Source organism: Rahnella aquatilis CIP 78.65 = ATCC 33071 (genome assembly GCF_000241955.1).
GTDB lineage: Bacteria > Pseudomonadota > Gammaproteobacteria > Enterobacterales > Enterobacteriaceae > Rahnella > Rahnella aquatilis.
On record NC_016818.1, the window covers coordinates 457,244 to 514,604 of the forward strand.

The following is a 57,361-nucleotide window of genomic DNA, read 5'->3' on the forward strand; positions in this document are numbered from 1 at the left end:
CTTCCGTCCAGCCAAATAATTCAATCAGCTCTGGTGCATGCAGTGCGGCGCGCGGACTGAAATCTTCTTCGTCCGTCAGTTGTGAATAACGATTCCAGGGGCAGATCAGCTGGCAGTCATCGCAGCCGTAGATGCGGTTGCCCATGAGCGGACGGAATTCTTCCGGTATTGCACCTTCCAGTTCGATGGTCAGATAGGAAATACAGCGGCGTGCATCAACGGTATAAGGCGCAACGATGGCACCTGTCGGGCAGGTGGTGATGCAGGCGACGCACTTTCCGCATTTCTCTTCCTGCGGCTGGTCGACGGGCAGAGGCAAATCGATCAGCAGTTCGCCGAGAAAGAACCATGAACCGGATTCACGGTTAAGGATAAGTGAGTGTTTACCAACCCAACCCAGACCGGCTTTCGCCGCCAGCGGGCGTTCCATCAGCGGTGCGGAATCGACAAACGGGCGGAAGGTGATGGTCTGGTCAGCGTGTTCAGTGCAATGTGTCTGAATCATATCGCCGAGTTTTTTCAGGCGCTGGCGCAACACTTTGTGATAGTCGCGCCCGAGGGCATAACGACTGACATAGCCGAGTTGCGGGTTATTCAGGGTTTTGGCAAAGGCCGCTTTGGCGGGCAAATAGTTCATCCGCACGCTGATCACCCGCAGCGTGCCGGGCAGTAATTCATGCGGGCGCGCGCGTAACATACCGTGGCGCGCCATCCATTCCATCTCGCCATGATATTGTTTATCAAGCCAGTCTTGCAGTTTAGGCTCTTCGGCAGATAAGTCTGTATCGCAGATGCCCACCTGCTGGAAGCCTAGCGATTGGCCCCATTGCTTGATATGTTGAGCCAGTTGAACGAGATCGAGAGGGAGTGTCATGACGAACCAACGTGAAAAACGAAACGAGGCGAGTTTACCACATTCTGTGTTTTCTGCTGACTGGCTGCGACAGGCTGAACGCCAGGCGGCGCAGGAAACGGGGATTTCTCTGTTTACACTGATGCAACGTGCGGCAAAAGCCGCTTTTTCACTGGCGCAGCGTGAGTTTCCGCAAATGCGCCACTGGCTGATTTTGTGCGGCCACGGTAATAACGGTGGCGACGGTTTTGAAGTTGCGCGCTTGGCAAAAAACGCGGGCATACGCGTGACGCTGCTGGCGGTGGCAGGCAGTAAGCCGCTGCCAGAAGAAGCGGAAGCGGCGCGTGAGGGCTGGCTGAAAAGTGGCGGCACGGTTAACCCTGCGGATTCGGCATGGCCGCAGGACGCTGATCTGATTATCGATGGTTTACTCGGCACCGGCTTGTCCTCCGCGCCGCGGGCACCTTACGACGGACTGATTGACGCCATTAACTCGGCATCTTTACCAGTGATCTCCTTAGATATTCCTTCGGGGCTTGATGCGCAAACCGGTCAGACCGCCGGCAAAGCGGTGCATGCCACGCACACGCTCAGTTTCATCGCCCTGAAACCCGGTTTACTGACCGGGCAGGCGCGCGATTACACCGGCAAATTACACTGCGATGCGCTGGGGCTGGAAAGCTGGCTGGGCGGCCATCTTGCGCCATTACAGAGGCTGGATGCGACTCAGCTAGGCCAATGGTTGCACCCGCGACGTCCCTGCTCACATAAAGGTGAACACGGACGGTTGCTGGTGATAGGTGGTGATACCGGTTTTGCGGGCGCGATCCGTATGGCTTCAGAAGCTGCGTTGCGTAGCGGTGCCGGGCTGGTGCGAGTACTCACTCACAAAGAACATGCCGGACCGTTACTGACTGCCAGACCTGAGCTGATGGTGCAGGAACTCACCGCAGAGTCGCTTGATGAGAGTCTTGAATGGGCTGACGTGTTAGTCATCGGTCCCGGTCTGGGACAGAAAGAATGGGGCAAACAGGCGATTGAGCGCGTGGCAAAATGGGACAAACCGGCCTTATGGGACGCTGATGCGCTTAACCTGCTGGCAATCAATCCGCGGAAACGGCAAAATCGCGTACTGACGCCTCATCCGGGTGAAGCTGCACGATTGCTGGGTTGCAGCGTGAAGGACATTGAGAGTGACCGCTTACTTTCGGCCAGAAACCTCACACAGCGATATGGTGGCGTAGTGGTACTCAAGGGGGCGGGCACTCTGATTGCCAGTGAACGTGGCGAGATGGCGGTAGCGGATGTCGGCAATGCCGGTATGGCATCCGGCGGCATGGGTGACGTACTTTCTGGTATTATTGGCGGATTGCTGGCTCAGAAACTTAATATATATGATGCGGCCTGCGCAGGCTCAGTCGTCCATGGCGCTGCCGCAGACGAAATTGCCCACCGGCAGGGAACGCGCGGTATGCTGGCAACTGATCTTTTAGCGGTGATTGCCCCGTTAGTTAATCCAGACCTCAAGAAATAGATATCACTGAATGAATCAACTTAATATCTCTTTACCCGACGAAGCGGCAACGCTGTTACTAGGTGCTTCACTGGCAAAAGCCTGCGAAGGCTCAGCGGTTATCCATCTTTATGGCGACCTGGGAGCCGGGAAAACAACCTTTAGCCGGGGATTTCTTCAGGCATTAGGGCATCAGGGCACTGTAAAAAGCCCGACTTACACGCTGGTTGAGCCTTATCAGCTGGAAAAAATCGCCGTTTATCATTTTGATTTATATCGCCTTGCTGATCCGGAAGAACTGGAATTTATGGGGATCCGCGATTATTTCGCACAGGACGCTATTTGTCTGGTGGAATGGCCGCAGCAGGGCGCAGGTGTCTTGCCTGAACCGGATATTGAACTGACGCTGGATTATTCCGGAACCGGGCGCACCGCGAAGCTGGTGGCGGTTTCTGAATCCGGCATTAAATTGCTGCATCGTGTTCAACAGCAAGGATGATCACGCGATGAACTCACGTTTTACCTCTCTTTATCTTTCAGCGGCGATGTTGTTATCGACGCTGATGCTGTTTGCTGTGCTGGCCCCGCCGGTTTTTGCGGCTGGCATGAAAAACATCAATGTTTCGAACGGTCCTACGCAATCTACCGTCACGATTACGTTTGATGGCTCACCGGATTACTCTTTTTTTCCGTTGCATAACCCTGAACGTGTGGTCATGGATATCCGTCAGGACGGCGTGATGAAAGGCCTGCCGCTGAATTTCAATGGTCAGAATCTGGTGACGCGTGTGCGTGCCAGTACGCCGCCCAATGCGCAGAGTCAGCGTCTGGTATTTGAACTGAATCAGAAAGTCCGAACCAACGCCACAAAACAGAAAGACGGCAGCCAGTACACCGTGGTGCTGACCATGAACGCCTCTGCGCCGGCACGTCGGAGTGCACCGGTTGCCGTGGGGACCAATACGCCCTCGCCAAATGCGGGCAGAATGGTTACGCCTTCCGCGAAATCAAATCCGTTTACCAATGATCAGACCAAAGTCGTCGCCACTACGGTGGCGCCGGATAATTCACGTTCTTCTACCGTGTCGACCAGTGACAGCAGGATTATTGTCGCTATTGACGCCGGTCATGGCGGACAGGATCCGGGCGCAATCGGCGCGGGTGGGCTGAAAGAGAAAAATGTCACCATCTCTATTGCCCGTAAATTACAGGCGATTCTGAATGCCGACCCGATGTTCCAGCCGGTATTAACCCGTGACGGTGATTACTTTATTTCCGTTATGGGGCGTTCCGATGTGGCGCGAAAGAAAAACGCCAATGTGCTGGTTTCCATTCACGCTGATGCCGCCCCAAGCCGCAGCGCGCGCGGTGCATCAGTCTGGGTATTGTCGAACCGTCGTGCTAACAGTGAAATGGGTAACTGGCTGGAACAACATGAGAAACAGTCAGAACTGCTCGGCGGCGCAGGGGATGTGCTGGCGAACACCGCCTCAGACCCGTATCTGAGTCAGGCTGTACTGGATTTACAGTTCGGCCATTCACAACGCGTGGGTTATGACGTCGCGACCCGTGTTCTGCGCGAACTGCGCTCCGTGGGCTCTTTGCATAAAGCGAAGCCGGAGCACGCCAGTTTAGGCGTGTTGCGTTCGCCTGATATTCCTTCCCTGCTGGTGGAAACCGGCTTTATCAGCAATTCAACAGAGGAGCGGCTGCTGGGTAGCAGCGCGTACCAGGATAAAATTGCGAGGGCTATCCACATCGGCCTGCGTAATTATTTCCAGTCGCACCCGATACAAAACGGCCCAAAGGTCGAAAACCGTCCGCTGCTGGCTTCATCAGCAGCGGCGGCAGACAGTAGCGCGACAGCCAGTACTGCCGCTAATCAGCCTGGCCCGATTGAAGTGACTGCCGGTGCAGCCGGTGCCACGCAGATCCATAAAGTGACGCGGGGTGAAACCCTGACCGGGATCGCGAACAGCTATGGCACGACAAACGCGGCGCTGCGTGATCTCAACAAGCTGAAAAAAGATGGCGTCTGGGTCGGTCAGCGATTGAAAGTCCCTGCGGGAACCCGCACATCTTCAACAACCGCCGCCCCCGCTTCGACAGCAAAAACGTCGCAGAAGCCAGCGAAACATAAAGTAAAACGCGGCGATACGCTGTCGGCGATCGCCAGCAAATATGGTGTCAGCATGAACGACATCAAAACCGCAAATCATATGAAGTCTGGCGAGGTACAGCTCGGCCAAACCTTAACTATTCCACAATCATAGGCGGTAAATGACCGCTGCCACAGGAGCCGCTATGCCGATCAAGGTACTGCCGCCACAACTTGCTAACCAGATAGCAGCGGGCGAAGTTGTCGAAAGACCGGCTTCCGTGGTGAAGGAACTGGTGGAGAACAGCCTTGATGCGGGTGCGACCCGTATTGATATTGATATCGATCGCGGTGGCGCCAAACTTATCCGCATTCGCGATAACGGCTGTGGGATTGGCAAAGACGATCTGGCTTTGGCACTGGCACGTCATGCCACCAGTAAAATCACCTGTCTTGATGATCTGGAAGCTATCCTGAGCCTCGGGTTTCGCGGCGAAGCGCTGGCGAGTATCAGCTCAGTATCGCGCCTGATTCTGACATCACGCACCGCAGAGCAGAATGAAGCCTGGCAGGCCTACGCCGAAGGGCGCGACATGACGGTAACGGTTAAACCGGCGGCGCATCCGCAAGGTTCGACCGTTGAGGTGCTGGATCTGTTCTACAACACGCCCGCCCGCCGCAAATTCATGCGCACCGAAAAAACCGAATTCACCCATATTGATGAAGTCGTCCGGCGGATCGCACTGGCGCGCTTTGACGTGTCCGTCAATCTCAGCCATAACGGCAAACTTATCCGTCAGTATCGCGCGGTGAAAGATCCTTCACAATTCTCCCGCCGTCTGGCCAGTATTTGCAGCCCGACGTTTGTCGAGCACGCACTGGAAGTGGAATGGAGCCACGGTGATCTGGCGATCCGAGGCTGGGTGGCGGATCCTGCTGGTTCGCGCAGCCTGACTGAGATGCAATATTGCTATGTGAACAACCGCATGATGAAAGATCGCCTGATTAATCACGCGATCCGCCAGGCGTATCAGGATCAGCTCAAAGACGATCAGCAGCCCGCGTATGTGCTTTATCTGGATGTCGATCCGCATCAGGTGGATGTGAACGTGCATCCGGCCAAACACGAAGTACGCTTCCATCAGTCGCGGCTGGTACATGATTTTATTTATCAGGCGGTGATGTCGGTATTGCAGCAGGCGGGCGCGCCCGTTCTGGATGAGCCACAGCTTCAGGAAGATACGCCGCGCTGGCAGCAGGAAAACCGTCAGGCTGCGGGGGGCAATCATTTCTCGCAGCCGGCAGAACGTAAAGTACCGGCATCGCGGGAAAATAGTTCTCCGCGTGACAATGTGTTTCCTGAAACCGCACGAGCCAGTCAGCCGCGTGATCCTGCTTTTCGCAGCAACGAACCGGCTTACAATCCTTCTGAAAGCAAGGCGTATGGCCGTTTACTGCAACCTGCGCCGGAGTCGTTTTCCTTACAGGAACCGACCCCTGCTGTGGCACAGCCCGCTAAGCCCGCCGGTTCAGCGGCCCGTACACTGGAACCGGCGCTGGAATCACACAGTCAGAGTTTCGGGCGCGTGCTGACGGTATATTCCGCGGAATATGCGTTACTTGAGCGCGGCAATCAACTGGTCTTACTGGCATTACCGGTTGCCGATCGCTGGCTGAAATGGGCGCAACTGACACCCCCTGAAGAAGGATTACGGCCGCAACCGTTATTAATTCCGCTGAAGCTGACAATGAAGAAAGAAGAAACCGTCGTGCTGGCGCGCCATCAGGCGTTATTACAGCATTTTGGTTTAGAAATGCTCAGTGAGTCACAGCGTGTGACGGTTCGCGCGGTACCTTTACCATTACGCCAACAAAATTTACAAAAGTTGATACCTGATCTGTTAGGTTACCTTGCTGTTCAGCAGGAGGTGACTTCTGATGCGGTAGCTATGTGGTTTGCCCGCCACTGCGGCTGCGAGCATGAGGTCTGGACGATTTCACAAGCCATACAATTACTCACGGATGTTGAGCGTCTTTGCCCGCAATTGGTGAAATCGCCCCCGTCCGGCCTTTTGCAACCTCTTGATTTACGGCCCGCACTGGCGGCTTTTAAGCATGACTGATTCAGAAAAACACGCAGTTCCCCCGGCAATCTTTATTATGGGGCCGACCGCATCCGGTAAAACAGCACTGGCGATGTCGCTGATGAAACACCTGCCAGTGGAACTGATCAGTGTCGATTCCGCTCTGATTTATCGCGGGATGGATATTGGTACAGCAAAGCCCACGGCAGAAGAGCTGGCGGATGCACCGCACCGGTTGATTGATATCCTCGACCCGACAGTGGCTTATTCAGCGGCTGACTTTCGTAAAGACGCATTACGTGAAATGGCAGAAATAACCTCGCGCAATAAGATCCCGTTATTGGTAGGGGGGACTATGCTTTATTTCAAGGCATTGCTTGAAGGTCTTTCACCGTTGCCACCGGCTGATCCTGCCGTGCGCGAACGCATTGAAAAGCAGGCTGCAGAACAGGGTTGGGAGGCGTTACATGACCAGTTGCGCGAAATCGATCCCGTTGCGGCTATGCGAATTCATCCGAATGATCCACAGAGACTGTCCAGAGCACTGGAAGTTTTTTTTATTTCGGGTAAAACTTTAACGGAACTGACTAAAATTTCGGGCGAAACATTACCCTATCGTGTACATCAGTTTGCGATTGCGCCGACCCGACGTGAACTATTACATGCGCGGATCGAGGAACGTTTTAGCCAGATGTTGTCCAATGGTTTTGAAGACGAAGTCAGAACGCTGATAGCCCGGGGCGATTTGCATACAGATTTGCCTTCCATTCGTTGTGTGGGTTATCGCCAGATGTGGTCATATTTGTCTGGTGAATTCGATTACGATGAAATGGTTTATCGTGGTGTTTGCGCGACACGACAGCTGGCCAAACGTCAGATGACCTGGTTGCGAGGTTGGGAGAGTGTCGAATGGCTCGATTCTGAGAAGCCAGAAGAGGCCTTAAACCGTGTAATTCAGGTTGTTAGTGCATAGGTTGGGTGATTGTGTACAATTGATCAGTACTCAGCGCGCAAATTTTTTATGTGATTTATTTTCGAGCCGATAGGCTCAAAGTTACAAACAACAAACTAATAAGGAAAAGATAGAATGGCTAAGGGGCAATCTTTGCAAGATCCGTTCCTGAACGCATTGCGTCGTGAACGTGTTCCGGTTTCTATTTACTTGGTGAATGGTATTAAGCTGCAAGGCCAGATTGAGTCTTTTGACCAGTTTGTCATTCTGTTAAAAAATACGGTTAGCCAGATGGTGTATAAACACGCTATCTCCACCGTAGTGCCTTCCCGCCCGGTGTCACACCATAGCAATAATCCAGGTTCGGGCAGCACCAACAATTATCACCAAGGTAGCACTCCGTCTGCGCAACAGCCGCAGCAGGAAAACGATGACGCTGAATAAAGCGCAACGTTGGTCAACCACGAAGGGGTTCATAAGTATTCCGATTATGCTTATGCACCCCCGGCTGGCGAATTTTTCCCAAATGAGAGGTCGCAAGCTTGTTTGACCGTTATGAAGCCGGTGAGCAGGCCGTACTGGTTCATATCTATTTCTCGCAAGACAAAGACACGGAAGACCTGAGCGAATTTGAATCGCTGGTATCTTCTGCAGGTGTAGAGGCGTTGCAAGTCGTCACCGGGAGCCGCAAGGCACCGCACCCAAAATACTTTGTCGGTGAAGGAAAGGCCCAAGAAATCGCAGATGCCGTCAAAGCAACGGGCGCTTCTGTCATCCTGTTTGATCACGCCTTGTCTCCCGGCCAGGAAAGAAACCTGGAAGCCTTATGCGAATGTCGCGTTGTCGACCGCACCGGATTGATATTAGATATTTTTGCCCAGCGGGCCCGAACACATGAAGGTAAGTTACAAGTAGAACTGGCGCAATTACGCCACATCGCTACCCGACTGGTTCGCGGCTGGACGCACCTTGAACGACAGGGTGGTGGCATTGGCGCGCGTGGTCCGGGTGAAACCCAGCTCGAAACTGACCGACGTTTGCTGCGGGACAGAATCACTTTGATCCTCAGCCGTCTTGAAAAAGTGGCTAAGCAGCGTGAACAGGGTCGCCGTTCGCGCGTTCGTGCAGATATTCCGACGGTGTCTTTGGTGGGGTATACCAACGCCGGGAAATCCACACTCTTTAACCGTATTACTCAGGCCGATGTTTACGTGGCCAATCAGTTGTTTGCTACGCTGGATCCTACACTGCGCCGTATTATGGTGGCAGATGTCGGGGAAACAGTTTTGGCGGACACCGTAGGGTTTATTCGTCACCTGCCCCATGATTTGGTTGCTGCCTTTAAAGCAACATTGCAGGAAACCCGACAGGCATCTCTGTTACTCCACGTGATTGACGCAGCGGACATCCGGGTTCAAGAAAACATTGACGCGGTGAATACGGTGCTGGCAGAGATCGAAGCAGATGAAATTCCTGCGCTGTTAGTGATGAATAAAATAGATATGCTGGATGACTTTGTCCCGCGTATTGATCGCAACGAGGAGAATTTACCGGTCAGGGTCTGGCTTTCCGCCGTGACAGGTGAAGGTATTCCGTTGCTTTTCCAGGCATTAACGGAGCGACTCTCTGGCGAAATCGCGCAGCATGAATTGTGCTTACCGCCGGAAGCAGGCCGACTTCGTAGCCGTTTTTACCAGCTTCAGGCCATTGAAAAAGAATGGATTGAAGAGGATGGCAGTATTGGTCTGATGGTGCGAATGCCCATCGTTGACTGGCGCCGCCTCTGCAAACAAGAGCAGGAACTGGAAAGCTATGTCCGCAACCAGAGCCTGTCTGATTTGGCCTGAAGAACACCAATCATAGAATAATGGAGCTATAACATGGCGTGGAATCAGCCCGGTAATAACGGACAGGACCGCGACCCCTGGGGCAGCAGCAATAATAACAGCGGCAACTCTGGTGGAAATTCTGGTGGGAATAACGACAACAAAGGCGGCCGCAATCAGGGGCCACCTGATCTGGATGATATCTTCCGTAAGCTCAGCAAAAAGCTGGGGGGCTTCGGTGGAAAGGGTTCAGGCAACAACAATAACAGCAACAATGGTGCGCCAACGGGTTCCGGTCACGGAATGAGTGGCAGCCGGATTGCCGGCATTGCGGTCGCCGCAGTGGTGGTTATCTGGGCGGCGACAGGTTTCTATACCATTAAAGAAGCCGAGCGTGGCGTTGTGACCCGTTTTGGTAAGTTCAGCCATCTGGTTGAGCCTGGCCTGAACTGGAAACCGACCTTTATCGATCAGGTTCGCGCCGTCAACGTCGAAGCGGTACGTGAGCTGGCCGCGTCTGGGGTAATGCTGACGTCTGATGAAAACGTTGTGCGCGTTGAAATGAACGTGCAGTACCGCGTAACAGATCCTGAAGCCTATCTGTTCAGCGTCGCCAACCCTGACGACAGCCTGAGCCAGGCAACGGACAGCGCGTTGCGTGGCGTTATCGGCAAATACACGATGGACAAAATCCTGACTGAAGGCCGTACCACCGTGCGTAGCGATACTCAACGTGTACTGGAAGAAACCATTCGTCCGTACAAAATGGGTATTACCATTCAGGACGTCAACTTCCAGACTGCGCGTCCGCCGGAAGAAGTGAAAGCTTCCTTCGATAACGCGATCGCCGCCCGTGAAAGAGAGCAACAGTCTATTCGTGAAGCAGAAGCTTACGCGAACCAGATTCAGCCTCTGGCAAACGGTGAAGCACAGCGCTTACTGGAAGATGCTAAAGCCTATAAAGATCGTACGGTTCTGGAAGCACAGGGTGAAGTGGCCCGCTTCTCCAAACTGTTACCTGAATATAAAGCCGCGCCGGAAATTACCCGCGAGCGTCTGTATATCGAAACCATGGAAAAAGTCCTCAGCCACACGCGTAAAGTGCTGGTGAGTGATAAAGGTAATAACCTGATGGTCTTGCCGCTGGATCAAATGCTGCGCGGAAATAATGCAGCGGCCAACGACACCAGCAAAAATGATGACACAGGTTTGTTGCCTTCCGTCCCTGGTTTAACCAGCAGTAACAGCAAAAGCAGTGCCGATAACAGCAGTTCCCGTTCGTCTGGCAGTGTCATGGACCAGCGCCGTGCAAATGCACAGCGTGACGATACACTTCGCGTAGGGAGAGAATAACAATGCGTAAGTCATTTTTACTTATCGTCGTTGTGGTGCTGGTGGCGCTTTATGCTTCACTGTTTGTCGTTCAGGAAGGTCAGCGTGGTATCGTGCTGCGTTTTGGTAAAGTCCTGCGTGACAGCGATAACAAACCGCTGGTGTATGCGCCGGGTCTGCATTTTAAAGTTCCTTTCGTGGAATCCATTAAAATGCTCGACGCGCGTATCCAGACTATGGATAACCAGGCCGACCGCTTCGTCACCAGCGAGAAGAAAGACTTAATCGTCGATTCTTACCTGAAATGGCGCATTAGTGATTTCAGCCGCTACTATCTGGCAACGGGCGGTGGTGATGTATCTCAGGCAGAGATACTGCTGAAACGTAAATTCAGTGACCGTCTGCGTTCGGAAATTGGTCGTCTTGATGTTAAAGACATCGTGACCGATTCCCGGGGCCGTCTGACGCTGGATGTTCGCGATGCACTGAACACCGGTAGCGTAGGCGATGAGCCTGAAGCGACCACTGAAGCCGATGATGCGATTGCCTCTGCAGCAAAACGTGTTGAGCAGGAAACCAAAGGCAAACAACCTGCGGTGAACCCGAACAGCATGGCGGCGTTGGGTATCGAAGTGGTGGATGTACGTCTGAAACAAATCAACTTGCCGGAAGAAGTGTCCAGCGCGATTTACGATCGTATGCGTGCTGAACGTAATGCGGTGGCATTGCGTCACATCTCTCAGGGTAAAGAAGAGGCGACCAAGATTCAGGCTGCGGCGGATTACGAAAGAACCCGTACAGTGGCTGAAGCAGAGCGTACTGCCCGTATCACCCGTGGTGAAGGGGATGCCGAAGCGGCGAAACTGTTTGCTGATGCCTTCAGCCAGGATCCTGACTTCTATGCATTCATCCGAAGCCTGCGTGCTTACGAGGCCAGCTTCAAGAGCGGTAACGACGTCATGGTATTAAGCCCTGACAGCGATTTCTTCCGCTTCATGAAGTCACCTGAAAAAAATAAATAATTGCTTCTGCAATTTCCAAAAGGCCCTCCTGGGGCCTTTTGTCTTTTCTGAAATCCTTCTTTTTGGGGAAGGGATGCAATGAGAACGATTCATCATGAATGCGACAATCTGGCTGGCGCTGGCATTAGTTTTGGTGCTTGAAGGCCTGGGGCCGATGCTATATCCAAAAACATGGCGAAAAATGATCCTCTCGCTGGCGAATCTTCCGGACACGGTTTTACGCCGTTTTGGTGGGGGTCTTGTGGTCGCAGGCTTCGTAATTTACTACATGTTGCGTAGTCGTCTGGGTGGGTGAGGGTTTGTTACATCGGGCGTGTCACGTCTCGTTGAGACGGATAGCACGCAATTAAAATTTTTCCCGCAAACGTGTGCTAAAAGTGCTGGAAAGCACAGAATGAGATGTTAGAATCCTTTTTTAAGCAACCTGGTGATTCTTGAGATGGGTAAGAACGTCGTCGTACTCGGCACTCAATGGGGTGATGAAGGGAAAGGCAAGGTCGTAGACCTGCTGACTGAACGGGCTAAATATGTTGTGCGCTATCAGGGCGGTCACAACGCCGGTCACACTCTGGTTATCAACGGTGAAAAAACCGTTCTTCATTTAATTCCGTCTGGCATTTTGCGTGAAAACGTGACCAGCATCATCGGCAACGGTGTTGTTCTGGCTCCGGACGCCTTAATGAAAGAAATGGGCGAACTTGAAGCTCGTGGCATCCCTGTACGCGAACGTCTGTTACTGTCTGAAGCTTGCCCGCTGATCCTGCCTTATCATGTCGCCCTCGACATGGCGCGTGAAAAAGCGCGTGGCGATAAAGCGATCGGCACGACCGGTCGTGGCATCGGCCCGGCTTATGAAGATAAAGTAGCCCGTCGCGGTCTGCGTGTAGGCGATCTCTTCAATAAAGAAACTTTCGCTATCAAGCTGAAAGAAATCATCGAATACCATAACTTCCAGCTGGTTAACTACTACAAAGTCGAAGCCGTTGATTTCCAGAAAACGTTGGATGATGTGATGGCGATTGCCGACATCCTGACGGCAATGGTTGTTGACGTGTCTGAACTGCTGGATGGCGCGCGCAAGCGTGGCGACCTGATCATGTTCGAAGGCGCGCAAGGCACGCTTCTGGACATCGACCACGGGACTTATCCGTACGTCACCTCGTCCAACACCACTGCTGGCGGCGTCGCTACCGGTTCTGGTATTGGTCCACGTTATGTTGATTACGTGCTGGGTATCGTGAAAGCTTACTCAACCCGCGTGGGTGCAGGTCCGTTCCCGACTGAACTGTTTGATGAAACCGGCGAGTTCCTGCGTAAGCAAGGTAACGAGTTTGGGGCGACCACTGGCCGTAGCCGCCGTTGTGGCTGGCTGGACATCGTGGCTGTTCGTCGTTCTGTGCAGATCAACTCCCTGTCTGGTTTCTGTCTGACCAAACTGGATGTGCTGGACGGTCTGAAAGAAGTGAAGCTGTGTGTTGGTTACCGCATGCCTGATGGCCGCGAAATGACGACCACACCGCTGGCAGCAGAAGGCTGGGAAGGTATCGAGCCAATCTACGAAATTATGCCAGGCTGGACCGAAACCACCTTCGGTGTGAAAGAAGTCGAAAACCTGCCACAGGCAGCGCTGAACTACATCAAGCGTATCGAAGAGCTGACTGAAGTGCCGGTTGATATCATCTCTACTGGCCCGGATCGTAGCGAAACGATGATTCTGCGTGACCCGTTTGACGCATAACAGCCAGAGCTGATTGCGTAAAAACGTCATAACCGGGCAAAATTGCCCGGTTTATTTTTTTCTGAATCCCTTCGCTTGTTTACTTTTCATAAACCATCCACTATCTAAATGATTAGCTGCAAAGTTCGCGGCTGGTTTATCATCAAAGTGTCATAATAAACAATCATCTTCACCCTGTTGTCATTGCTGACGTGGAAAGACCGGGTAATAGCTACCCAGAGGTAAGTGTGCAGTTAACGAGTTTTACTGATTATGGTTTGAGAGCGTTGATTTATATGGCTTCATTGCCGGACGATCAGATGACCAACATTTCGCAGGTCACCGAGGTTTACGGTGTATCGCGCAACCACATGGTGAAAATCATTAATCAGCTGAGCCGTGCTGGTCTGGTCACTGCCGTTCGCGGAAAGAACGGAGGTATAAAACTGGGTAAGCCCGCAGAGACCATTCGCATTGGCGATGTGGTGCGCGAACTGGAACCTCTTTCGCTGGTCAATTGCGCCAGCGACTTTTGTCATATCACGCCTGCATGCCGGCTAAAACAAGTCCTGCACACTGCTGTAGAACATTTTCTTGATGAGCTGAATCAGTACACTCTGGCCGATATGGTCAAAGATAACTCAACGCTCTACAAATTATTGCTTGTTGAATGAAAGACTTTCAACAAACTGCTGATGACAACGGAGGAACCGCTATGTCACAAGATCCATTCCTGGAACGAGAAGCAGAAAAATACGAATCACCCATTCCCAGCCGTGAATTTATTCTGGAACATCTCGCTAAACGGGAAACCCCAGCCAGCCGGGAAGAGATCGGTAACGAACTGAATCTGTCCGGAGAAGAAGCCCTGGAAGCTCTGCGTCGCCGTCTGCGCGCCATGGAGCGTGATGGCCAGTTAGTCTTTACCCGCCGTCAGTGCTACGCGCTGCCGGAGCGTCTGGACTTGCTGAAAGGCACGGTCATCGGTCATCGCGATGGTTACGGTTTCCTGCGTCTGGAAGGCGTAAAGAAAGACGATGTGTATCTTTCTGCTGAACAAATGAAAATGTGCATCCACGGTGACGTGGTACTGGCACAGCCGGTCGGTACCGACCGTAAAGGCCGCCGTGAAGCGCGCATCGTGCGTGTGCTGGTGCCGAAAACCAGCCAGATTGTAGGCCGTTACTTTACCGATGCCGGTGCCGGTTTTGTGGTTCCCGACGACAGCCGTCTGAGCTTTGATATTCTGATCCCGGCCGATGCCATTAACGGTGCGCGCATGGGATATATGGTGGTGGTCGAGCTGACACAGCGTCCGACCCGCCGCACCAAAGCGGTCGGTAAAATTGTTGAAGTGCTCGGCGATAAAATGGGTACCAGCATGGCGGTAGATATCGCTCTGCGTACCCATGAAATCCCACACGTCTGGCCGCCACAGGTTCTGAAACAGGTCGAAGACCTGAGTGAACAGGTGCCGGAAGAAGCGAAAAAAGGCCGCGTGGATTTACGCAGTCTGCCGCTGGTCACCATTGATGGTGAAGATGCCCGCGATTTCGATGACGCCGTGTACTGTGAGAAAAAACGTGGCGGTGGCTGGCGCTTATGGGTGGCAATCGCCGACGTGAGCTATTACGTCCGTCACGGCACTGCGCTGGACGATGAAGCCCGCAGCCGCGCGACGTCGGTGTATTTCCCGTCGCAGGTTGTACCGATGCTGCCGGAAGTGCTGTCTAATGGCCTGTGTTCCCTGAACCCGCAGGTAGACCGCCTGTGTATGGTCTGTGAGATGACTATCTCCGCGCAGGGTAAGCTGACCAGCTCCAAATTCTACGAAGCCGTGATGAGCTCTCACGCGCGTCTGACATACAACAAAGTCTGGCGCATCATCGAAGGTGATCCGGAACTGCGTGAGCAATATTCACCGCTGGTCAAGCATCTGCTTGAACTGCACACCATGTACAAAGTATTGGATCAGGCGCGTGCAGAACGTGGTGGTATCGCGTTCGAAACCGAAGAAGCGAAATTCATCTTCAATGCTGAGCGCCGTATCGAACGTGTCGAACCGACGGTGCGTAACGATGCCCACAAACTGATCGAAGAGTGCATGATCATGGCGAACATTGCTGCCGCGCGTTTTGTTGAAAAACATAACGAACCGGCCCTGTTCCGCGTGCATGACCGTCCAAGCGATGACCATATCTCGGCGCTGAAAAGTGTGCTGGGTGAACTGGGTCTGGTGATGGGCGGCGGCATGAAACCTGAGCCGAAAGATTATGCTCAGATCATGGATGAACTGGCCGATCGTCCTGACCGCGAGATGCTGCAAACCATGCTGCTGCGTTCGATGAAACAGGCGATTTACGATCCGGAAAACCGTGGCCACTTTGGTCTGGCATTGCCTTCTTACGGGCACTTTACGTCGCCAATCCGTCGTTATCCGGATCTGGCACTGCACCGTGCGATCAAGTATCTGCTGGCAAAAGAGCATGGCACGCTGAAAGATCGCTGGACGCCAACCGGCGGCTGGCACAGTGATTACGAAGACATGTTGCAACTCGGTGAGCATTGTTCGATGGCAGAACGCCGTGCGGATGAAGCCACCCGTAACGTCGCTGACTGGCTGAAGTGCGACTTCATGCAGGATCACGTGGGCGAAACCTTCACCGGCATTATCGCCAGTGTCACTGGCTTCGGCTTCTTCGTGCGCCTCAACGATCTGTTCATTGACGGTCTGGTGCACGTGTCATCGCTCGACAACGATTATTACCGTTACGACAACATCGGCCAGCGTCTGGTGGGGGAATCCTCCGGCGCGGTTTATCGCCTGGGCGATACGGTAGAAATCCGCGTTGAAGCCGTGCACATGGACGAACGTAAAATCGATTTTGCGCTGGTTTCCAGCACCCGCAAAGCACGGGGTGAAGGCAAAACCGCACGTGACCGCGCGAAAAAAGGGGGCGAACGTACCATGCGTTCTGCCGCGCCAGCCAATGCGGGCCGTCGCCGTACTGCTAAGAAAAACGTGAACTTTGAGCCGGACAGTGCATTCCGCAAAGATGACGCGAAAACGGCTAAACCGAAGAAAGAGAAAGCGGCCAGTGCTGTGGGTAAAGACGGTAAGCCGAAGAAAGTCAAAAAGCCTTCTGACAAAACCGCAAAAATTGCGGCGGCCACCCGAGCCAAACGCGCGAAGAAAAAGCAGCCTGACAGCTAATCCTTTCTGACGATTCTTCTATGATAGAATCGTCTGTAACCTTACTAAATTGCGGACAGCTTGCTGTCCGCAAGTCTATTTTAAAGAGCATCATGAGCGAAATTATCTACGGTATTCATTCCGTTAAAGCCTTACTCGACAACGATCCGCAACGCTTTCTGGAGGTCTTTATCCTGAAAGGCCGTGACGATAAACGCCTGAAACCGCTGATCGACGAGCTGGAAGCCAGCGGTATCGTGATCCAGGTGGCGAGCCGCCAGTGGCTGGATGAGAAATCCGAAGGGGCTGTGCATCAGGGGATTATTGCGCGTGTACGCGAAGGCCGCCAGTATCAGGAAAATGACCTGCCTGCATTGCTGGAAAGTCTCGATTGTCCGTTCCTGCTGGTGCTGGATGGCGTAACGGATCCGCATAATCTGGGTGCCTGTCTGCGTACTGCGGATGCGGCCGGTGTCCACGCGGTAATTGTTCCGCGTGACCGTTCGGCGAAACTGAACGCCACCGCGAAAAAAGTCGCCAGTGGCGCCGCTGAAAACGTGCCACTGATCAACGTGACCAATCTGGCGCGTACGTTGCGTGTATTGCAGGAACATAATGTCTGGATCGTCGGCACGGCGGGTGAAGCCGATCATGACCTGTTCCAGAGCAAAATGACCGGCCCGATGGCGCTGGTGATGGGTGCAGAAGGTGAAGGTATGCGCCGTCTGACCCGCGAACATTGCGACGAACTGATCAGCATCCCGATGGCGGGGAGCGTTTCTTCCCTGAACGTTTCCGTAGCCACCGGCGTTTGCCTGTTTGAAGCAGTACGTCAGCGCGGTCTGAAGAAGAGCTGATTGTCGTTTATTGATCCGCTGCTTACATAATTCGCTGATTAAACGGGAGCCTCAGGGCTCCCGTTTGCATTTGCGCGTTTGTGATCTGTCCGTCTGTTAATTCCCCGTTTTTTACCATACTTACGCCATATCTTTATGAAAGGGAGCAGGCGATGGACTGGGAAACACACCGGGTTTTCAATCAACCCAAGCCGCTGAGCAACAGCAATTTATTTCTTTCGGATACGCCGCTGCGTGAAGCGGTTTCCCGTCAGCAGGCGGGATGGGATGCAGATGTGCTGGCGTCCCTCGGGCAACAGTTAGGCTCTGCGGAATCGCTGGAATTGGGCAGGCTGGCGAATACCAATCCGCCCGATCTTTTGCGTTATGACACCACCGGTGAACGTCTTGATGACGTGCGTTTCCATCCGGCGTGGCATCTGCTGATGCAGGGGCTGATCGCCAACCGTGTGCATAATTTACCGTGGCAGGAAGACGCGCGTATCGGTTCTGTGGTGGCGCGTGCGGCACGTTTTATTCTTCATGGCCAGGTTGAAGCGGGGACGCTATGTCCGGTGACGATGACATTTGGCGCGATCCCGCTGCTGCAAAAATATCTTCCGCCGGAATTCAGTGGCTGGATGAAACCGCTGTTATCTGACCGTTATGATCCGCATCTGCAATCCGGCGATCAGAAGAAAGGCGTGCTGATCGGCATGGGCATGACGGAAAAACAGGGCGGCTCCGACGTGCTCAGTAACACCACGCGGGCGACAGCGCTGGAAGGCCGCGGTAGCGGAAAGCCTTATCATCTGGTCGGCCATAAATGGTTTTTCTCCGTGCCGCAAAGCGATGCACATCTGGTGCTGGCGCAGGCCGACGGCGGCCTTTCCTGCTTCTTTCTGCCGCGCGTATTGCCAGACGGCACGCGCAATGCCATCCGTATAGAGCGGCTGAAGGACAAACTGGGTAACCGCTCGAACGCCAGCAGTGAAGTCGAGTTTCAAAACGCCACAGCCTGGTTGCTGGGCGAGGAAGGCGAGGGTGTTCGTCATATCCTGAAAATGGGCGGCCACACACGGTTTGACTGCGCGCTGGGCAGCCATGCCATGATGCGCCGGGCGTTGTCGGTTGCACTTTACCACGCGTTTCAGAGACAGGTGTTTGGCAAGCCATTAACCGAACAGCCAATGATGCGTCAGACCCTCAGCCGGATGGCGTTACATCTTGAAGGGCAGACGATGCTGCTGATGCGTCTGGCTGCCGCTTGCGGCGCACGGGATAATCCGGCGGAACAATTGTTATGCCGCCTGCTGACGCCTGCTGCCAAGTTTGAAGTGTGCCGTCAGGGGATGCCGTTTGTGGCAGAGGCGATGGAAGTGCTGGGCGGTATTGGCTATTGCGAAGACAGTGAATTGCCACGTTTGTACCGCGAAATGCCGGTCAACAGCATCTGGGAGGGCTCAGGGAATGTGATGTGTCTGGATGTGCTGCGTACGCTCAAAAAACTGCCTGCCAGTGCGGACATGGTACAGCAGATTTTGCATCAGGCGCGCGGACAAAATCGTGTCTTTGACCGGGCGTCACGCCAGTTTTTACAACGGCTGCGTACACCGGAAGAAGCGCAGGGGCGCTGGCTGACCGGCCAGCTATGTCACCTGCTGACAGCGGCGCAAATGCTGGAGTTTGCCTCGCCACCGGTGGCAGATGCGTGGTGCCGCATGGTGCTTGATCCGCGCGGCGAAACGCTGTTGCCGGAACGGTTATGTCAGTTGTTACTTAACCGCGCGATTGGGGCTGAATAATCAGCGGTAAAGTGTAGCCTGGGAATACCAGCGGCCGGGAATGATGGTTTCGCTGTTAAACATGATCACGTAGTAATGAGCACCTGCAGCATCGGCGCGGCGCTGGATTTCGGCTTCGGCATCCATCGGGCTGCCAATCACATCGACCGTGATACTGCCAATTTTGGTCAGGGTGGAGGTCTGCGCGCGGGTAATTTCCTGCGCTTTGTCCGTCGCAGCAGGCGGTGCAACCGGCGTGGTTTGCATCAGATTACTGCAACCGCTAAGCGCCGCCAGTACAAGCAGCAGGGCGGGGATTCGGAGGGATTTCATCGTGATATCCGGTTAAAGGGCGATACTATGAGTGTAGCCCTTTAACCGGTCTGCTGGCGAGTCTGCGCGGCGTTTATTGCCGCGCGAACCGCATTCTAGCGTTCGGATATTTTAAAGACGCTGACCAGTTGTGAAAGGTGGCGGCCTTGTTCGCTGAGCGCCGCCACGGTTTGCTGTGAATTTTCCACCAGCGTGGCGTTCTCCTGCGTCGCTTTGCCAATCTGCATAATGGCAATATTTACCTGCGAAATACCGGAAGACTGTTCGTGCGACGCCACATCGATATCGCTCATCAGCACCTTTACCTGATTAATGCCCTGTAAAATATGGCTCATGTTTGCCTGCGTTTTGGCCGCACTCTGATGGCCGTCTTCGACTTTGCCCAGGGAATCCGCGACCAGATTTTCAATCTCCTTCACCGCATTGGAACTGCGCTGTGCCAGCGCCCGGACTTCTGATGCGACGACGGCAAATCCGCGTCCGTGCTCACCGGCTCTGGCGGCTTCTACGGCGGCGTTCAGGGCCAGAATGTTAGTCTGGAAGGCGATGCCTTCGATAACGGTCGTGATATCCGCGATGCGCGTTGAGGCGTGTTTAATGGCCTCCATGCTCATGACCGACTGATTCACCGCCTCCGCGCCAACGGTGGCCGCTTTATCGGTCTGTTGCACCAGTTGTGTGGCCTGTGTAGCGTTGTCCGCTGTGTTCTGAACGGTGGCAGTAATCTGCTCCATACTGGCCGAGGTTTCTTCCAGGCTGCTGGCTTGTGTGCCGATCTGCTGAGTGATCTGCTCGCTGTCGTGTGCCAGCCCCTGAGTGCTCATCATGATTTCAGACGAAACCTGCCGTACCTCGTCGACAATTTTTTCCAGCCCGTGACCGATACCGTCAATGGCATGCATCAGTGCACCAATTTCATCGATGCGCTGCGTCTCAGCCCGCGCGCGCAGGTCCCCGCTGGCATACTGTTGTGCGATGCGTACGACCTCGCTCAACGGGCGGCTGACCAGTTTGCGGGTCAGTCCGATAAACAGAGCCGCAAAACACGCCAGCGCCAGCAGGCTTATCAGCAGAAACTGATTGCGCGTACTGTTGACCTGTTCCATCAGGCTGTTTTTATCGGTACTGCCGACCACAACCCAATGCCAGGCCGGAACATTCGCATACACCATAAATTGCTGATGCTGGCTGGCCGCATCCGTGTATTCGCGCTGGCCTTTTGGCTGCGACATGACCTGTTGTAACTCGCCGTCAGGCCACGCAGGGGTTTTACCTTCCCCGGTCGGATGAACCAGATATTTCCCCTGATCTTTCCCCGGTGCGCTGTTCAGTACAAAGAAATACCCTTTCTCACCAATACGTTTGGACAGGATTTTCTGGCGCATATCGGCATATTCTGCCGTGATATCGACACCCACGAACAAAATCCCAATCACATTGCCCTGCGCATCGCGCACCGGCTGGTATTTGGTAATGTATTGTTTACCAAATAATGTCGCCAGTCCGCTGAAGGATTGTCCGGCCATAATTTGTGCATAAGCCGGGCTGGTATTATCGAGTAACGTGCCGATAGCGCGGCTGCCATCCTGTTTTTTCAGGGACGTGGTTACGCGGATAAAGTCATCGCCCCGGCGGGCAAACACTGTAGAAATTGCACCGGTGCGTGCCAGAAAATCATCGGGAATTTTACTGTCGAGATTCAGGGGTGTACCGCCTGCTTTAATGACCGGTGCTGACTGATCGCCCACCATGACAGGGCTGGCGGGATCCAGTTCGAAATCCGACGGCAGAAAATGACTGAACAGGCGCGTATAGCTGTCCACTTCCGCATTCAGGCTGGCGTTGTACATTTCTATCATGTCCACCACGCCGGTCACCTGCTCAGAAATGGCGTTAACGGTCAGTTCACTGACCTGCTTTCCGGCAGAATGCGTCAGTGACAAAGTGAAAATAATAAATAAGGTTCCGACGAGCAGCGAGGCGATGCTGGCCAGTTTTGCGCCAATGCTCCACCGTCGAAATGCACGTTTTGATGCTTTTTTCATGGTTTTTTCCCGTTAGCTTCTGATAGCGCACTAACGGCGGATAACGGGAAAGGATTAATGTTCAAATGTAACTATTTATTTCAATTTAAATTGATCTGAATCAATGAAATAAAAATGAATATATGAATTTGAATTAATGTCGATCTGACCAAAACAGCGGGCTGGACATAACAGGTTATAAATCATACGAAAAAGGTTGTAGTCGCCATTTTTCAGACCCGTAGAATGGCGTGGCACATAGCAGCCGACATTTTTACGAAACGCGCAGGGGAAGACACGATGATTGAGATGTATGAAGAAGATGTAGACGGGATCCAGATCATCCACGCCGTGCCCGCCGGACAGTATCAGCAGCAACTCCCGACGATTTTTTTCTATCATGGTTTTCTGTCTTCTAAAGAGATTTACTCGTATTTCGGCTACACACTGGCGAAAACGGGTTTTCGTGTGATCCTGCCTGATGCGTTAATGCACGGCGCACGTGCGGAACACAGTGAAGAGCGCTGTCTGGCGAATTTCTGGCATATTTTACAGAACAATATTGATGATCTGGCCTTGCTTAAAGAAGCGTTTGTCGGACGGGGTCTGGCGGATCCGCAGCGTTTAGGTGTCGGTGGCGTTTCGATGGGCGGCATGACCACCATGGCGGCGCTGGTCAAATTCCCGTGGATTAAAGCGGCGGCAAACCTGATGGGCTCCGGTTATTTCGCGCATTTATCCCACCATCTTTTCCCTGCTTACAACGCCGGTGGTATGGTGCAGCGTGATGTGTTTGAACGCGAAATCGCACCTTTACTGAGTCTTGATATCAGCGGGAAAGCGGCGTTAATCGCAGATATTCCTTTGTTTGTCTGGCACGGGGAAGAGGATGACGTTGTGCCGTTTGGCGAAAGTCAGCGGTTGCGACAGGAGCTGGCTGAAAGTGGCGCGGATGCCAATCTGACCTTTATTTCTGAGGCTGGCGCCAGGCATAAAGTCTCGGTTCATGCGCTGGCAGAAGCCACCGCTTTCTTCGCTGCAAAGCTGTAGAGAAATTAATCTGCCTTTCTCCTTGAGTTTCCCACAGGCTGTACATATAATTGCGCGTCATTTTTTCGACCGCACACAAACACGTTCCTTGCTTCCATGGGCCGCGGTTGACCCTGACAGGAGGCTGAATAATCCGTAAGGAGCAATTCGATGCGTCATTACGAAATCGTTTTTATGGTTCACCCTGACCAAAGCGAACAGGTTCCGGGCATGATCGAGCGTTACAGTGCAGTAATCACTAACGCTGCTGGTCAGATTCACCGTCTGGAAGACTGGGGCCGCCGTCAACTGGCTTACCCGATCAACAAACTGCACAAAGCTCACTACGTTCTGCTGAACGTTGAAGCTCCGCAGGAAGCGATCGATGAGCTGGAAACTAACTTCCGCTTCAACGACGCCGTTATCCGTAGCATGGTTATGCGTACTAAACACGCGGTAACTGAAGCATCTCCAATGGTTAAAGCAAAAGACGAACGTCGTGATCGTCGTGAAGATTTTGCTGAAGCTAATGATGATGCTGAAGCTGGGGATTCTGAAGAGTAATTGCCGTGACGGCGAATCGTCTGGTGTTGTCGGGCACTGTGTGCAAGACACCCATTCGTAAAGTCAGTCCTTCGGGCATTCCACACTGCCAGTTTGTGCTAGAGCACAAATCGTCGCAGCAGGAAGCCGGATTTAACCGACAAGCATGGTGCAGAATGCCCGTGGTTGTCAGTGGACAAGCGTCACAAGCATTAACTCACAGTATAACGGTCGGCACGCAACTCACTGTTACCGGATTCATTAGCTGCCATCAAGGGCGCAATGGTCTGAATAAAGTGGTGTTACATGCCGAGCAGATTGATTTGATAGATTCTGGAGACTAGCCTAATGGCACGTTATTTCCGTCGTCGCAAGTTCTGCCGTTTCACCGCGGAAGGCGTTGTAGAGATTGATTACAAAGACATCGCTACACTGAAAAACTACATTACCGAAAGCGGTAAAATTGTCCCGAGCCGTATTACCGGTACTCGTGCAAAATACCAGCGTCAGCTCGCTCGTTGCATCAAGCGTGCTCGCTACCTTTCATTGTTGCCATACACTGATCGTCATCAGTAATCGGCCACTGTCTATTAACGACTTTGAGAGGATAAAGTAATGCAAGTTATTCTGCTTGATAAAGTAGCAAACCTGGGCAGCCTGGGTGATCAAGTTAACGTTAAAGCGGGCTACGCTCGTAACTTCCTGGTACCACAGGGCAAAGCTGTTCCTGCTACCAAGAAAAACGTTGAGTTCTTCGAAGCACGTCGTGCAGAACTGGAAGCCAAACTGGCTGACGTTCTGAACGCTGCTGAAGCTCGCGCAACTAAAATCAACGAACTGGGTTCAGTCACCATCGCGTCTAAATCAGGCGACGAAGGCAAACTGTTCGGCTCTATCGGTACTCGCGATATTGCTGATGCAGTAACTGCTGCTGGCGTTGAAGTTGCTAAAAGCGAAGTTCGTTTGCCGAACGGCGTCCTGCGTACTACGGGTGACCACGAAGTGGAATTCCAGGTACACAGCGATGTGTTCGCTAAACTGAACGTGATCGTGGTTGCTGAAGCGTAATAACGCGGAAGTAAACCTGTGAAACGCCGGCCTTGTGCCGGCGTTTTGCTTTTCTGCGTCAGAAAAATGCACAGAGGGGAAGGGATGAGAAACGGGATCAGTTACCGCGCTGGAAACTGCCGTCTGGCTGACGGGTAAATGTCACCGTAACATTCTGATCTGTTGTCACTTGCAGGGCCATGACTGCCCCCTGCGCATCACGCTGTATCTTCACTTCCTGCCCGGTCTTCAGGGTGCTTAGCGGTTTATCCGCCCCTTCTACCCGTGCCATCGAAAATACGTCGTTTACTGCCATATTATTATCGCGGAACAACTGCGCCAGCGTCTGACCCGACTGCACCTGATAACTGCGCCATGTGCCGCTGTTGTCATTACTTTGTGGCTGAACAGGCTCAGGTTGTGCCATTTGTGTCGTGCGACCCTGATCGTTACGCAAATCGGCCTGCATCGGGATGCTGGCCGGTTGTTGCGGTTGCGATGGGGCGTAGGTGTTTTCTGGCGTATACGGCCACAGTAATGCCAGCAGGATGACCAGCGCAGCAAGGATCATGCCGCGACGATGTGCATACGGCAGTGGCGACATCCAGTGGAAATCGTCGCTCATATGCCAGATTTTGCTCAACAGCGTTTTGCCGCGTGTTGCAGCAGATGTTCCGGTTTCCGTTTCCGCAGAAGTGATTTCACTTTCGCTTTCACTTTGCGGTGCTGTCGTGTCTCGCATCGGCCTTTTCATAATGGCAATCCAGGATCTCAACATGGGTTGATAAATACGGATGGCTTTCCTTCTCCTGGGCGGGATTCTGCCCATGACGACCTCTCTTGTTAACTGTCGTAATGTCGACTGCCTGTTGCTGCCTAGTATAGCTGTTTAACTGCTTGATGCGGAAAGGGACAAAGCACAAATATCACCCAAACGATGTCCTGAATGGCGTCAAATGCGAAAAATTTCCCGAAAAGGGAAAGGAACTGCGTCTGCCGTCATGTTGCCTCACACAGGATTTTACCCAAAAGCCTTGCGCTGCTATGCTGCGCCTTCGACATTTTTAAGAGCTAAGGAAATTTCATGACTACCCCTTCATTTGACAGCGTAGAAGCGCAGGCAAGTTACGGTATCGGCCTGCAGGTCGGTCAACAGTTGCAGGAATCAGGTTTGCAGGGCTTAGAGCCTGACGCACTGCTGGCAGGCTTACGCGACGCGCTGGAAGGGAATACGCCAGCCGTTCCTGTTGATGTGGTTCACCGCGCACTGCGTGAAGTCCACGAACGTGCTGATGCTGTTCGTCGTGAACGTCAGGAAGCACTGGCAGTTCAGGGTCAGGAATTCCTGACTGCAAATGCACAGCGTGAAGGCGTGAGCAGCACCGAATCAGGTCTGCAATTCTCTGTCATCACCCAGGGCGAAGGTTCAATCCCGGGCCGTCAGGATCGCGTACGTGTTCATTACACCGGTAAACTGATCGACGGTACTGTGTTTGACAGCTCCGTACAGCGTGGCGAGCCGGCGGAGTTCCCGGTCAACGGCGTTATCGCGGGCTGGATTGAAGCACTGACCCTGATGCCGGTGGGTTCTAAGTGGGAACTGTATATCCCGCATAATCTGGCTTACGGCGAACGTGGCGCAGGGGCTTCCATCCCTCCCTACAGCGCACTGATCTTCGAAGTTGAGCTGCTGGAAATCCTGTAATACCTTACGGATAACAGAAACAGAAAAGGGCGCATAAGCGCCCTTTTCTGTTTCTGAAACCTGACTTATTCGCCACGCAGCGCGCGCGGGAACAACAGGTTGTTTTCCAGATGGATATGCTCCATCAGGTCAGTGATGAATTCGTTGATGCCCGCGTACAGTGCCCGCCAGGTCACACACGCCCCTTCAGGCGGCGTCACGTTATGGGTCAGGCGTTTGATCTCTTCCAGAATCTGTCCCGCATCATCGTGCTCACGTTCCATGACGGAGATCGGACCGGCAGCCTGACGGCCCATTCCGCCGCGAATCATCGGGAACAGAATTTGTTCTTCTTTCATCATGTGGCTGGTCAGTTCTTCCAGAATCAGTTGCAGCTGAACTGCCAGTCCGTGCGGACAAGGTAATTTGTCACCGTGTACCCGTTCCACTTTCTCTGCCATCAGAACCAGTTCAGGCAGCTCCTGACGGTGACGATCGTGGTAGCGTGGAATAATAAAATCGATAATTTGCGCCAGCGGTGCGCTTTTCCAGTCAGTGGAGGTATCCGGCTGTCGGGCAATCTCAGCAATCTGTTGTTCGATGAGGTCAATATCCAGCTCTTTTTTGGTGACCGCACGTAGCAGGGTTTGTTTACCGCCACAGCAGAAATCGAGATCGTACTGACGGAACAGACGTGTAGCGCGCGGAATGGCAACAGCCAGAGCGCCAAGGGGTTGGTCGCGATAGTCCATGATGAAGCCTCGTTAAATGAAAGAATTTATAACATGTATTATAAATGCATGTTTAAGTCGCGGCTATAGCTCAAAGGAAGTACAGACAGAAAAAACGCCCCGGTCAGGGCGTTTGAAGGGAGCATTATTTTTGCAAATCGACCTGATAAATCTCAAAACCTATAGCATCGGTGCCTTTAGCCGTCATCGGGTATTGCGCGTGCGACTGAATAAAGGCTGCTGCTTTGTCGCCAGGAGATGTTTCGAAACGGATATCCAGCGGTTGCGTTGCCGTAATTTTCGCCAGTTTCCAGTTGTTGTCTGCCGTTGGCGTGACCGCACCTGCTTTTTTGGTTTCCGCGCTGATATACGCGGCGACCACGGAACGGTTTTCATCAGGTGATGCAAAAGCGATGTGTTTATCACCGGTACCTGCGAATTTTCCGCCGTAAGCCCGGTAATTATTCGTGGCGACCAGGAAGCTGGCTTTCAGGTCTATCGGCTTACCGTTGTAGGTCAGGTTTTTAATGCGTTCGGCCTCTTTGTTAATCAGGGTGCATTCGCCATCGAATTTTGCAGGCTGACTGACATCAACCTCATATTTCACGCCATCGATAACGTCAAAATTATAAGTACGGAAACCATCCCAGTTGATCAGCGATTGCGGCTTGGTATTGTGAATATCGATTTGGTTAAACTGTCCGGCAGAACATTCCAGCCAGTCCTTCACTTCCTGTCCGGTGACTTTCATCACCACCAGCGTATTCGGATACAGATATAAATCTGCCGCATTGCGGAAAGTCAGCTCGCCTTTTTCCACTTCCACGAAACTGGCCGGATCGTTTTTACGGCCACCGACTTTAAATGGCGCAGCAGCAGAAAGTACCGGCAGATCGGCTAAATCCGGGTCGCCCTGAATGAAATGTTCGGTATAGGCTTTCTGCGCATTATTGACGATTTGTACTGTCGGATCGTCCTGAACCAGCGCCAGATAGCTGTACATGTTGTCGGTGGATTTACCGATGGGCTTGCTGACAAATTTACGTGTTGCGTCATGAGAAGGAGCGAGCACTTTCACCAGACTTTGATCTTCCGCCGCCAGAGATTTCTTCTGCTCTTTATCGTAAATCGGGCGCGCTTCAGCTTTAGCCGTTTCGACTTTCCAGCTGCCACTGTCGTTGTTCAGCACCATATCCACGACACCAAGATGGTCGCCCCACATGCCCGGCATGACGGCAGGAACGCCATTCAGCGTGCCTTGTCTGATGTCTGCGCCTTTAATACTGGCGAATTCCTCACTCGGGAAAACGGCGTGTGCGTGGCCGAACATAATGGCGTCGATGCCTTTCACCTGGCTCAGGTAATAGACCGAGTTTTCTGCCAGGGTTTTATAAGGATCGCCCGACAGGCCGGAGTGCGGGATAGCGACAATAATGTCGGCACCTTGCTTACGCATTTCCGGGATCCACTTTTTAGCGGTTTCGGTGATATCCGCCACGGTGACTTTGCCCTGCAGATTGGCTTTGTCCCAGACCATGATTTGCGGCGGTACAAAACCGATATAGCCGATGCGCAGATTATGGGTTTTGCCTTCGCGGTCCTTTACCGCGTTGTCGGTGATCAGGAATGGCGTGAACAGCGGCTTACCGGTTTTATCATCAATGACGTTGGCATTCACATACGGGAATTTCGCTCCGGCCAGTGCCTTTTTCAGGTAATCCAGACCGTAGTTAAATTCGTGGTTGCCCAGATTGCCGACCGCGTAATTCAGCGTGTTCATTGCCAGATACACCGGGTGGACGTCGCCCTGTTTCAGGCCTTTCGCCGCCATGTAATCGCCCAGCGGACTGCCCTGAATGATGTCGCCGTTGTCGACTAATACGGAATTGGTCACTTCGTTACGCGCCGCGTGGATCAGGCTCGCGGTGCGCACCAGTCCAAATTTATCGGTCGGTTTATCTTTGTAGTAATCGAAGTCCATCATGTTGCTGTGCAGGTCCGTGGTTTCCATAATGCGCAGATCCACCTGTGACGCCTGAACGGATGTCGCCGTCAGTGTCGCCAGCAGGGATAACGTCAGATGACGTTTATTCATTGCCTTGCCTCCAGAGAAAGGGATGATGCCCGTAAAAGAAAACCGGATATGTATCTCAAAATTTGCTGAGAATGTAATCAGTTGTCATGGATAAATGTGAGATGTAACAGCTTTATGGCGTGTTCACATTACGGGATGGCTATTCGCGGCAAAAAAAACTAGGCTTGAGAAATGAGAATCAAAGCACTGAGGTAAACGATGTTAGAGCAAATTTGTCAGTTAGCGCGCGATGCGGGTGACGCGATCATGGCGGTGTATGACGGTGAACAACCGCTGGATGCGCGCCATAAAAAAGACGATTCGCCGGTCACCGCAGCAGATATTGCAGCGCACAACGTGATTAAAGCTGGCCTGCAAACGCTGGATCCGCAAACGCCGATGCTGTCGGAAGAAGACCCGCAAAGCTGGGGCGAGCGCCAGAACTGGACGCGTTACTGGCTGGTTGATCCGCTGGACGGTACGAAAGAATTCCTGAAACGTAACGGTGAATTCACCGTGAATATTGCGCTGATCGAAGACGGTATCCCGGTGTTGGGCGTGGTGTACGTGCCGGTGACCAAGGTGATGTACAGCGCCGCAGAAGGCAAAGCCTGGAAAGAAGAGCAGGGGGTACGTCAGCAGATTGCCGTGAAAGAAGCGCATCCGCCGCTGGTGGTCGTCAGCCGTTCGCACTTCAGCAATGACCCTGAATTGCAGGATTATCTGGCGCAACTGGGCGAACATCAGACGGTAGCCATCGGTTCGTCGCTGAAATTCTGTCTGGTGGCGGAAGGCACAGCACAGCTTTATCCGCGCTTCGGGCCCACCAATATCTGGGATACCGGTGCCGGTCATGCTGTCGCGCTGGCCGCCGGAGCGCAGGTACATGACTGGAAAGGTCAGACGCTGGACTACGTGCCACGTGAATCATTCCTCAATCCGGGCTTCAGAGTGTCTTTATTCTGATATGACACCCCGGTTTATGACCGGGGTTTTTACGTTCTATTCTTTTACCAGGTGATCCACCAGCGTAATCACCTGCTGAACTTCCTGCGGCGACAACTGCCCGTCTTTAGCTAATTTAATCACCCCGTTTTTATCCAGCACCACTACCGCCGAACTTTCCGGTTGCAGTTCCCACGCTTTTTTCACCGCACCGTGACTGTCGACGATCACCTGCGACCACGGGAATTCACGTTTGCCACTTTCAATGCTTTTGCGCACAAACAGGCCGGTGCCGATAATCGCATCGTCGGTATTGACGATCGTCGTGGTCTGGTAACGATCATGCGGCAAGTTCGCCGCCCTGATGGCGGTGATCAGCGGCTCATTCAGCGCTTTGGCGCTGCTTCTTCCCGCCATGTGCTGCACGATACGCACTTTGCCAGGCAGTTTTGCGCTGTTCCATTTGCTGTAACTGAATACATCCTTAATGTCATTCAGTTCGCCTTTATCATCCACTCCGACCGGTGCCAGACGCTGGCCGACGGTAAAGTTGTGGGCAGAAGCAAAAAACGAAAATGTCATAAAAATGATCACAAAAAGACTTCTTAAAAGCATAGATTCTCCGGGGCGCAAAAGAACAGTCACGCCAATCATAGGACGGCATAAGTGGTCTGTCCTGTTGGTATGTTAAATTTGTGTTGCTGGTTACAAAATTGCCACATAAAGCAGGGTTATACTGTGTTTGAATGTCAGGGTTTAAGACAATACTGAAAAGCAATGTAAAAGCAGTTAAATCCACTGGCAATACCCGAGTGCCCTGCTATGTTATAGGTCTCTTCACTGCAAAATACTTTTCTGTCCCGGTATCTGTCGCCTTGCGACGTGGCCGGTACATGCAGTGATTTAACGGAGAACAATAGAAAAATGAGAATCTTCCAGCGTTACAATCCGATGAAAGTCGCGAAGTACGTTAAAACACTGTTTCGTGGACGTTTGTATATCAAGGACGTCGGTGCTTTTGAGTTTGACCATGGCAAGATTTTATTGCCAAAGGTTCGTGATAAGCGCCACTTTAGCGTGATGTCTGAAGTTAACCGGCAGGTTACGCATTTGCAGACAGAAATGGGCTAAGTGCCCTGCGTATTGACACTGCGGTTTCGCAGTGTGCGCAAAAAATAAACGGCTCCCTGGAGGAGCCGTTAGTGTTTCTGGCGTTTGAATTTCCCACGCGCGAAAAAAGCGCCTTACCCTTGCGCTTTCTTCTCGTCTTTAATTTCCTGCGGCGTTTTTGGCAGCAGTGGTGTCACCGGTTGATCGACAATACGCGTCACCAGCAACTGATCAATCTTGTAGCTGTCGATATCAACTACTTCAAATTTGAAGCCGGAGAATTTCACAAAATCCGTACGTTTCGGGATTTTACGCAGCATGAACATCATGAAGCCGCCGATGGTTTCATAGTTACCGGATTGCGGAAATTCTTCGATATGCAGCACGCGCATCACGTCTTCAATTGGCGTACCGCCTTCAATCAGCCATGAATGCTCGTCACGTGCCACAATCTGTTCTTCCATGCCCTGGCCGACCAGATCACCCATCAGCGTCGTCATCACGTCATTAAGCGTGATAATGCCAACCACCAGCGCATATTCATTGAGGATAACGGCAAAGTCTTCGCCTGCCGCTTTAAAGCTTTCCAGCGCTTCGGAAAGCGTCAGCGTATCCGGCACAATCAGCGCATTGCGGATTTGCACACCGCTGCTTAGCATTAAACTCTGATTGCCCAGTACGCGGTTCAGCAAGTCTTTGGAATCGACGTAACCGACCACCTGATCAATATGGCCATCGCATACCAGGAATTTGGAATGCGGATGCGTGGCAATTTTCTCTTTAATACTTTCTTCGCTTTCACGCAGGTCAAAGTAAATCACGCTTTCACGCGAGGTCATGGAGGAGGGCACCGTACGGGATTCCAGCTCAAACACGTTTTCAATCAGCTCATGTTCCTGCTTACGCAGTACACCCGCCAGTGCACCGGCTTCAAAGACGGCATAAATATCGTCGGACGTGATGTCGTCGTTACGCACCATCGGTAGCTTGAAAAGACGGAAAATCGTGTTCGCCATGCCATTGAAGAACCACACCATCGGGCGGCAAATCATCAGACAGAAACGCATCGGGTTGACTATACGGACGGCAACCGACTCAGGTGAAATCATACCGATGCGCTTCGGCGTCAGGTCAGCAAACAGAATGAACAGGCTGGTGACCAGGACGAAGGAAAAGATAAAGCTGATTTGATCCGCCATTTCAGGCGACATAAAGCGGATAAAAAATGTCTGGAAAGCCGGGGAAAATGCGGCATCACCCACAATACCACCGAGGATAGCGACGGCATTGAGGCCAATCTGCACCACGGTAAAGAACAGGCCAGGGGTTTCCTGTAACTTCATGACACGGGAGGCATTGACGTTTCCTTCGTCTGCCAACTGTTTGAGTTTTATTTTGCGGGAAGCGGCCAGCGATATCTCAGACAGCGAGAAAAAGGCACTGATCGCGATTAATAAGAGAATCAGTAAGATACTGTTTAACATAATCTATCCGTTTAACACCGGAATTAACCGGCAGAGAAAGGCACTCATTATTTTTGTTGCTTAAAGAACATCCTTTTAAGAAAAACATTAAAAAGCTGTTCAGAAGAAAAAAGCGTTAAGGATGAAAAACAAAGATAATTGCCAGAAATAGTTTCAAAGGGCCACATTTGTGACCCGCATAGTATAGCAGCAGCACTGAGACTGCCGCCAGCGCTTAAAAATCCCGCATTATAACGGCGGCAGACAGACGCCTATGCCGCCTAATCCGCAGTAACCTTCCGGGTTTTTAAACAAATACTGTTGATGTTCGTCTTCTGCGTAATAAAACGGCAGGGCTTCGGTGATTTCCGTGGTGATGGTGCGCTTATCATTCGCTTCGTCCATCGCCTGCTGGAAACTCGCCAGACTTGCCAGCGCCTGATCCTGTTGTTCTGCGCTTAGCACATACAGCGCAGAGCGATATTGCGTACCGATATCGCCGCCCTGACGCATACCCTGCGCCGGGTCGTGATTCTCCCAAAAAATCTGCAACAGTTTTGCGTAGCTTATCACCGCCGGGTCAAAGACCACACGAACGACTTCCGCATGGCCAGTCTGACCGGTGCACACTTCGCGGTATGTCGGGTTCGGTGTGAAACCGCCGCTATATCCCGCTGCCGTGCTGTAAACCCCTTCCTGTTGCCAGAACAAACGCTCTACACCCCAGAAGCAGCCCATCGCGAAAATCGCGACTTCCATGTTCTCAGGAACATATGTCATTGAGTGGCCATTTACGGCATGAAGGGTCGCCACCGGCATAGGGGTTGTGCGGCCAGGTAACGCTTCTGCCTGTGTGACAGACTGCGTTTTATCGGAAAGTTGCACCACGGGAAACTCCAGTTGTTGCTTTAGTGAACGAGGTTTGTAACAAAAGGTTTGTATGAATAACAACGACCAACAGGTCAGTGTTAGTTGTATCTGATTGCGTCTTTGCACACAATACGGAGGACGTTGCTTCGTCGTTGAACATTTTCAGGGGATTAGCACTAAAATGCATTCATCAGACTTTAAAAAGATGAATCTGCCAAAGACGGGCGGATAATCTCCGGCGGGCATCTGATATTTTAACAGGACAGTAAAATTTAGCAGGAGTGCGTGTGCCACGATATCGTGAACTGGGTTTGTTATTTGTACTGCTGGCCCCCTCACTTTCCATGGCAGCGAAGGTGCGTTTGCAACTGGAAGGCCTGGATGGCGATTTAGAAAGGAACGTCCGCGTTCGTTTATCATCCATTCAAAGCGATGAAGTCGGGGCTAACGGACGGTTCCGTGCCCGCGTCAGTGCCGCCATTGAACAGGGTTTACGGCCTCTGGGCTACTATTCGCCGACCATCGATTTTGATTACCGCGAAACACCGCCGCCGGGGCGTCCGGTTTTGATTGCCAAAGTGACGCCGGGGATACCGGTGAAAATCGCGGGCACCAGTGTGGTGATTGAAGGGCAGGCGGACAAAGATAATGAATTCGAACAGCTTAAACAGCGTGATGTGCCTGCAGTGGGGACGATTTTAAACCACGGGACGTACGACAATTTTAAAAGCTCACTGACCGGCATTGCCCTGCGCAAAGGCTATTTTGATGCCACGATGCGTAAAAGCCAGCTTGGCGTCATTGAAGACGAACATAAAGCGTTCTGGGATATTCAGTTCGACAGCGGCGAGCGTTACCGCTTCGGTGAGGTCCATTATCAGGGATCGCAGATCCGTGATGAATATCTGCAAAATCTGGTGCCATTCCATCAGGGTGATTATTACACCACGGCGCAACTGGCTGAGCTTAACCGCCGCCTGTCTGCTACCGGCTGGTTTAACTCCGTTGTCGTGTCCCCGGATTTTACTGATGCCAAAACCACGAAAACCTTACCGCTGAATGCCGTAGTGTCACCGCGCACCGAAAACACCATCGAAACCGGTATCGGTTATTCCACGGATATCGGCCCGCGCGTGACGGCCAACTGGAAGAAACCGTGGGTTAACGATCGCGGCCAGAGTTTTGAAACCTCAACCACGCTCTCCGGCCCGGAGCAGTCTTTAGATCTCAGTTATAAAATTCCGCTGCTGAAATCCCCGCTGGAGCAATATTACCTGGTGCAGGGGGGCTTCAAACGTGAAGACCTGAACGATACCAACTCAGATTCCACCACGGTCAATCTGGCGCGTTATTGGGATCTTTCCAGCGGCTGGCAACATGCGGTCAATCTGCGCTGGAGCCTCGATCACTTTACACAGGGTAGTGTCACCAACACTACCATGCTGATCTACCCGGGCGTCAGTCTCAACCGTACGCGTCAGCGTGGCGGCCTGATGCCAACCTGGGGCGATTCCCAGCGTTATTCTCTCGATGTGTCCAACACCACCTGGGGTTCTGACGTCGATTTTGCGGTGGTTCAGGCGCAAAACGTCTGGATCCGCACGCTGGCGGATAAACACCGCTTTGTGTTCCGTGGCAATCTTGGCTGGATTGAAACCAACGATTTTGACCGTGTACCGCCGTCCCTGCGTTTCTTCGCCGGTGGCGACCGCAGCATCCGCGGCTATAAATACAAATCCATTTCCCCGCGTGATGATGAAGGCAAACTGACAGGGGCGTCGTATCTGGGCACCGGTTCGGTGGAATACCAGTATAACGTGACCGGAAAATGGTGGGGCGCAGTGTTTGTTGATTCCGGTGAAGCGGTTAACGACATCACACAAAACGATTTTAAAACCGGCGCGGGTGTCGGTGTGCGCTGGGCTTCACCGATCGGCCCGGTGAAATTAGATGTTGCCGCTCCGGTGGGTGACAAAGATGAGCATGGATTGCAGTTTTACATCGGCTTGGGTCCGGAATTATGAGTTTATTTAAAAAGATCTGCCTGGGGTTCCTGATTTTCCTGGTGCTGTTAATCAGCCTGGTGGCTTTTCTGGTCGGCACACAAACCGGCCTGCATCTGATGATCAATGGCGCTAACCGCTTTGTGCCGGGGCTGAACATTGCCAGTACCGAAGGTGGATGGCGTGACCTGACGCTGAAAGGCGTGCATTACGAAATGCCGGGTGTAGATGTCAAAGCCGGAGAGTTTCACCTTTCCCTCGATTTCTCCTGCCTGAAAAACAGCGCGCTGTGCGTCAATGCGTTACGGGTGAAAGACGTTAATGTGGTGGTCAATACCAAAGAAATGACGCCGGCCGCCGCCCAACCTGAGCCTGAAAACAACGAGCCGCTGACTAATCTCAGCACGCCGTATCCGATCACGCTGCGTCTGCTGACGCTCGATAACATCAATATTACGCTGGATGACCGGGCGATTTCGCTGGCATCGTTCCGCACAGGCGCGCACTGGGAAGGTCGTGCGATCCAGCTGATGCCGACGCGTATTGGCGGATTGCTGATTGCGCTGCCGAAAACGCCGGTCAGCCCGTTACCGGAAGTGGTACAGGCTGCCCAGGATAAAGCCATCGAAAAAGCCACCGGAAAACCGGCAGAACCGCCAGTGGTGGTGCCGGAGAAACCGCTGGGTGAAACATTGCAGGCGTTGTTCGCCAAACCGCTGTTGCCTGAGTTACCGGATTTCCGTCTGCCGGTCGATCTGAATATTCAGCAAATTCTCGCCGAAAACCTGCGCCTCACCGGTGACACCGATGTACTGATCACCCGTTTCGAGCTGAAAGCCAGTACGCAAAATCAGAGTGTGAAGCTGGACAAACTGATGGTGCGCTCGCCGCAAGGTTCCGTGGATGGTGTGGGACAGGCGACACTGAACCAGAACTGGCCGGTTGATATGACCGTCAATACCGCCGTGAATATCGATCCGCTTAAAGGGGAGAAAATTAAACTGAAAGTGACGGGCGGTCTGCGCGATAAGCTGGATGTCGGCCTCAATCTTTCCGGTCCGTTGCGTGCTCAGCTGGCCTTACAAACTCAACTGGCGGAAACCGGTTTGCCGCTGGATCTGCAACTTACCAGCGATGCGCTGCAATGGCCGCTGACCGGCACGCCGCAATACCAGGTGAAAGGTTTCAACCTTAACTTGAGCGGTAAAGCGACCGGTTACGCGCTGTCACTGCGTTCCGATTTCAAAGGCGATCAGATCCCGCCTGCCACACTGACGCTTGATGGTAAAGGCAATGTTGAGCAGTTCAGGCTGACCTTGCTGCGTCTGGCGGCGCTGGAAGGGAATACCGATCTGACCGGTGTGGTGGACTGGAGCAAAGCCATCAGCTGGAACAGTGAACTGAAGCTGAGCGGCATTAACACCGCCAGACAGTATCCGGACTGGCCGGCAAAATTACAGGGCAAAATCACCACGCGCGGCAGCCTGTATGGCGGCACGTGGCAGATGCAGATCCCGGTGCTGGATCTGACCGGTAACGTGAAGCAAAACGCTGTTAAAGCGCAGGGTAACGTGCGTGGTAACAGTTACGGTCAGTGGGATATTCCGCAACTGCATCTGGAGCTGGGCCGTAATAATCTGGATGTAAAAGGCACGCTCGGCGATACCTGGGATCTGGACGCCAAAGTGGACGCGCCGCATCTTGACGGCGCATTGCCGGGGCTGGGCGGTGTGGTGAAAGGGATGCTGCAACTGCGGGGTGATCTCAAGGCGCCGAAGCTGCTGGCGGATCTGACCGCGACGGGGCTGAAGTGGCAGGCACTGACGGTGCGGCGCGTGGATATTAAAGGTGATGTCAGCTCCACCGATCAGATCCAGGGCAATCTTGCCGTGCGCGTTCAGCAGCTAAAACAGGATGCGCTGGATATCACCGATATCAATCTCGATGCCAAAGGTAACGAGAAAAAGCATGAACTGACGTTGAAAGTCGACGGCAAACCGGTCTCCGGTCGTCTGGCGCTGAGCGGCAGTTTTGACCGCGCGACTGAGGAATGGAAAGGCAGTATCACCAATACCTTGTTTGATACGCCGGTCGGGCAATGGCGTCTGAATCGTTCGATTGCGCTGGATTACTTCAATAAAGAGCAACGGATCACCGTTGGCCCGCATTGCTGGCAAAATCCAAATGCTGATTTATGTGTGCCGAAAACTATCGATGCCGGTGCCAGCGGGCAGGCGAGCGTGGTGCTCAATCGTTTTGATCTGGCGATGATCAAACCTTTCCTGACCGATGATACGCAACTGAGTGGCGTGTTCAGCGGTAAAGCGGATGTGAGCTGGAAAGCGGAAGGTGGCTTGCCGCAGGCCAGCGTTTCACTGGTGGGCAAGGGCGTGAAAGTACAGCAACGGGTACAGGGCAGCCCGCTGCCGGTGGCGTTTGATACGCTGAACCTGAACGCCGGGCTGAACAATGGCCGTGCAAATCTCGACTGGCTGATTAAAATCACCCACAACGGTCAGCTTGACGGCAGCATCCAGATTGCCGATCCGCAGGGCAAACGTAACCTCAGCGGTAATGTGAATATTGCCCGTATCTCGATGGCCTTGCTGCAACCCGCGCTGATGGACGGTGAAAAAGCCTCGGGTATCTTGAATGCCAATCTGCGCCTCGGCGGAAATGCACAAAAGCCGCTGGTCTTCGGCAAGCTGGCGCTAACCGATGTGGACTTTGACGCGCAATTTATGCCATTTGATATCACCGATGCCAATATCGGCATCAATTTCAATGGCATGTCTTCCATCATGGAAGGGGTAATCAAAACTGCACAGGGTCAGCTTGAGTTGAACGGTAACGCCGACTGGAGTGAACTCAACGCCTGGCGCGCCCGCATCGCGGCCAGAGGCAACAAAGTGCGGGTTTCCGTGCCGCCGATGGTACGTCTGGACGTTTCACCGGATTTAGTGTTTGATGCCACGCCGCAGTTGTTCTCGCTAAACGGAACGGTAGATATTCCGTGGGCGCGCATTACGGTGCAGGAACTGCCGGAAAGCGCGGTGGGCGTGTCGTCGGATGAAGTCATGCTCAACGATCAGCGTCAGCCGATTGCACCAGCTTCTGCCTCTATTCCGATCAACAGCAATCTGATGGTGAACATTGGTAAAGATGTTCGCCTCGATGCCTTTGGCCTGAAAGCCCGGCTGGAAGGCGCATTGAAAGTGGCACAGGATAGCCGCGGTCTGGGGCTGAACGGGCAAATTAATATTCCGTCCGGGCGCTTCCATGCCTACGGGCAGGATCTGATTGTGCGTAAAGGTCAGTTGCTGTTCTCCGGCCCGGCGGATCAGCCGCTACTGAATCTGGAAGCGATCCGTAACCCGGACGCGACAGAAAACGATGTAGTGGCCGGTTTGAGAGTGACCGGTGAAGCCGATGCACCTAAACTTGAAATATTCTCAGATCCGGCGATGTCGCAGCAGGAAGCCTTGTCCTACCTGCTTCGCGGGCAAGGATTAGACAACTCCGGAGGTGACAGCGGTGCAATGACCTCCGCTCTTATCGGGTTAGGGGTTGCGCAAAGTGGTAAACTTGTGGGTAAAATCGGCGAGGCATTCGGTGTCAGCAATCTGGCGCTGGATACTCAGGGCGTGGGAGACAGCTCCCAGGTCGTGGTCAGTGGTTATGTTTTACCGGGTTTACAGGTGAAATACGGCGTCGGGATATTCGACTCTCTGGCAACGCTCACCCTGCGCTACCGGTTGATGCCCAAACTTTACCTGCAGGCTGTATCGGGCATCGATCAGGCATTGGATTTGCTCTATCAGTTTGAGTTTTAATTCATGTGACTTTTACTATACGAATATAAACATGCGAATAATTGTTTACGGTAGCTTACGACGCAAGCAAGGCAACAGTCATTGGATGACGAATGCTCAATGGTTGGGTGACCATGAGCTGGAAGGTTACGCCTTGTATAATCTGGGCCACTATCCTGCTGTTATACCTGGGGAAGGCAAAGTCTATTGCGAAGTTTACCGCATTAACTCGTCCATCATGGCTGAGTTAGATGAGCTGAAAAGTAATACGAAAGATTATCGTCGTGAGCTGATTTCGACACCTTATGGCAGCGCCTGGATTTACCTCTACATTCGCTCACTGGATGGTGTGCCGAGAATTGAGGGTGGCGACTGGGTTAAGCGTAACGAAGCAGTAAGTGAGTAATCTGAGCAAGGTCGTCTTAAAATAATCGTTGTCTGACAGCGCTTAATACATAAAAAAACACCGCCATCCGGCGGTGTTTTTTTATTCGAACGGCGGTCGTTCAAACGGCGGAAAACTTATTTGTTTTTAGCACGTTCGAAAGAAGTCACGATTTCAGCTTTTGCCGCAGCAGCATCAGCCCAGCCGTCAACTTTGACCCATTTGCCTTTTTCCAGCGCTTTATATTGCTCGAAGAAGTGGGTGATCTGCCCGCGCAGCAGTTCTGGCAGGTCGTTCACATCTTTGATGTGATCATATTCTTTGCTCAGTTTGGTGTGCGGAACGGCAACCAGTTTCGCATCTTCACCGGCTTCGTCGGTCATTTTCAGCATACCGACAGGGCGGCAACGGATCACAGAACCAGGTTGCAGCGGGTATGGAGTGGGCACCAGAACGTCAACCGGGTCGCCATCCAGAGACAGCGTGTGGTTGATGTAACCGTAGTTGCACGGATAGAACATCGCAGTAGACATGAAACGGTCTACAAACAGTGCGCCGGTATCTTTGTCTACTTCGTACTTGATTGGGTCTGCGTTTGCAGGAATTTCGATCACTACGTAGATATCTTCTGGCAGTTCTTTGCCTGCCGGCACATTCAGTAAGCTCATTGTTGGTTTCCTTCGTTGAACCAGGAATAGAGTGCTGCACATTATAGCCAACTCTCCCGCGATTTCCCGCCCTTTTCGTCGAATCGTGTGCGTGCATTTCCCGGCATGACCTGCTGTTCAACCTCGGCTAAATCTTCCGTATTGGCAGTAAAATTTCCTTATCTGCCACTTTTCCGCGTAACTGCCTGTATTTGCTTTTCTTATCAAGATATTCAGGCGATTGCCGATAACAATATTCAAACAAAAAATCAGGATTAACCTGATCCCTACCCATCTGAAGTATCTCCTTTTCACCTGAATGGCTGGATAACACCGTATGTTGAATAAGTTGAGCGTAAAAGCCGGTCTGATTGGCCTGCTGGTATTTATGACGTTGATTCTTTTGCTGGTGAGCGTACTGGGTGCAAATGCCATCCGGCAAAGTGCGGTTTCTCTGCAACAAATTAATCAGCTTCAGGGCGATGAACTCGGTTCACTGGCCGACAGCTACAGTTTCTCGCTGCGCACGCGTGTCGCCAGCGGCGTGGCGGTGCGACAGCTGGAAATTGGCATGATGGATGATGCGAAAAATACAGCGGACCGCATTGGCGGTTATATTAAGCAAGCCGATACCGATCTGGCGAAATTTGTCAGCATCCAGGATGATACTCAGCAAGGCAGAGATTTATCCGACGCGGTGAAGAAAACCTACGATGCCTATAAAGCTCACGGTTTAATGCCGTTACTGGCCGCAATTCAGGCGCAAAGTGCAGACGGTTATTACGATGTGCTGGAAAACAAAATCACGCCTTACAGCAATGCTTATGATAAAGCGCTGGCGGATTTCCGTGCCTACGCCGTCGATAACACCAATAAGCGCATCGAACAGGCTCGCGCCAATGCGCGTATCCAGCTGACAATCATTGCTATTAGCTTCATCATTACGCTGATTATCGCCGTGCTGGCGTGGTTCGCGTTGCAAAAAATCATTATGCACCCGCTGAGATTCTCCATCGCGCAGCTGGAATACATCGCCCAAGGCGATCTGACCCATGAAATCGATGATTCCCGTAATAACGAAATGGGGCGTCTGCTGAAAGCGATGAAGCAAATGCAGGATTCGCTGGCGCTTTCTGTTGGACGCGTACGCGATGCCGGGAATCAGATAGATGTCGGTTCCCGCGAACTGGCTGCCGGTAACGTCCATCTGGCGCAGCGTACCGAAGAATCCGCCGCATCGCTGGAGGAAACTGCCGCGAGCATGGAGCAACTGACCTCAACCGTTCGCATGAATGCCGCGAACTCTGACCAGGCCAATCAGCTGGCGCAAAGCGTGTCAGTGATTGCCAATAAAGGCAGCGAAGTCGTCCATCAGGTCATGGATAAAATGCAGGGCATTACGGAGAGCTCAAAACGTATCGGCGACATTATTACGGTCATTGACGGCATTGCCTTCCAGACCAATATTTTGGCACTGAATGCAGCAGTCGAAGCTGCGCGGGCAGGCGAGCAGGGGCGTGGTTTTGCGGTGGTGGCAGGTGAAGTGCGAAGCCTGGCGCAGCGAAGTGCGCAATCAGCTAAAGAGATTAAAGAGCTGATCGTGGATTCGGAAAACCGGGTTTCTGAAGGTTCGGACATGGTGAAATCGGCCGCAGATACCATGTTGGAAATCTCCAGCGAAGTGACGCGTGTGACCAGCCTGATGCGTGAGATTACTATCGCGACGACAGAACAAACGCACGGCATCGAACAGGTGAACGTGGCGATTACGCAGATGGATCAGGTGGCGCAGCAAAATGCCGCGCTGGTGGAACAGGCAACAGCGGCCACGCGTTCGCTGGAAGAGCAGGCGCAGTTACTGGCAAAAAGCATGGCGGTATTTAAACTCAATCGTGCCGATCAGTTCTGAAAATAGAAATCCTGAGCGGTAAACAATAAAAAAGGTGGCTCAGAAAGCCACCTTTTTACGTTTGGGTCAATGCTAAGCTACACCGGTATCACATTCATTCTTTGATGATTTTTGATGCGTATTTCGGTTATTCATCAGGGAACTGGGCGATAAAGCGTTCCGCGTCTTCCACCATTGAACTGTTACCCACAAAGAATGGTGCACGTTCATGCAGTTTCTGCGGGATGATATCCAGGATACGGTTTTTACCGTCACTGGCTTTACCGCCTGCCTGCTCAGCCAGAAAAGCCATCGGGTTGCATTCATACAGCAGACGCAGTTTTCCGTTCGGATGACTGGCCGTGCTTGGATAAATATAAATGCCACCTTTCAGCAGGTTGCGGTGGAAATCTGCCACCAGCGAGCCGATATAGCGTGAGGTGTAAGGGCGTTGCGTCGCTTCATCCTGTTCCTGGCAATACTTGATATATTTTTTAACGCCAAGCGGGAATTTGATGTAGTTACCTTCGTTGATCGAGTACATATTGCCCTTTTCAGGGAAACAGACTTTTTCGTGAGAGAGGCAGAAAACACCAAGTGAAGGATCGTAGGTAAAGGCATGTACGCCCGCGCCGGTGGTGTAAACGAGCATGGTGGAAGAACCATACACCACATAACCTGCGGCGACCTGGCGGTTCCCCGGTTGCAGGAAGTCAGCTTCCGTTACCGGCTGGCCCAGCGGAGTAGTCCGGCGGTAAATCGAGAAAATTGTCCCGACAGAGACGTTAACGTCAATGTTTGAAGAACCATCCAGCGGATCCATCAAAATGACGTATTTTGCATTTTCTGCCCGTTCGCCTTCGAAAATGACAATCTCATCTTCTTCTTCTGACGCGATACCGGCAATTTCACCACGCGCCTTCATAGCGGCTTTTAATTTTTCATTTGCGTACAGATCAAGTTTCATCTGCACTTCACCCTGCACATTCTCGGCACCACTGGTACCCAGAATGTCGACCAGACCCGCTTTGTTGATATCACGGTGAATGATTTTAGCGCCAAGTTTTATTGCTGAAAGTAACGCTGTCAGTTCACCAGTTGCATGTGGAAAATCTTGCTGCTTCTCAACAATAAATTCGCCTAACGTTTTCATGACACTTTCCCTGAATCGAGGATAGATAACGGTACGTTAATAAAAATTTCACAAGAACGTGAGCAGTTTAGCCCAAATATATGGACGAATCATAGGCAAATCCATTTCTTCTGGAGGATTCTGAGCGTTAGAATAGCGGCTGACTTAAAGGCATTAATGGAAAATATATGCGCATTCATATTCTTGGGATTTGCGGCACGTTTATGGGCGGGCTGGCGATGCTGGCACGTGCACAGGGGCATCAGGTAACCGGTTCGGACGATAACGTTTATCCACCGATGAGTACGCTGCTGGAAAATCAGGGGATCGACCTGATCCAGGGGTACGATCCTGCCCAGTTAGATCCTCAGCCTGATCTGGTGATCATCGGCAACGCGATGACGCGCGGTAATCCTTGCGTCGAAGCCGTGCTGGAGCTTGGGATCCCCTATGTTTCTGGCCCGCAATGGTTACATGACCATGTTCTGCCAGAGCGCTGGGTCATTGCCGTTGCGGGGACGCACGGTAAAACCACCACTGCCGGTATGGTAACGTGGATCCTCGAAGCCTGCGGTTATGAACCGGGCTACGTCATTGGCGGTGTTCCGGGTAATTTCGAGGTGTCTGCGCGTCTGGGCAACAGCCCGTTTATGGTGCTGGAAGCCGATGAATACGACTGTGCGTTCTTCGATAAACGCTCCAAATTTGTTCATTACAGCCCGCGTACGTTGATCCTCAACAACCTCGAATTCGACCATGCGGATATCTTTGATGATCTGAAAGCGATTCAGAAACAGTTCCACCATCTGGTACGTCTGGTGCCGGGCAAGGGAAAAATTATTCTGCCCGAGCACGACACGCCTCTGAAACAGGTGATGGCAATGGGGTGCTGGAGTGAGCAGGAATTTGTCGGTGATGCTGAAAATTGTGTGTGGGATGCGAAGAAACTGACGCCAGATTCCAGCACTTTCGAGGTTTATCTGCGCGGTGAAGTGGTCGGGCAGGTGAACTGGAGTCTGGTGGGTGAGCACAACATGCATAACGGCCTGATGGCGATTGCTGCTGCACGCCATGTGGGTGTGAAGCCGGAAGATGCCTGTAAGGCATTGGGCGATTTCATTAATGCCCGCCGCCGTCTTGAATTACGCGGCGTAGAAAATGATGTCAGCGTGTACGACGATTTTGCTCACCATCCGACGGCTATTCTGGCGACGCTTTCTGCATTGCGCAGCAAAGTTGGCGGGACTGCGCGCATTCTTGCGGTTCTCGAACCTCGCTCAAATACCATGAAAATGGGGATGAGTAAGAATGAACTGGCACCGTCACTGGGCCGTGCTGATGAGGTTTTCCTGTTACAACCCCAGCACATTCCCTGGCAGGTGGCCGAAGTGGCTGAACATTGTATTCAGCCTGCTCACTGGAGCGCAGACGTCGATTCGCTGGTGGATATGGTGATTAAGGCCTCGCAGCCGGGCGATCATATTCTGGTGATGAGCAACGGCGGTTTTGGTGGCATCCACGGAAAACTGCTGACGGCACTGGCCGCAAAAGCGCAGGCTGTGCCAGAGTTGTAAAACCGTAAGTTGTAAAACCGTAAATTGATGAAACCAGGCACAGCTCCGGCTGTGCTTTTTTTTGCCTTTTACTGGCGGAGGGGCAGATTTAAGGCAAAAAAAAGCCCTCAAAAAATGAGGGCCAAAGGGTGTCGTCGGACAGGACGACGAGGGTATCGTTAGCCGGAGAGCAAGGCAGTGGCAGTGTCAGCTCTCCTTCCAGCCTCAACAGCGCAGTAGTTTTTCGCTGTATTTCTTCGAACAGTGGCTGTTGAAACCCGGTAGCGCTAATTAAAAATACTCAAACAGTGGCTTTGTATCAGGGAGTTATGCAGAAATCTTACTGATAGATTTCTGCGGTTGCATGATAAGCGCCGTCGTTATGGGCTTCTATCACGCGGAAAGATTTAGCGCCTTTGTTGTCAGCTTTATCAGACAGTTGCTGGCGGATATCGGTCGGAACGCCATCGACGCCGCTGACGCTGATTGTACCCATAGGCTGTAAATTTTCTGCCTGCTGGTTTGTGACAAGCTGTGCGGCCGAAGCACCAAAAGAAACAGCAGATAACAGGCTAAAAGCGGCGATAGCAGTAATAATTTTCATGATAGTTTCCTGAATATACAGACGTTGATGCTTTTCATCAGAGAGCAACGTCGATTGAAATCTGGATTTATCAGGGCTGTAGTATCGGGGTTCAGGAGCGCGTAAAGCGTGCGGGAACGTAGATGGTGCAGTGACAAATCCTTCTTAAGTGCGCCTTGCACTGGCCTGAGTCATTCAGGCCCCTTCGCTTCGTTTACCCGAACTTATTGGTAAATTTCTGCGGTCGCGTGGTAGTTACCTTCTTCACGAGCTTCGATAACACGGAACGCTTTAGCCCCTTTGGCATCGGCTTTATCTGACAATGCCTGACGGATATCTGATGGGGCACCGGCGACGCCGCTGACGCTGATCATCCCGGCAGGTTGCATTGCTGAGGCTTGCTCTTGTGTAACAGGTTGTGCTGCAAAAACGCCAAATGACAATGCAGAGAGAATGCTTAATGTTGCGATTGTAGTTTTAACTTTCATGATTTTGACCTCGTCGATTTTCTTATGTTTCTCACAAAGGGTGTTTCACACCACGGAAATGAGTATACATCTAGTCACTGCATAAATTAATAGCTCGCTAATAGTTATTTGAGTGGTTATATGACAACTATCTGTATTTTTAATAACAGAAAAGCATAAAAAACGGGTAAAAAACGCCCATTTGATGTTATTTTTCTGTAAAATCAATAGATTGTATGAATTTAACTATTTGTGCTCATTTTTGCAGTGAATCACATCCTGGAAATTTTTATGTGACGGGTTTGGATGTGTTGTGACGAGATTTAACCAAAAAGGGGGGCGTTTGCGGCTGTTTTGAGAAACACAAAGGCAGCAATAAAGGAAGGGAATCGTATTGAATGAGGCCAGAGAAAGTAATCTTCTGACCTCAGGCACAGAATGAAAACGACGGGAGGGGCAAAATGTTGTAGCCCTACAACTCCTGCTCAAACAAACTGAGGATCGCATCGTGCAATTGTTTAACGCTAAATCTGCGGGCCGGTGTAATGAATATCGTATCATCGCCAGCAATTGTTCCGAGGATCCCTTCGGACTTGCCCAGGGAATCGAGTAAACGCGCAATCAATTGTGCGGCTCCCGGGCTGGTTCGGATCACCACAATGGCGTCGTTATAATCGATATCCAGCACCAGATTTTTAAGAGGACTGGTCGTTGTCGGCACGCCAATTTCAGCGGGCAGACAATACACCATTTCCATCTTCGCATTACGGGTTCTGACAGCACCAAATTTTGTCAGCATCCGGGAGACTTTTGACTGATTGATATTTTCGAAACCGTCATCCTGAAGTGCGACAACAATTTCGCCCTGAGAGCTGAATTTCTCTTCCTTCAACAGTGCCTTGAAGGCTTTGATCAAATCTTCCTGTTTAGCAGGATTACGCATTTTGCACCCTGGTCTCTGAATCATCGTGGGACTGATTATGCAGATAATTGAATTTTTATGCAACAGAGAGAAACGGCAAAAATCGCTAATTAAGCGTGTAGTAAGGAATGTAAGTTCCGCGATTTGAAAGCCTGGTTCATGAATATGCCAAATTTGTGCATTACGGATGAACGGTATGGCAAAAGAGATTAAATGTGATGGTCTCGATTCAGCTCTCACATTGGACCGAATTTAACCATTTATTAACCTGGCCTATTTTGTGATGCTACTTTTAATGATGAAGCTTTCCGATAAAAAGTCATTAAAAACGGAAAAGGTCGTCTTAGAGATGTTTTTTTACTTTCTAAACGACCAACCTCAGATTCTCTGCAGGTGAGCGATTGTTTTTAACAGCGTAAGTGATTAAGGTCACACCCAATTAATTCCACGACACTTATAAGTTAATGATAAAAAAGGAGTATAGGATGAAAGTTGCAGTTCTAGGTGCTGCGGGTGGTATCGGTCAGGCCCTCGCGCTTCTGCTCAAGACCCAGCTACCTTCCGGTTCCGAACTCTCATTATATGATATCGCACCGGTAACTCCAGGTGTCGCCGTCGATCTCAGCCATATCCCTACCGCGGTCAAAATTAAAGGTTTCTGTGGTGAAGATGCTAAACCAGCGCTGGAAGGGGCTGACATCGTCCTGATTTCTGCGGGGGTGGCACGCAAACCGGGTATGGACCGCTCGGATCTGTTTAATGTGAATGCCGGAATTGTGCGCAATCTGATCCAGCAAGTTGCCAGTACCTGTCCGAAGGCCAGCATTGGTATCATCACTAACCCGGTAAATACTACGGTCGCGATTGCTGCTGAAGTATTGAAAAATGCAGGCGTCTATGACAAAAACAAACTGTTCGGTGTAACGACTCTGGACACCATCCGCTCCAATACTTTCGTGGCAGAGCTGAAGGGTAAGCAACCTGAAGAGATCGAAGTGCCGGTTATTGGCGGGCACTCCGGTGTGACGATCCTGCCTTTATTATCCCAGATCTCAGATGTCTCTTTCACTGAAAGCGAGATCGCTGCATTGACTCAGCGTATTCAGAATGCCGGGACTGAAGTGGTGGAAGCCAAAGCCGGTGGCGGTTCTGCCACGCTTTCAATGGGTCAGGCGGCGGCACGCTTCGGACTTTCACTGGTGCGGGCGATGCAAGGTGAAAGGAATGTCGTGGAATGTGCCTATGTTGAAGGTAAAGGCGATTATGCGCGATTTTTCGCACAACCGGTTCTGTTAGGTCAAAATGGTATCGCGGAGCTTATCGACATCGGTCAGCTGAGCGCTTTTGAGCAACAATCGCTGGATTCGATGCTGGATATTCTTCGCAAAGATATTGAGCTCGGTGAACAGTTTATTAATAAGTGATCATTGAACAAAGCCGCCGGGGTTAACTGGCGGCTTTTGCTTTTCTTAACGCGGTGTTTCATTGGTCGGGCGGCAACGGCGTTCAATGATTTGCGAGGTTTTGGGATCAAAATACCGGCTAGGCCAGATCAGTGAGGGATGGATACCCAAAGCGCCTGCGATAAGCTGTTCTCCTTTTGGCCATGGCCGTGATAATGCGTTTGAAAGTGTCGAAGAACTCAGGCCCGCTGATCGTGATACAGCTGCGAGTGTGGTGCCCTTCTTTCTCAATGCGGCAATAATATCTGCCTGGTGCCAGTCTTCATTCCTTGTCATCATGATATCTTCCTTCTGCAAATGATTTTCGATAAATACACTATTAAACATAGCATTCAAGACGACTTATACTATTTATATAAGTCATATCAATGTTTCCTAAAATCCATTATTTTACTTATTTAGAAAATACATTCTTATTTTGATTTAGACAAACAAGTAAATTCCTTTTGCTTTTTGTGATTTGTGTCAGTTTATAAATTTATTATTGTATTCTTTTAAAGTGAAAACGTAACTGACATGTGTTTTTTTTGAACTAATATATTGATCTTATTAATTAACCAATTGAATTTCGGTTGTTTTTATTATGATTTTAGGCGATTTTTATTGCTTTTTTATGTGACTATCTCTTTGTTATAATTATGTTTTTTTAATTTTATTCTTATTTTCGTTTAAAATTTTATTTAAACGGGTTTCCGAAAAAAAATTTAATCAGCCCACCCGGCTGTTGATAAACATAATTCATGGAAGCATTTGCATACATCTATAGACTCACTCCAAAAAATTGAATATCTTCTTTCTGTCAAATAGGTGTTTTTCTAAATGACTTATGTTAATACCACCTTTTATATAAACGCTCATTACCAGAAAAATATCGGCATTACCCTCATGGATGTATAACAACAATCTTTCTTACTTACTTAATAAGAAACAAGGAATGTTATGAAAAAAGAGTGGTTTGCAGCAAAGGAACTGACCGGAAAGGAAGGACTGCCGACGTCAACCCAAGGTATACATGGGATGGCTCGCAGATTGTGCTGGATTAAACGCCGCAGGCTGGGCGTACAGGGACGTGCAGTGGAATATCACATCGACAGCTTGCCCGGCAATGCCGCCGCCAGTTTATCGATGAATGAGCGTTCTGCTGAATATGTTTACACGTCACATCAGGATCCGCTGGCGATCTGGATCGAAAGTTATAAGCAACTTAAAGAGCCTGAACGTGAAACAATGATCTCATTCATTGTGAGAGAAGGGATATCTGAGTTGCTCAGCCGATTACGTGAGCCTGAAAAAAACTAGTGCAATAATACCTGTCGCGCCTGCTTATTCTGGCAGGCACGGCAGGCAAATATCAGAAATCGCGTTTTACAGACATATGCGCGAGGCCTTCAAGCGCAGAGCGATATTCGGACGCCGGAAGTACCTGAAGCGCCTGGATGGCTTTATCAGCTTCTTCTTCGGCACGCTGGCGGGTGTAAGCCAGAGAGCCCCATTGATGCATTGCCGCCAGCACAGGTTCCAGTAAATGGCGCCCGTTACCTTCTTCGATAGCTTTGCGGATCATTGCGGATTGTTCAGCATCACCATGCTGCATTGCATGTAAAAGGGGCAATGTCGGTTTCCCTTCATCAAGATCATCGCCGGTGTTTTTGCCCAGCGTTTCGCCATCAGCATCATAATCGAGCAAATCATCAATCAGTTGGAAAGCGGTGCCCAGATAACGACCATAATCCTGTAAGGCCTTAATCTGCTGACTGTTTCCATCCGCCAGCATGGCAGAGGCTTGCGCTGCGGCTTCAAAAAGACGCGCGGTTTTGCTGTAAATCACCTGCATATAACTTGTTTCTGTGATGTCAGGATCATTGCAATTTATCAATTGCTGCACTTCACCTTCTGCAATCACGTTCACCGCTTTTGCCATCAGAGCAAGAACAGGAAGCGACTCCAGATCTGTCATCATCTGAAACGCACGGGTATAGATAAAATCGCCGACCAGTACGCTGGCGGCATTGCCAAATGCCGCGTTCGCAGTGGCTTTTCCCCGACGCATATCTGATTCGTCAACCACATCGTCATGTAACAGTGTGGCCGTATGAATAAACTCAATCAGAGCGGCGACTTTGATGTGTTTATCGCCCTCGTAGGATAGTGCTTTGGCTGCCAGTACTGCTATCATCGGGCGGATACGTTTGCCGCCGCCACTGATGATGTAATATCCCAGTTGATTGATGAGAGAAACCTCTGAATTCAACTGTTCAAGGATGGATGCGTTGACTGCAGCCATGTCGTCCTGGGTAAGATCAATAATCTGTTCTAGGTTCATTGTGTTTTTTCAGCTGTTGTTCTCTTCACCGCAATGAGGCCTGGCTCACATTGGCACATGGCGCTAACTGTAAAGGGGATTGTACTTGAAAAACAGTGTAGATAAATGCTATCGGAAGAACTGCGTTTTTTTTCTTCTTTTGTCGTCATTGTGCTCTTGTCTTATGCTGATTTTTTGCGTAGAATTCGCGCCCTATTGTGAATATTTATAGCGCCCTCTGGACTATACAAAGTTGAGTGCGCGGAAAGCGGAGTTTTATATGTACGCGGTTTTCCAAAGTGGTGGTAAACAACACCGTGTCAGCGAAGGACAGACGATTCGTCTGGAGAAGCTGGACGTTGCAACTGGCGAAGCTATCGAATTCGATCAGGTTCTGATGATTGCAAACGGTGAAGAAATCAACATCGGCCTGCCTTTAGTTGCTGGCGGTGTAATTAAAGCTGAAGTCGTTGCTCACGGTCGTGGCGAAAAGGTCAAAATCGTTAAGTTTCGTCGTCGTAAACACTATCGTAAGCAGCAGGGCCACCGTCAGTGGTTCACTGACGTTAAAATCACCGGCATCAGCGCTTAAGATTAGGAGAGCGGAACAATGGCACACAAAAAGGCTGGCGGCTCCACACGTAACGGTCGCGATTCAGAAGCTAAACGTCTGGGCGTAAAACGCTTTGGCGGCGAAGCAGTACTGGCAGGCAGCATCATCGTTCGTCAGCGCGGCACAAAATTCCACGCGGGTATCAACGTGGGTTGCGGCAAGGACCACACTCTGTTTGCTTTGGCTGACGGTAAAGTCAAGTTCGAAGTTAAAGGCCCGAAAAACCGTAAGTACATCAGCATCGAAGCTGAATAAGTTTTTCGCGTCTTAGTAAATAGATGTAAGCCCCGCAATTCGTTGCGGGGCTTTTTACATTCTGATTAGCCCATTCTGGCGGGATATGGACACGAAATCGCAGGCACCTGTCGGGATTCTGTTGGCACTGATTACTGCTATGAGCTGGGGCTCTTTGCCTATTGCCATGAAGCAAGTGCTGGTGGTGATGGATCCCTTTACTGTGGTTTGGTATCGGTTTTCTATGGCGGCCGTTGTGCTTGGCTGCATTTTGGCTATAAGGCGAAGGCTGCCGCCGGGAGTGATTTTCAGCCGACCACGCTGGCTGGTTTTAGTGCTGATTGCGACCTGCGGATTGCTGGGGAACTTTGTTCTTTTCAGTTCTTCTTTGCAATTTCTTAGCCCGACGGCTTCTCAGGTTATCGGCCAGCTTTCTCCGGTCGGTATGATGGTGGCCAGCGTTATCATCCTGAAAGAAAGGATGCGCGTCACGCAGGTCATTGGCGCCAGTATGTTAATTTTCGGGCTCATCTTGTTTTTCAATACCAGCCTGATTGAAATTTTTACCCGTCTGACGGATTACACTTTGGGTGTGATTTTCGGCGTCGGGGCAGCAACGGTTTGGGTGATATACGGTGTGGCGCAAAAGGTTTTACTGCGTCAACTGGCTTCACCGCAAATCCTGTTTTTGCTGTACACTTTATGTTCTATCGCATTGCTCCCGCTGGCCAGCCCGGCGGTGCTTTCACAGCTCAGCGGCTGGCAGTTTGCCTGTCTGTTGTTTTGCGGCGCGAATACCTTAGTGGGATATGGCGCCTTAGCGGAAGCGATGGCGAGATGGCAGGCGGCTCAGGTGAGTGCTTTAGTGACACTTACTCCGCTGTTTACCCTGCTATTTTCAGATTTATTGGCACTTGCCTGGCCTGACTTTTTTGCTGCACCAGTGCTTAATTTCATTGGTTATCTGGGGGGCATTTGTGGTGGTGGCGGGTGCAATGTTTTCCGCAATTGGCCATCGATGGTGGTCACGTCGGACAGAGCAAAACCTGGTAGCTAAACTTTAGCTGCCCGGCGAATGATTTACGGAGACGGTACAAATGAAGTTTGTTGATGAAGCCACGATTCTGGTTGTGGCCGGTGATGGCGGTAACGGGTGCGTCAGCTTCCGCCGCGAAAAATACATTCCACGTGGCGGTCCTGATGGTGGCGACGGTGGCGACGGTGGCGACGTGTACCTGGTTGCTGATGAGAACCTCAATACGCTGATCGATTTCCGCTTTGTGAAATCTTATCGCGCTGAGCGCGGTACTAACGGTCAGAGCAGCGACTGTACCGGTAAACGCGGTAAAGATATCACCATTAAAGTGCCTGTCGGAACACGTGTTCTTGACCAAAGTACGGGCGAAGTCCTGGCCGATATGACCCAAAATGGTCAGGTTAATATGGTCGCTAAAGGCGGTTTTCATGGACTGGGTAACACCCGTTTTAAATCTTCTGTAAACCGCTCACCGCGTCAGAAAACCATGGGCACCAAAGGTGAAGAGCGTGATATCGCACTCGAGCTGATGCTGCTGGCCGATGTGGGGATGCTGGGACTGCCAAACGCGGGTAAATCGACCTTTATCCGCTCAGTCTCTGCTGCCAAGCCAAAAGTTGCTGATTATCCGTTTACCACGCTGGTGCCAAGCCTCGGTGTCGTACGTATGGATCATGAACAAAGCTTCGTGGTTGCAGATATCCCCGGTCTGATTGAAGGCGCTTCTGAAGGCGCGGGTCTGGGTATCCGCTTCCTGAAGCACCTTGAGCGTTGCCGCGTTCTGCTGCACCTGATCGACATTGCGCCGATCGATGAATCTGATCCGATCGAAAATGCCAAAGTTATCATCAATGAACTCAAGCAATACAACGCCAAGCTGGCTGAAAAGCCGCGCTGGTTAGTGTTCAATAAAGTTGATCTGATCGAGAAAGAAGAGGCTGAAACGCGCGCTAAAGCGATTGCTGATGCATTAGGCTGGGAAGGTAATTATTACCTAATTTCTGCTGCAAACCGCGAAGGCGTGAATGCATTGTGTTGGGACGTGATGAAATTTATCAACGAAAATCCTAAACACATGGCGATTGAAGAATCAGCACCAGAAAAAGTTGAGTTCATGTGGGATGATTATCACCGTGAACAACTGGCAGAAGTAGAATCTGAAGCCGACGACGACTGGGATGATGACTGGGATGAAGATGACGACGAAGGTGTCGAAATCATTTATGAACGGTAATCCTGTGGATTAGCGTTTCATCTCAACACAAAGGCTGCCTCTGGCAGCCTTTTCTCTGTCGTTAATGCGTTTTAACGGGTGCCTGGTGAGAGTGTCAGTGAGCTTTGAAGCGCGATATCGGGTAACCAGCACTGTGCACTGAGTCCAGCGTTGCCGGTACGATTTCGCAATGTCAGCGTACCGCCATGCAGGTGTGTAATTCTCACGACAATATTCAGTCCCAGACCGCTACCGCCATAACGCTGATCGACACGCCTGAAAGCCTGCGTCAATTCGCTGGCTTTCGTCTCATCAATGCCCGGGCCCGCATCATCTATCTGTATCAGAAAGCCATTCTGCTGCTGCATAATCGTAATGCTGATCTCACTATTTTCCGGCCCGTAGCGGTAAGCATTCTCGACCAGATTACGCACCATTAAACGTAGCAGCACAGCATCCCCCTGAATTTCAGCATGCGGTGGCATCTCTACTTTCAGCGTTTGTCCACGTTCATTAAGCATTTCACCCAGCTCTTCCCGGAGTGGTTTAATAACATTACTTATCAGATCAACCTGTTGATATTCCCCTTTCGCAAAATTCTGTCCTGCGCGGGCAAGCATGAGTAACTGTTCTATGGTGTGCATCAACAAGTCGATGCGACTGATCAGTGTATCGCTGCCTTCCACGCCCTTTTTTTGCATTATCTCAAGGTGTAGCCGTACGCCTGCCAGCGGAGTGCGTAACTCGTGAGCGGCATCGGCAGTAAACAGTCGTTCCTGCTGGATCGTAGTCGAGAGTCGCGAAAATAGCTGATTCAGCGCATTCGTCACGGCCACAACTTCCCTGATTTCGCTGTTGAGTGGCAGGGGAGAGAGGTTATCGGCCGAACGGGTTTCCAGTCGCTTTTGTAACTGGTTGAGAGGGCGAATAATCCAGCTGATGGCCCAGAATGATAACACCAGTGTAATGCTCATCATCAGCAAAGAAGGGGCAATCAGTGAAGCAATAGCTTCCGCAATTTCCTTTTCTACGTGCGCATTGCGCACTTTGACCGACAATGTGTCATTGACCAGCAAGTTAATTTGCTCCTGGCTCTCATGCCAGAGCCAGAAAACACTGGTAAGTTGAGTTACAAACAGGATCAGCGCAAGCATAACCAGCAGACGGCGGCGCATACTGGTCATACGATAATTTCCAGCCTGTAGCCGATACCGCGCACGGTTCTGATGACTTCTTTACCAAGTTTACGGCGCAGATTATGGACATGCACTTCGAGGGTGTTGGAGCCTAAATCATCCTGCCAGGTATAGAGATCTTGCTGAAGCAATTCACGATTCACCGTCTGTCCTGCGCGCATCATCAGCCGTGACAAAATAGCGAATTCTTTGGGTGTCACTTCTACCGGCGTGCCGTCGAGGTAAGCCTGCTGCGAGGAAAGATTAATTTTCAGGTTGCCCACGGAAATCTGGTTGTCGCTTTGCCCTTGGTATCGGCGGATCAGTGCCCGAACACGCGCCTGTAATTCGACTAAAGCAAAAGGTTTAATCAGGTAATCATCGGCACCCGCATCCAGGCCATCGACGCGGTCTTCGAGTGCATCACGGGCTGTAAGGATAAGGACGGGCAGGGAAATGCTCTGACGTCGCCACTGACGTAACAACGTTGCGCCATCTTTATCTGGCAATCCTAAGTCCAGGATCACCAGACTGTACTGGCTGGCCTGAATCAGGCTTTGCGCCTCAGCCGCAGTAGAAGCGCAGTCGCATGCATAATTTTCACTGGTAAGTGCCAGCATTAATCCCTGCCGTAAAAGTTCATCATCTTCCACTATCAGCAGCTTCATCGTCTGGCACTTCTCCGTGGTTAATTATTTTGGTAGATATCCCTGTAGAGACGGCTTTCAAAGCGCACCAGCGGTGCACGACGTGTACGTTGATCTTCAGGGGGAACCGCATAGCCTGAGAGGAACTGCACAAAGGCCATCCGCTGTCCGCTGGCTGTGGTGATGAAACCTGCCAGGTTATACACGCCAGACAGAGAGCCGGTTTTTGCTGATACTTTGCCGTCAACACCTGCCTCATGAAGGCCGCCACGATACTGCAAGGTCCCGTCATGGCCAGCTAAAGGCAGCATCGAAATAAAATCTAATTCTTTATCGTGCTGGGCGATGTATTGCAGCACCTGCATCATTGTGGCCGGTGACAATAAATCATGGCGTGAAAGCCCAGAACCATCAACCTGGATCGAGTTCCCTAAATCCACACCTGCTTTTTGGCGCAAAATCTGACGAACAGCATCTGAACCCGCCCGCCATGTTCCCGGTACGCCAAAACGCTGATGACCCATTGTACGGAAGACCGTATCAGCGATCATATTGTCTGATTTCTTAAGCATCTGATGCAGCAGATCGTGCAGCGGTGCTGATTGTGTTTGCGCCAGTACGGTACCCGCAGGGGTCGGCTGAGTCTGGCGTTTCAGCGTCCCGTCAATCTGGATATCTGCCTGCAAAAGCTCGTCTTTCAGAATCGCACCGGCATAACTGGCACCATCCTGAATAGCGAAAGCCAGCGGTAAAGGCTCGCTGCGTTGGGTCAGACAACCGGTAAGGGTGTATCGGTTGTATTCACCTGGCACGACGTCCAGTTCGCAATACTGCGCATCCGGAGAACCTTTTGCCAGCGTGCGGACTTCACTGAACATATGCACCGGGTAATAAGAGGCTACGCGGATAAACGCGTTTTCGTCAGGTTTAGGCGCACTATATAGAGATACCGAGAAACAGTTTCTGTCGACAATCGCGGCAGCCGGCGGGGCGCTGAAACATTGTGTGATGTCGTTCCATGGCCATCCGGGGGCTTTATCATGGCTTGCAAACACCGACGTGTTAATGACCACATCACCAGTGATTTCTTTGACGCCCTGTTTTTTCAAAACAGCGACCATATTGCGAATATTCTGACGCTTCAGGGTCGGATCACCTGAAAAACGAGCGACCAGATCTCCCTTAAGAACGCCGTCAGAAACAGAACCTGGCGTTTCGAGTGTGGTGGTGAAGCGGAAATCAGGCCCTAACTGCAACAGCGCCGCCAGCGCCGTCAGAATCTTCATGGTGCTGGCAGGCAGCGCCATCTGGGTACCGTGATAATCGATCGCAGGCGCAGGCGCGCCAATTTTCTGTACCAGCACCGCCAGATTCGTGCCATCAGGCAGATATTCTGTGTAATTTTCGATCTGAGCCGCATTTGTATTCAGAACAAACGCGCATGCTAATCCACTGACAATTCGTAAAAAACGCATTATTTTGAGTAAAGGCTCTGAGTAACGGCTGGATAAATGTGGTGCCATACTACGATGCTACGAACCAAGGCGCAACGTGGCTGAAAGTAAACGATGATCCTCAAGGAACTCTACGTTAAAATACGAATCAAAATGCGAAATGATTCCTGGCCTGGTGGCAACGCCGGGTGAGGTTTTTTTTGTTTTTCGCCAGAGAGAGTCGGTCAAAAGAACTGACTTAATTTCTTACCTGATTCAATCAGGACGGTGTTTACCGAAAGGACCAAGTTAGAGGTAATGAATATATGAAACCGATTCCGATGACGTTGCGTGGCGCAGAAAGATTACGTGAAGAGCTGGACCATCTGAAGAGCGTTCGTCGCCCGAAAATCATTTCTGATATCGCGACCGCACGTGAGCACGGCGATTTGAAAGAGAATGCTGAATACCATGCTGCACGCGAACAGCAGGGTTTTTGTGAAGGTCGTATCCAGGAAATCGAAGCTAAGCTTTCAAATGCTCAGGTCATTGATGTGACTAAGATGCCTGTCACTGGCCGGGTGATTTTTGGTGCTACTGTCACCGTAATGAATCTGGATACTGAAGAAGAGCAGAAATACCGCATCGTGGGGGATGATGAAGCCGATTTTAAGCAAAATCTGATTTCTGTTAACTCCCCAATTGCCCGCGGTTTGATCGGCAAAGAGCAGGATGATGTTGTTGTTATCAAAACGCCTGGCGGCGATGTTGAGTTTGAAGTATTGAAGGT

General features: G+C 51.5%; 53 protein-coding genes and 1 pseudogene (2 of these 54 cut by a window edge). 35 read left to right on the plus strand and 19 right to left on the minus strand.

Annotation, left to right across the window (positions count from 1 at the left end; all coding sequences use genetic code 11):
* Positions 1–874: the 5' portion of a tRNA epoxyqueuosine(34) reductase QueG gene (queG, locus tag RAHAQ2_RS02165; protein ID WP_014333654.1), read on the minus strand. 281 nt of this gene lie to the left of the window's left edge; 874 of the gene's 1,155 nt are visible here — the first part of the coding sequence; the start codon lies at positions 872–874; its stop codon lies beyond the left edge, outside the window.
* Between queG and nnr the strand changes: the two genes are divergently transcribed.
* The 15 genes from nnr (at position 873) to RAHAQ2_RS02240 (ending at position 19,231) form a co-directional block, all read left to right on the plus strand.
* On the plus strand, positions 873–2,387 hold the full coding sequence (nnr, locus tag RAHAQ2_RS02170) for a bifunctional ADP-dependent NAD(P)H-hydrate dehydratase/NAD(P)H-hydrate epimerase (protein WP_014333655.1): 1,515 nt from the start codon (positions 873–875) through the stop codon (positions 2,385–2,387). The two genes, queG and nnr, sit on opposite strands and share 2 nt — an antisense overlap.
* 10 nt (positions 2,388–2,397) lie before the next feature.
* Positions 2,398–2,865: a tRNA (adenosine(37)-N6)-threonylcarbamoyltransferase complex ATPase subunit type 1 TsaE gene (gene tsaE, locus RAHAQ2_RS02175; RefSeq protein WP_014333656.1), complete on the plus strand. Its 468-nt coding sequence runs from the start codon at positions 2,398–2,400 to the stop codon at positions 2,863–2,865.
* 7 nt (positions 2,866–2,872) lie between these two features.
* Entirely contained in the window at positions 2,873–4,639 is a 1,767-nt protein-coding gene (gene amiB / locus RAHAQ2_RS02180; RefSeq protein WP_014333657.1) for an N-acetylmuramoyl-L-alanine amidase AmiB, read from the plus strand.
* 31 nt (positions 4,640–4,670) lie between these two features.
* Positions 4,671–6,587, plus strand: coding sequence for a DNA mismatch repair endonuclease MutL (gene mutL / locus RAHAQ2_RS02185; RefSeq protein WP_014333658.1), 1,917 nt, complete (start codon positions 4,671–4,673; stop codon positions 6,585–6,587).
* Entirely contained in the window at positions 6,580–7,521 is a 942-nt protein-coding gene (miaA, locus tag RAHAQ2_RS02190; protein WP_014333659.1) for a tRNA (adenosine(37)-N6)-dimethylallyltransferase MiaA, read from the plus strand. The genes mutL and miaA overlap by 8 nt, the downstream gene beginning before the upstream one ends.
* Before the next feature lie 114 nt (positions 7,522–7,635).
* On the plus strand, positions 7,636–7,944 hold the full coding sequence (gene hfq / locus RAHAQ2_RS02195; RefSeq protein ID WP_013573763.1) for an RNA chaperone Hfq: 309 nt from the start codon (positions 7,636–7,638) through the stop codon (positions 7,942–7,944).
* Positions 7,945–8,042: 98 nt separating this feature from the next.
* Positions 8,043–9,347, plus strand: a complete 1,305-nt coding sequence (gene hflX / locus RAHAQ2_RS02200) for a ribosome rescue GTPase HflX (RefSeq protein ID WP_014333660.1) — start codon at positions 8,043–8,045, stop codon at positions 9,345–9,347.
* 33 nt (positions 9,348–9,380) lie between these two features.
* Entirely contained in the window at positions 9,381–10,679 is a 1,299-nt protein-coding gene (gene hflK, locus RAHAQ2_RS02205; protein WP_014333661.1) for an FtsH protease activity modulator HflK, read from the plus strand.
* A 2-nt stretch (positions 10,680–10,681) separates the two neighbouring features.
* Positions 10,682–11,680, plus strand: coding sequence for a protease modulator HflC (hflC, locus tag RAHAQ2_RS02210; protein ID WP_013573766.1), 999 nt, complete (start codon positions 10,682–10,684; stop codon positions 11,678–11,680).
* A 94-nt stretch (positions 11,681–11,774) separates the two neighbouring features.
* A complete protein-coding gene (locus RAHAQ2_RS02215; RefSeq protein ID WP_013573767.1) occupies positions 11,775–11,975 on the plus strand; it encodes a DUF2065 domain-containing protein in 201 nt (66 codons plus the stop codon).
* A 144-nt stretch (positions 11,976–12,119) separates the two neighbouring features.
* On the plus strand, positions 12,120–13,418 hold the full coding sequence (locus RAHAQ2_RS02220; protein ID WP_013573768.1) for an adenylosuccinate synthase: 1,299 nt from the start codon (positions 12,120–12,122) through the stop codon (positions 13,416–13,418).
* Positions 13,419–13,645: 227 nt separating this feature from the next.
* On the plus strand, positions 13,646–14,071 hold the full coding sequence (gene nsrR, locus RAHAQ2_RS02225; protein ID WP_013573769.1) for a nitric oxide-sensing transcriptional repressor NsrR: 426 nt from the start codon (positions 13,646–13,648) through the stop codon (positions 14,069–14,071).
* A gap of 41 nt (positions 14,072–14,112) precedes the next feature.
* On the plus strand, positions 14,113–16,611 hold the full coding sequence (rnr, locus tag RAHAQ2_RS02230) for a ribonuclease R (protein ID WP_014333662.1): 2,499 nt from the start codon (positions 14,113–14,115) through the stop codon (positions 16,609–16,611).
* A gap of 92 nt (positions 16,612–16,703) precedes the next feature.
* On the plus strand, positions 16,704–17,447 hold the full coding sequence (gene rlmB, locus RAHAQ2_RS02235; RefSeq protein ID WP_014411562.1) for a 23S rRNA (guanosine(2251)-2'-O)-methyltransferase RlmB: 744 nt from the start codon (positions 16,704–16,706) through the stop codon (positions 17,445–17,447).
* 152 nt (positions 17,448–17,599) lie between these two features.
* Positions 17,600–19,231: an isovaleryl-CoA dehydrogenase gene (locus RAHAQ2_RS02240; protein WP_014333663.1), complete on the plus strand. Its 1,632-nt coding sequence runs from the start codon at positions 17,600–17,602 to the stop codon at positions 19,229–19,231.
* On the opposite strand, the gene bsmA is transcribed toward RAHAQ2_RS02240, so the two are convergent.
* Positions 19,232–19,543, minus strand: coding sequence for a biofilm peroxide resistance protein BsmA (gene bsmA, locus RAHAQ2_RS02245; RefSeq protein ID WP_014333664.1), 312 nt, complete (start codon positions 19,541–19,543; stop codon positions 19,232–19,234).
* A 95-nt stretch (positions 19,544–19,638) separates the two neighbouring features.
* Positions 19,639–21,588, minus strand: a complete 1,950-nt coding sequence (locus RAHAQ2_RS02250) for a methyl-accepting chemotaxis protein (protein WP_014333665.1) — start codon at positions 21,586–21,588, stop codon at positions 19,639–19,641.
* Positions 21,589–21,867: 279 nt separating this feature from the next.
* Here RAHAQ2_RS02250 and yjfP point away from each other — a divergent pair, with 279 nt between their 5' ends.
* The 5 genes from yjfP (at position 21,868) to rplI (ending at position 24,207) form a co-directional block, all read left to right on the plus strand.
* Positions 21,868–22,617 (plus strand): esterase, encoded by a 750-nt coding sequence (gene yjfP / locus RAHAQ2_RS02255; protein WP_014333666.1) that lies wholly within the window; start codon positions 21,868–21,870, stop codon positions 22,615–22,617.
* 150 nt (positions 22,618–22,767) lie between these two features.
* Positions 22,768–23,160 carry a 30S ribosomal protein S6 gene (rpsF, locus tag RAHAQ2_RS02260; protein ID WP_013573776.1) on the plus strand — a complete coding sequence of 131 codons (393 nt, stop codon included), beginning with the start codon at positions 22,768–22,770 and terminating at the stop codon, positions 23,158–23,160.
* 5 nt (positions 23,161–23,165) lie between these two features.
* A complete protein-coding gene (gene priB / locus RAHAQ2_RS24765; RefSeq protein WP_013573777.1) occupies positions 23,166–23,483 on the plus strand; it encodes a primosomal replication protein N in 318 nt (105 codons plus the stop codon).
* Positions 23,484–23,487: 4 nt separating this feature from the next.
* Positions 23,488–23,715 carry a 30S ribosomal protein S18 gene (rpsR, locus tag RAHAQ2_RS02265; protein WP_002210155.1) on the plus strand — a complete coding sequence of 76 codons (228 nt, stop codon included), beginning with the start codon at positions 23,488–23,490 and terminating at the stop codon, positions 23,713–23,715.
* A 39-nt stretch (positions 23,716–23,754) separates the two neighbouring features.
* Positions 23,755–24,207 carry a 50S ribosomal protein L9 gene (gene rplI, locus RAHAQ2_RS02270; protein ID WP_014333667.1) on the plus strand — a complete coding sequence of 151 codons (453 nt, stop codon included), beginning with the start codon at positions 23,755–23,757 and terminating at the stop codon, positions 24,205–24,207.
* A gap of 97 nt (positions 24,208–24,304) precedes the next feature.
* Here the strand turns inward: rplI and RAHAQ2_RS02275 are convergent, their stop codons facing one another.
* Entirely contained in the window at positions 24,305–25,015 is a 711-nt protein-coding gene (locus RAHAQ2_RS02275; protein ID WP_014333668.1) for a LysM-like peptidoglycan-binding domain-containing protein, read from the minus strand.
* Between the two features lie 255 nt (positions 25,016–25,270).
* Between RAHAQ2_RS02275 and fklB the strand changes: the two genes are divergently transcribed.
* The gene (gene fklB / locus RAHAQ2_RS02280; protein ID WP_014333669.1) at positions 25,271–25,891 is read left to right on the plus strand and encodes a BamJ family beta-barrel-assembly machinery protein; all 621 of its coding nucleotides are present in this window, start codon (positions 25,271–25,273) and stop codon (positions 25,889–25,891) included.
* Positions 25,892–25,956: 65 nt separating this feature from the next.
* Here fklB and ytfE read toward each other — a convergent pair whose 3' ends face one another.
* The gene (gene ytfE, locus RAHAQ2_RS02285) at positions 25,957–26,622 is read right to left on the minus strand and encodes an iron-sulfur cluster repair protein YtfE (RefSeq protein WP_014333670.1); all 666 of its coding nucleotides are present in this window, start codon (positions 26,620–26,622) and stop codon (positions 25,957–25,959) included.
* 124 nt (positions 26,623–26,746) lie between these two features.
* Positions 26,747–28,696, minus strand: a complete 1,950-nt coding sequence (locus RAHAQ2_RS02290) for a bifunctional 2',3'-cyclic-nucleotide 2'-phosphodiesterase/3'-nucleotidase (RefSeq protein ID WP_014333671.1) — start codon at positions 28,694–28,696, stop codon at positions 26,747–26,749.
* A gap of 198 nt (positions 28,697–28,894) precedes the next feature.
* Between RAHAQ2_RS02290 and cysQ the strand changes: the two genes are divergently transcribed.
* Positions 28,895–29,641 carry a 3'(2'),5'-bisphosphate nucleotidase CysQ gene (gene cysQ / locus RAHAQ2_RS02295; RefSeq protein ID WP_014333672.1) on the plus strand — a complete coding sequence of 249 codons (747 nt, stop codon included), beginning with the start codon at positions 28,895–28,897 and terminating at the stop codon, positions 29,639–29,641.
* Positions 29,642–29,677: 36 nt separating this feature from the next.
* Here cysQ and RAHAQ2_RS02300 read toward each other — a convergent pair whose 3' ends face one another.
* The gene (locus tag RAHAQ2_RS02300) at positions 29,678–30,235 is read right to left on the minus strand and encodes a YtfJ family protein (protein WP_014333673.1); all 558 of its coding nucleotides are present in this window, start codon (positions 30,233–30,235) and stop codon (positions 29,678–29,680) included.
* A 309-nt stretch (positions 30,236–30,544) separates the two neighbouring features.
* Between RAHAQ2_RS02300 and RAHAQ2_RS02305 the strand changes: the two genes are divergently transcribed.
* On the plus strand, positions 30,545–30,751 hold the full coding sequence (locus RAHAQ2_RS02305) for a DUF1107 domain-containing protein (RefSeq protein ID WP_014333674.1): 207 nt from the start codon (positions 30,545–30,547) through the stop codon (positions 30,749–30,751).
* A 113-nt stretch (positions 30,752–30,864) separates the two neighbouring features.
* Here RAHAQ2_RS02305 and paeA read toward each other — a convergent pair whose 3' ends face one another.
* Entirely contained in the window at positions 30,865–32,214 is a 1,350-nt protein-coding gene (paeA, locus tag RAHAQ2_RS02310) for a polyamine export protein PaeA (RefSeq protein ID WP_014333675.1), read from the minus strand.
* Between the two features lie 228 nt (positions 32,215–32,442).
* The gene (msrA, locus tag RAHAQ2_RS02315; protein ID WP_420802811.1) at positions 32,443–33,078 is read right to left on the minus strand and encodes a peptide-methionine (S)-S-oxide reductase MsrA; all 636 of its coding nucleotides are present in this window, start codon (positions 33,076–33,078) and stop codon (positions 32,443–32,445) included.
* A gap of 329 nt (positions 33,079–33,407) precedes the next feature.
* Here msrA and tamA point away from each other — a divergent pair, with 329 nt between their 5' ends.
* From tamA to RAHAQ2_RS02330, 3 genes are read left to right on the plus strand one after another with little or no spacing between them, the layout of a single operon-like run.
* Positions 33,408–35,087, plus strand: a complete 1,680-nt coding sequence (gene tamA, locus RAHAQ2_RS02320) for an autotransporter assembly complex protein TamA (RefSeq protein WP_377432037.1) — start codon at positions 33,408–33,410, stop codon at positions 35,085–35,087.
* Complete coding sequence (gene tamB / locus RAHAQ2_RS02325) at positions 35,084–38,899, plus strand: autotransporter assembly complex protein TamB (RefSeq protein WP_014333678.1); 3,816 nt, start codon at positions 35,084–35,086, stop codon at positions 38,897–38,899. The genes tamA and tamB overlap by 4 nt, the downstream gene beginning before the upstream one ends.
* Positions 38,900–38,930: 31 nt before the next feature.
* Entirely contained in the window at positions 38,931–39,284 is a 354-nt protein-coding gene (locus RAHAQ2_RS02330) for a gamma-glutamylcyclotransferase family protein (protein WP_013573790.1), read from the plus strand.
* 116 nt (positions 39,285–39,400) lie between these two features.
* Here the strand turns inward: RAHAQ2_RS02330 and ppa are convergent, their stop codons facing one another.
* Positions 39,401–39,931 (minus strand): inorganic diphosphatase, encoded by a 531-nt coding sequence (gene ppa, locus RAHAQ2_RS02335; RefSeq protein WP_013573791.1) that lies wholly within the window; start codon positions 39,929–39,931, stop codon positions 39,401–39,403.
* A gap of 316 nt (positions 39,932–40,247) precedes the next feature.
* Between ppa and RAHAQ2_RS02340 the strand changes: the two genes are divergently transcribed.
* A complete protein-coding gene (locus tag RAHAQ2_RS02340; protein ID WP_014333680.1) occupies positions 40,248–41,819 on the plus strand; it encodes a methyl-accepting chemotaxis protein in 1,572 nt (523 codons plus the stop codon).
* Between the two features lie 127 nt (positions 41,820–41,946).
* Here the strand turns inward: RAHAQ2_RS02340 and fbp are convergent, their stop codons facing one another.
* Entirely contained in the window at positions 41,947–42,951 is a 1,005-nt protein-coding gene (fbp, locus tag RAHAQ2_RS02345; RefSeq protein WP_014333681.1) for a class 1 fructose-bisphosphatase, read from the minus strand.
* A 167-nt stretch (positions 42,952–43,118) separates the two neighbouring features.
* On the opposite strand from fbp, the gene mpl reads away from it, so the two are divergent.
* Complete coding sequence (gene mpl / locus RAHAQ2_RS02350) at positions 43,119–44,504, plus strand: UDP-N-acetylmuramate:L-alanyl-gamma-D-glutamyl-meso-diaminopimelate ligase (protein ID WP_014333682.1); 1,386 nt, start codon at positions 43,119–43,121, stop codon at positions 44,502–44,504.
* 319 nt (positions 44,505–44,823) lie between these two features.
* On the opposite strand, the gene yhcN (RAHAQ2_RS02355) is transcribed toward mpl, so the two are convergent.
* From yhcN (RAHAQ2_RS02355) to argR, 3 genes are all read right to left on the minus strand, one after another.
* Positions 44,824–45,087: a peroxide/acid stress response protein YhcN gene (gene yhcN, locus RAHAQ2_RS02355; RefSeq protein ID WP_014333683.1), complete on the minus strand. Its 264-nt coding sequence runs from the start codon at positions 45,085–45,087 to the stop codon at positions 44,824–44,826.
* A 203-nt stretch (positions 45,088–45,290) separates the two neighbouring features.
* The gene (gene yhcN / locus RAHAQ2_RS02360; protein WP_014333684.1) at positions 45,291–45,554 is read right to left on the minus strand and encodes a peroxide/acid stress response protein YhcN; all 264 of its coding nucleotides are present in this window, start codon (positions 45,552–45,554) and stop codon (positions 45,291–45,293) included.
* A 451-nt stretch (positions 45,555–46,005) separates the two neighbouring features.
* The gene (argR, locus tag RAHAQ2_RS02365) at positions 46,006–46,476 is read right to left on the minus strand and encodes a transcriptional regulator ArgR (protein WP_014333685.1); all 471 of its coding nucleotides are present in this window, start codon (positions 46,474–46,476) and stop codon (positions 46,006–46,008) included.
* A 464-nt stretch (positions 46,477–46,940) separates the two neighbouring features.
* Between argR and mdh the strand changes: the two genes are divergently transcribed.
* Positions 46,941–47,879, plus strand: coding sequence for a malate dehydrogenase (mdh, locus tag RAHAQ2_RS02370; RefSeq protein ID WP_014333686.1), 939 nt, complete (start codon positions 46,941–46,943; stop codon positions 47,877–47,879).
* A gap of 45 nt (positions 47,880–47,924) precedes the next feature.
* On the opposite strand, the gene RAHAQ2_RS24770 is transcribed toward mdh, so the two are convergent.
* Entirely contained in the window at positions 47,925–48,197 is a 273-nt protein-coding gene (locus tag RAHAQ2_RS24770; protein WP_014333687.1) for a helix-turn-helix domain-containing protein, read from the minus strand.
* 660 nt (positions 48,198–48,857) lie between these two features.
* Between RAHAQ2_RS24770 and RAHAQ2_RS02375 the strand changes: the two genes are divergently transcribed.
* Positions 48,858–49,217 carry a DNA-binding protein gene (locus tag RAHAQ2_RS02375; RefSeq protein ID WP_014333688.1) on the plus strand — a complete coding sequence of 120 codons (360 nt, stop codon included), beginning with the start codon at positions 48,858–48,860 and terminating at the stop codon, positions 49,215–49,217.
* 52 nt (positions 49,218–49,269) lie between these two features.
* Here RAHAQ2_RS02375 and ispB read toward each other — a convergent pair whose 3' ends face one another.
* Positions 49,270–50,241, minus strand: a complete 972-nt coding sequence (gene ispB / locus RAHAQ2_RS02380) for an octaprenyl diphosphate synthase (RefSeq protein WP_014333689.1) — start codon at positions 50,239–50,241, stop codon at positions 49,270–49,272.
* Positions 50,242–50,500: 259 nt separating this feature from the next.
* Here ispB and rplU point away from each other — a divergent pair, with 259 nt between their 5' ends.
* The 4 genes and pseudogenes from rplU to cgtA all read left to right on the plus strand — a co-directional run bounded on the left by rplU (position 50,501) and on the right by cgtA (position 53,337).
* Positions 50,501–50,812, plus strand: coding sequence for a 50S ribosomal protein L21 (rplU, locus tag RAHAQ2_RS02385; RefSeq protein WP_013573804.1), 312 nt, complete (start codon positions 50,501–50,503; stop codon positions 50,810–50,812).
* 18 nt (positions 50,813–50,830) lie between these two features.
* Positions 50,831–51,088 (plus strand): 50S ribosomal protein L27, encoded by a 258-nt coding sequence (rpmA, locus tag RAHAQ2_RS02390; RefSeq protein WP_013573805.1) that lies wholly within the window; start codon positions 50,831–50,833, stop codon positions 51,086–51,088.
* 85 nt (positions 51,089–51,173) lie between these two features.
* Positions 51,174–52,168: pseudogene (locus tag RAHAQ2_RS02395) on the plus strand (DMT family transporter).
* Positions 52,165–53,337 carry an Obg family GTPase CgtA gene (gene cgtA / locus RAHAQ2_RS02400; protein WP_014333691.1) on the plus strand — a complete coding sequence of 391 codons (1,173 nt, stop codon included), beginning with the start codon at positions 52,165–52,167 and terminating at the stop codon, positions 53,335–53,337. The pseudogene RAHAQ2_RS02395 and the gene cgtA overlap by 4 nt, the downstream one beginning before the upstream one ends.
* Positions 53,338–53,408: 71 nt before the next feature.
* Here cgtA and pmrB read toward each other — a convergent pair whose 3' ends face one another.
* The 3 genes from pmrB to dacB are packed head-to-tail and all read right to left on the minus strand — an operon-like array spanning position 53,409 to position 56,613.
* On the minus strand, positions 53,409–54,500 hold the full coding sequence (gene pmrB / locus RAHAQ2_RS02405) for a two-component system sensor histidine kinase PmrB (RefSeq protein ID WP_014333692.1): 1,092 nt from the start codon (positions 54,498–54,500) through the stop codon (positions 53,409–53,411).
* Positions 54,497–55,159, minus strand: a complete 663-nt coding sequence (pmrA, locus tag RAHAQ2_RS02410) for a two-component system response regulator PmrA (RefSeq protein ID WP_014333693.1) — start codon at positions 55,157–55,159, stop codon at positions 54,497–54,499. The genes pmrB and pmrA overlap by 4 nt, the downstream gene beginning before the upstream one ends.
* Positions 55,160–55,179: 20 nt before the next feature.
* Complete coding sequence (dacB, locus tag RAHAQ2_RS02415; RefSeq protein WP_014333694.1) at positions 55,180–56,613, minus strand: serine-type D-Ala-D-Ala carboxypeptidase; 1,434 nt, start codon at positions 56,611–56,613, stop codon at positions 55,180–55,182.
* Between the two features lie 284 nt (positions 56,614–56,897).
* Between dacB and greA the strand changes: the two genes are divergently transcribed.
* Positions 56,898–57,361: the 5' portion of a transcription elongation factor GreA gene (gene greA, locus RAHAQ2_RS02420; protein ID WP_014333695.1), read on the plus strand. The gene runs 13 nt beyond the window's last position; only the first 464 of its 477 coding nucleotides appear in the window; the start codon lies at positions 56,898–56,900; its stop codon lies beyond the right edge, outside the window.

Excerpts from the sequence above, each read along its gene's own strand:
- RAHAQ2_RS02375 (WP_014333688.1), top strand. The coding sequence starts at position 48,858 with ATGAAAAAAGAGTGGTTTGCAGCAAAGGAACTGACCGGAAAGGAAGGA.
- RAHAQ2_RS02250 (WP_014333665.1), bottom strand. The coding sequence starts at position 21,588 with ATGAAAAAAGCATCAAAACGTGCATTTCGACGGTGGAGCATTGGCGCA.
- mutL (WP_014333658.1), top strand. The coding sequence starts at position 4,671 with ATGCCGATCAAGGTACTGCCGCCACAACTTGCTAACCAGATAGCAGCG.
- rpmA (WP_013573805.1), top strand. The coding sequence starts at position 50,831 with ATGGCACACAAAAAGGCTGGCGGCTCCACACGTAACGGTCGCGATTCA.
- RAHAQ2_RS02305 (WP_014333674.1), top strand. The coding sequence starts at position 30,545 with ATGAGAATCTTCCAGCGTTACAATCCGATGAAAGTCGCGAAGTACGTT.
- yhcN (WP_014333683.1), bottom strand. The coding sequence starts at position 45,087 with ATGAAAATTATTACTGCTATCGCCGCTTTTAGCCTGTTATCTGCTGTT.
- RAHAQ2_RS02240 (WP_014333663.1), top strand. The coding sequence starts at position 17,600 with ATGGACTGGGAAACACACCGGGTTTTCAATCAACCCAAGCCGCTGAGC.
- RAHAQ2_RS02300 (WP_014333673.1), bottom strand. The coding sequence starts at position 30,235 with ATGCTTTTAAGAAGTCTTTTTGTGATCATTTTTATGACATTTTCGTTT.
- dacB (WP_014333694.1), bottom strand. The coding sequence starts at position 56,613 with ATGCGTTTTTTACGAATTGTCAGTGGATTAGCATGCGCGTTTGTTCTG.
- pmrB (WP_014333692.1), bottom strand. The coding sequence starts at position 54,500 with ATGACCAGTATGCGCCGCCGTCTGCTGGTTATGCTTGCGCTGATCCTG.
- RAHAQ2_RS02275 (WP_014333668.1), bottom strand. The coding sequence starts at position 25,015 with ATGGGCAGAATCCCGCCCAGGAGAAGGAAAGCCATCCGTATTTATCAA.
- rplU (WP_013573804.1), top strand. The coding sequence starts at position 50,501 with ATGTACGCGGTTTTCCAAAGTGGTGGTAAACAACACCGTGTCAGCGAA.
- ytfE (WP_014333670.1), bottom strand. The coding sequence starts at position 26,622 with ATGGACTATCGCGACCAACCCCTTGGCGCTCTGGCTGTTGCCATTCCG.
- rpsF (WP_013573776.1), top strand. The coding sequence starts at position 22,768 with ATGCGTCATTACGAAATCGTTTTTATGGTTCACCCTGACCAAAGCGAA.
- rplI (WP_014333667.1), top strand. The coding sequence starts at position 23,755 with ATGCAAGTTATTCTGCTTGATAAAGTAGCAAACCTGGGCAGCCTGGGT.
- bsmA (WP_014333664.1), bottom strand. The coding sequence starts at position 19,543 with ATGAAATCCCTCCGAATCCCCGCCCTGCTGCTTGTACTGGCGGCGCTT.
- paeA (WP_014333675.1), bottom strand. The coding sequence starts at position 32,214 with ATGTTAAACAGTATCTTACTGATTCTCTTATTAATCGCGATCAGTGCC.
- yhcN (WP_014333684.1), bottom strand. The coding sequence starts at position 45,554 with ATGAAAGTTAAAACTACAATCGCAACATTAAGCATTCTCTCTGCATTG.
- ppa (WP_013573791.1), bottom strand. The coding sequence starts at position 39,931 with ATGAGCTTACTGAATGTGCCGGCAGGCAAAGAACTGCCAGAAGATATC.
- hflK (WP_014333661.1), top strand. The coding sequence starts at position 9,381 with ATGGCGTGGAATCAGCCCGGTAATAACGGACAGGACCGCGACCCCTGG.
- argR (WP_014333685.1), bottom strand. The coding sequence starts at position 46,476 with ATGCGTAATCCTGCTAAACAGGAAGATTTGATCAAAGCCTTCAAGGCA.
- RAHAQ2_RS02330 (WP_013573790.1), top strand. The coding sequence starts at position 38,931 with ATGCGAATAATTGTTTACGGTAGCTTACGACGCAAGCAAGGCAACAGT.
- fklB (WP_014333669.1), top strand. The coding sequence starts at position 25,271 with ATGACTACCCCTTCATTTGACAGCGTAGAAGCGCAGGCAAGTTACGGT.
- RAHAQ2_RS02340 (WP_014333680.1), top strand. The coding sequence starts at position 40,248 with ATGTTGAATAAGTTGAGCGTAAAAGCCGGTCTGATTGGCCTGCTGGTA.
- hflC (WP_013573766.1), top strand. The coding sequence starts at position 10,682 with ATGCGTAAGTCATTTTTACTTATCGTCGTTGTGGTGCTGGTGGCGCTT.
- RAHAQ2_RS24770 (WP_014333687.1), bottom strand. The coding sequence starts at position 48,197 with ATGATGACAAGGAATGAAGACTGGCACCAGGCAGATATTATTGCCGCA.
- nnr (WP_014333655.1), top strand. The coding sequence starts at position 873 with ATGACGAACCAACGTGAAAAACGAAACGAGGCGAGTTTACCACATTCT.
- rlmB (WP_014411562.1), top strand. The coding sequence starts at position 16,704 with ATGAGCGAAATTATCTACGGTATTCATTCCGTTAAAGCCTTACTCGAC.
- RAHAQ2_RS02220 (WP_013573768.1), top strand. The coding sequence starts at position 12,120 with ATGGGTAAGAACGTCGTCGTACTCGGCACTCAATGGGGTGATGAAGGG.
- pmrA (WP_014333693.1), bottom strand. The coding sequence starts at position 55,159 with ATGAAGCTGCTGATAGTGGAAGATGATGAACTTTTACGGCAGGGATTA.
- mpl (WP_014333682.1), top strand. The coding sequence starts at position 43,119 with ATGCGCATTCATATTCTTGGGATTTGCGGCACGTTTATGGGCGGGCTG.
- rpsR (WP_002210155.1), top strand. The coding sequence starts at position 23,488 with ATGGCACGTTATTTCCGTCGTCGCAAGTTCTGCCGTTTCACCGCGGAA.
- tamA (WP_377432037.1), top strand. The coding sequence starts at position 33,408 with ATGGCAGCGAAGGTGCGTTTGCAACTGGAAGGCCTGGATGGCGATTTA.
- tsaE (WP_014333656.1), top strand. The coding sequence starts at position 2,398 with ATGAATCAACTTAATATCTCTTTACCCGACGAAGCGGCAACGCTGTTA.
- cysQ (WP_014333672.1), top strand. The coding sequence starts at position 28,895 with ATGTTAGAGCAAATTTGTCAGTTAGCGCGCGATGCGGGTGACGCGATC.
- amiB (WP_014333657.1), top strand. The coding sequence starts at position 2,873 with ATGAACTCACGTTTTACCTCTCTTTATCTTTCAGCGGCGATGTTGTTA.
- mdh (WP_014333686.1), top strand. The coding sequence starts at position 46,941 with ATGAAAGTTGCAGTTCTAGGTGCTGCGGGTGGTATCGGTCAGGCCCTC.
- ispB (WP_014333689.1), bottom strand. The coding sequence starts at position 50,241 with ATGAACCTAGAACAGATTATTGATCTTACCCAGGACGACATGGCTGCA.
- miaA (WP_014333659.1), top strand. The coding sequence starts at position 6,580 with ATGACTGATTCAGAAAAACACGCAGTTCCCCCGGCAATCTTTATTATG.
- RAHAQ2_RS02290 (WP_014333671.1), bottom strand. The coding sequence starts at position 28,696 with ATGAATAAACGTCATCTGACGTTATCCCTGCTGGCGACACTGACGGCG.
- hfq (WP_013573763.1), top strand. The coding sequence starts at position 7,636 with ATGGCTAAGGGGCAATCTTTGCAAGATCCGTTCCTGAACGCATTGCGT.
- rnr (WP_014333662.1), top strand. The coding sequence starts at position 14,113 with ATGTCACAAGATCCATTCCTGGAACGAGAAGCAGAAAAATACGAATCA.
- yjfP (WP_014333666.1), top strand. The coding sequence starts at position 21,868 with ATGATTGAGATGTATGAAGAAGATGTAGACGGGATCCAGATCATCCAC.
- cgtA (WP_014333691.1), top strand. The coding sequence starts at position 52,165 with ATGAAGTTTGTTGATGAAGCCACGATTCTGGTTGTGGCCGGTGATGGC.
- fbp (WP_014333681.1), bottom strand. The coding sequence starts at position 42,951 with ATGAAAACGTTAGGCGAATTTATTGTTGAGAAGCAGCAAGATTTTCCA.
- RAHAQ2_RS02215 (WP_013573767.1), top strand. The coding sequence starts at position 11,775 with ATGAATGCGACAATCTGGCTGGCGCTGGCATTAGTTTTGGTGCTTGAA.
- tamB (WP_014333678.1), top strand. The coding sequence starts at position 35,084 with ATGAGTTTATTTAAAAAGATCTGCCTGGGGTTCCTGATTTTCCTGGTG.